This is a genomic window from Trinickia violacea, from assembly GCF_005280735.1.
In the GTDB taxonomy this organism is placed as follows: Bacteria; Pseudomonadota; Gammaproteobacteria; order Burkholderiales; family Burkholderiaceae; genus Trinickia_A; species Trinickia_A violacea.
In genome coordinates, this window is sequence record NZ_CP040077.1 from 3543118 (window position 1) to 3600504 (window position 57387).

Genomic DNA, 57387 nt, shown 5'->3' on the forward strand with positions numbered 1-57387 from the left:
ATGCTTCATGGCGGGCACGACGATCGCACGCGCGCCGATGCCTTGCGTCGCGAGCCCATACACGGCGAACGAGTATTGCGCATAGACGATCGACTGACTCTTCTCGACGAGCGCATGCGCGGCCAGTTCAAGAATGTCGTTGCTGCCGTTGCCGAGCGTGATCCAATCCGCCGGCACCCCGTAGTGCTCGCTCAATGCGGCCTTCAGCTCGAACGCGTTCGCATCCGGATAGCGGCCGAGATCGGCGGCGGCCTGCGCCATCGCTGCCTTCGCCGACTCCGGCATGCCAAGCGGATTTTCGTTCGATGCCAGCTTCACGATGTGCGCTTCATCGAGGCCAAACTCGCGGGCAACTTCCGAAATCGGCTTGCCGGCGACGTAAGGCGCGATCGCGCGCACATAGGAAGGGCCGTATTGCGTTGTCATGTATGTCTCCAGATCGGACTTGCTAGTAGTAAGCGATGGGGCGCGAACGAAGCGACCGAAAGCAGCCAGTAGCGGCGCTTCAGCGCGCGCGCGGATACGAGCCCAGAATCTTCAGGAACGCGGCCTTCTTTTCGAGCTCGACAAGCGCGGCGGCGACCGGTGCATCGTCGCGATGCCCTTCGACATCGATATAGAAGTAGTACTCCCACGTGCCGACGCGCGCCGGACGCGACTCGAAGCGCGTCATCGAGACGCCATGGCGCGCGAGCGGCTCGAGCAGCTTGAACACCGCGCCGGGTTCATTCTTCACTGACACGATCAGCGAAGTCTGATCGCGCCCGCTCACGCCTGCCGGATCCTTGCCGATCATCACGAAGCGCGTGCGGTTGTGCGGATCGTCCTGGATGAGCGCGTACGCAACCTGCAAGCCGTAGTGCGCCGCCGCGCGATCGCCGGCAATCGCGGCGACACTCGGGTCCGCCGCTGCCAGGCGCGCGGCTTCCGCGTTGCTCGACACCGCTTGGCGCTCCAGATGCGGCGCGTTGGTCGAGAGCCAGCGCTGACATTGCGCGAGCGCCTGCGCATGCGCGCAGACGCGCGTCACGCCGGTGAGCCCGCCGCTTTGCGTCAGCAGATTGTGATGAATCGGCAACGCGAGCTCGCCGCCGATCACGAGCTGCGTCTGCAACAGCAGATCGAGCGTGCGCGACACCGCGCCTTCGCTCGAATTCTCGACCGGCACGACGCCGAATTCGGCGGAGCCCGCCTCGACCGAGCGAAACACTTCGTCGATCGACGGGCACGCAAGACCTTCGATCGCATGACCGAAGTATTCGTACATCGCCTGCTCGCTATAGGTGCCGATCGGCCCCAGAAAAGCGGCCCGCACCTGCTGCTCGAGCGCCCGGCTCGCGGCCATGATCTCGCGCCAGATCGCGCTGATGTGATCGCCCGCGAGCGGCCCGGCGCTCATGTCCTGCAAGCGCGCGATGACCTGCTGCTCCCGCTCGGGCCGGAACACCGGTGCGTTGTAATGCTTCTTGACCTCGCCCACTTCGAGGGCGATCGCCGCGCGCTGATTGAGCAGCGCGATCAGCTGCGCATCGATCGCATCAATGCGATCGCGCAGCGGTTTGAGCTTGGTATTGAGTTCGTCGTCCATGCGTAATACGGCCGTATGAAAGTAAGCGCGCCGCCTATCAGATCGAAGCAGATCGAAGCGATCAGGCCTGGCGCTGTTCGAATTCCTTCATGTACTCGACCAGCGCCTTGACGCCTTCGAGCGGCACCGCGTTGTAAATCGACGCCCGCATTCCGCCGACGGACTTGTGGCCCTTCAGCTGCAACAGCCCGCGCGCCTTCGCGCCGGCGAGGAAATCTTCGTTGCGCGACTCGTCCGCGAGGAAGAACGGCACGTTCATCCGCGAACGCGACGCGCGTTCAACCTTGTTGACATAGAAGGCGCTCGAATCGATCGCGCTGTACAGCAGCTTCGACTTTTCGATGTTGCGCGCTTCGATCGCCTTCAACCCGCCCAGCTTTTTCAGCCACTTGAACACCAGGCCCGCAATGTAGATCGCGTAAGTGGGCGGCGTGTTGTACATCGAATTGTTCTCGGCGACGGTCTTCCACTCGAACGCCGACGGGCAGATCGGCAGCGCCCGGTCGAGCAGGTCCTCGCGCACGATCACGACGGTGACGCCGGCCATGCCGATATTCTTCTGCGCGCCCCCGTAAATGGCGCCGAACTTCGCGACGTCGAGCGGGCGCGACAGGATGTGCGACGAGACGTCCGCCACGAGCGGGATATCGCCGAGGTCGGGAATGTCGAAGGTTTCGACGCCGTGAATGGTCTCGTTCGTGCACAGGTGCACGTAGGCGGGATCGTCGGACAGCTGCCATTCGGCACGAGCCGGCGAGCGCGTGAAGCCGTCGGCGGTCTGGCCGCTTGCGGCCAGGTGCGGCGCGCAATACTTGTGCGCTTCCTTGAAGGTCTTCTGCGACCATGAGCCCGTCAGGACAAAATCAGCGGTCTCTTTCGTGCCGAGCAGGTTCATCGGCACGATCGCGTTCTCTCCGAGGCCACCGCCCTGCAGAAATAGAATGCGGTGGCTGGCCGGCACGTCGAGCAGGTCGCGCAGGTCGGCGAGCGCCTCTTCGTGGATCGAGATGAATTCCTTGCCGCGATGGCTCATTTCCATCACGCTCATGCCGCTGCCGCGCCAATCGAGCATCTCGTCGGCAGCTTGGCGCAGCACTTCTTCAGGCAGCGCCGCAGGTCCGGCGGAGAAGTTAAAGACGCGCATCGTGGGAACCCCGAAAGAAGGCGCAGCGGCGAAAAGAAAACCCCAAAAACCGCGCCTAAATAGAAAATGGCCGTCTGCGCTCTCGCGCAAACGGCCATTATCGCACTGTCACCGGCAAGCCGCCAAACCAAGGCGCCCTGCCGGCCCGGCCGATCCGCCGCGATTGGGCCCGCGAAAGAACCCTTGGAGCCCTCAGCGGATCTTACGACCGGCTCATTTTACTTGGCGGGCTTGACCGCCGCGACTTCCTTGTCGGCCTGGTCGCGCGTCGCTTTGATCGATTGCGGCATGTACTTTTGCATCAAGCCGTTCACGACATCGCGGCCCACCTGGTCTTGCACCTGGATGAACTTGCGGCCGGTCGGGCTCTTGTAGAACGCCGTCAGGTCCTTGATTTCCTGCGTGCTGTAGTACTTCGCGTACGCGTCGTATTGAGCCTGCATCGCGTCTTGGCGGAACGAATCCGTCGCGAACACTTGGCCCGCCGAGTCAACCAGCTTCGGCACCGCGTTCTTTTGCAGCGCCGGCACGGAAGCTTGCTTTTGCTTGTCCGTCAGCGTCTTGTTTTCCGACAGCGCGTCCGACAGGATCGCCGGGACCAGCTGCTTCGCTTGCATTTGCGCGCTATTGCCGATTGCGCCAACGAGCTTCTGCGCGTCGATGGCGTCGAGCAAGTCCTTGATCGCGGCTTGCTTGGCGGGATCGACCGGAGCTGCAGCGGTTGCCGTCGTGTCGGCCGGCGCTTGATTCTGGAGCGCTTGCGCCATCGCGAAGGTCGGCACGAAAGCAGCCAGCAGCATCCATTGCTTGAATCGTTGTTGCATCATTACTCCCTAAAAGAAATAGTCGAATTGCTTGACGCACGAAGCGTAGCGCAACACGGTGTTGCGAGGTCATTCGCTTCGCGCGGTTCTCCTTGCGGTTACTTTTTCGCGACGCCTGTCATGCACGACTCGCGTGCTGATCAACCTTCGCCGTTTTCGTCATCCGCCGCGGCACCTTCGGCATCACCTTCGCCATCCGCCTCAGCGATCTGCTGCAGGCCGGAAAGCTTGGTGCCGTCATCAAGGCTGATGAGTGTAACACCTTGCGTTGCACGGCCCATTTCGCGAATCTCCGACACGCGCGTCCGGATCAGCACGCCGGTGGTCGTGATCAGCATGATCTGGTCCTCGGGGTCGACGAGCGTGGCCGCCACAACCTTGCCGTTACGCTCCGACGTCTGGATCGCGATCATCCCCTTCGTACCGCGCCCATGGCGCGTGTACTCGGTGATCGGGGTCCGCTTGCCGTAGCCGTTTTCGGTTGCCGTGAGCACCGACTGCTGCTCGCTGCCCGCCACCAGAAGCGCGATCACCTGCTGCCCTTCGTCGAGCTGCATGCCGCGCACGCCGCGCGCTTCACGCCCCATCGGGCGCACGTCGTTCTCGTCGAAACGCACTGCCTTGCCCGAATCCGAGAACAGCATGACGTCGTGCGCGCCATCGGTGATCGCGGCGCCGATCAGGTAATCGCCCTCATCGAGACCGACCGCAATAATACCCTTGCGCAATGGCCTGCTGAAAGCCTCGAGCGGCGTCTTCTTGACGGTGCCCAACGCCGTCGCCATAAAGACGAACTTGTCCGCCGAGAACTCCTTCACCGGCAGCACGACGTTGATCTTCTCGCCTTCCTGCAGCGGGAACATGTTGACGATCGGACGGCCGCGCGCGTTGCGCGAGCCTTGCGGCACTTCGTAGACCTTCACCCAATAGACGCGGCCGCGGTTCGAGAAGCACAGGATGTGGTCGTGCGTGTTCGCGATGAAGAGCGTGTCGATCCAGTCGTCTTCCTTCATCTGCGTGGCCTGCTTGCCGCGGCCACCACGCTTCTGCGCGCGATATTCGGACAGCGGCTGCGATTTCACATAGCCCGCGTGCGACATCGTGACAACCATGTCCTGCGGCGTGATCAGGTCCTCGGTGTTCAGCTCGGTCGCGTTCATCTCGATCTTCGAGCGGCGCGCGTCGCCGAACTCGGCCTTCACTGCCGTGAGCTCGTCGGTGATGATCGTCGTGATGCGCTCCGGACGCGCGAGGATGTCGAGCAAATCGGCGATCTGCGCCATCACTTCGCGGTATTCGCCGATGATCTTGTCCTGCTCGAGACCCGTCAGGCGCTGCAGGCGCATCTGCAAAATTTCCTGCGCCTGCGTATCGGACAGCTTGTAGAGACCGTCGCCCTGCATCCCGAACGCGGGGTTCAAACCTTCCGGACGGTATGCCTCACGGCCACCCGCCGCAGCGTTCTCGGTCTCCGCGCGCGACAGCATTTCACGGACGAGCGAGGAATCCCACGGCCGCGCCATCAATTCCTGCTTGGCGATCGGCGGCGTCGGCGCAGCCTTGATGATCGCGATGAATTCGTCGATGTTCGCGAGCGCGACGGCGAGACCCTCGAGCACGTGGCCGCGTTCGCGCGCCTTGCGCAGTTCATATACAGTGCGCCGCGTCAGCACTTCCCGTCGATGCGACAGGAACGCGCCAAGCATTTCCTTGAGATTCAGGAGCTTAGGCTGGCCGTCGACGAGCGCGACCATGTTCATGCCGAACGTGTCCTGCAGCTGGGTCGCCTTGTACAGATTGTTGAGGACGACCTCGGGCACCTCGCCGCGCTTGAGCTCGATCACGACGCGCATGCCGCTCTTGTCGGACTCGTCGCGAATGTCCGAAATGCCCTCGAGCTTCTTCTCGTTGACGAGCTCGGCGATCCGCTCGAGCAGCGAGCGCTTGTTAACTTGATACGGCAGCTCGTCGACGATGATCGCCATGCGCTGGCCGCGATCGATTTCCTCGAAGTGCGTCGCCGCGCGCATCACGACACGGCCTCGGCCGGTGCGATAGCCGTCGCGCACGCCCGCGACGCCGTAAATGATGCCGGCGGTCGGGAAATCGGGAGCGGGAATGATTTCGATCAGCTCATCGATGCTCGCCTCGGGGTTCTTCAGCAGATGGTGGCAGGCTTCGACGACTTCGTTCAGGTTGTGCGGCGGGATGTTGGTCGCCATGCCGACCGCGATCCCCGACGAACCATTGATCAGCAGATTGGGGATGCGCGCGGGCAGGATCAGCGGCTCGTTCTCGCTGCCGTCGTAGTTCGGACCGAAATCGACGGTTTCCTTATCGATATCCGCAAGGAGTTCATGGCCGATCTTCGCCATGCGGATTTCGGTGTAACGCATCGCGGCGGCGTTGTCGCCATCGATCGACCCGAAATTGCCCTGCCCGTCCACCAGCATGTAGCGCAGCGAAAAGTTCTGCGCCATCCGGACGATCGTGTCGTAGACCGCGGTATCGCCGTGCGGATGGTATTTACCGATCACGTCGCCGACGATACGCGCCGACTTCTTATAGGCACGGTTCCAGTCGTTGTTGAGTTCGTGCATCGCGTACAGAACGCGCCGGTGCACTGGCTTCAAGCCGTCGCGGACATCGGGAAGCGCACGCCCCACGATCACGCTCATCGCGTAATCGAGATACGAACGGCGCATTTCCTCCTCGAGGGAGATTGGCAGAGTCTCTTTGGCGAATTGATCCATTATCCGTATCTTTTCCAAGCGAAAATACGCGCCAAAGTCAATAACTTTGAGCTATTTTCGCATTGGCGCCGCAAACGCAGCGCATCACGCGATTCTACCATGCGGCGCAACCGCGCCCGCCGCAGGTACGTACTCCCCATTGCACGACGACCGCGAAGCCGCTGTGAAGCGCTTTCGCCACGTTATCGGCGAGACGATTTTTCTTCGCAGCAGGCACGCGTCATGCGGTCTCCCGGGCGCCGCAGAAGCCCGCCAGGCTTACTGTTGCGCATGCACCACAATTGTGTTGGGGGATCGGAACGCTCGGGAATTTTTTTTCGTGGGTCGGGAACTGTATGGCAAAATGCCAACGCACTTGGTTAGACATTGCTCGAAGTGTCTTCAGGGCCCGGCGTTTTTGTGCCGCACCAATGTTATACTTCGAGCAATGTATGACTTGTCTTCGTCAACAGGCTCGCAGTAAACCTGCGGTAATCTCAATTTCGAGAGGAGAAATATGAATAAACTTTCAAAGCTCGCGTTCATTGCAGCTACCGCAGTTATGGCTGCATCCGCTTCGGCACAGTCGGTGCCGGCGTCGCGACAACAAACGAACGACAACTGGGTGAACGGCACCGGCGAATACGTGTGGATGAACGGCACGAACGAGCTTTGCTGGCGCGATGCGTTCTGGACCCCCGCAACGGCTAACGCAAAGTGCGATGGCGCACTGGTCGCGCAAGCTCCGACGCCGCCGGCTCCGGCTGCTCCGGCCGCTCCGGTCATCACCAGCCAGAAGATCACGTATCAAGCTGACACGCTGTTCGACTTCGACAAGGCTGTCCTGAAGCCGGCCGGCAAGGAAAAGCTGGACGATCTGGCTACGAAGATCCAAGGCGTGAACCTGGAAGTCGTCGTTGCAACGGGCTACACGGACCGCATCGGTTCGGACAAGTACAACGACCGTCTGTCGCTGCGCCGCGCTCAAGCTGTGAAGGCATACCTGGTCAGCAAGGGCATCGAAGCCAACCGTATCTACACCGAAGGCAAGGGCAAGCGCAACCCGGTTACGACGGGCTGCAACCAGAAGAACCGCAAGCAACTCATCGCCTGCCTCGCGCCGGATCGCCGCGTGGAAGTCGAAGTTGTCGGTACTTCGAAGCAGTAAGCTGCACGATACCGCAGTATCAAAGCCCCGCTTCGGCGGGGCTTTTTTTATGTCGATCCGGAGTTAGCGCTTCAGCGCTGACTCCAGGCCCACAGTGAGCCGATCCGGACTTGGGGCGCGAGCTGCGCTGGCTCGTTCCACTCGTTTTGCCCCCGTTCGCCGGCACCTATATACTCGGGCCTAACCCGCAGTCCCCATCCAACGCTCTTCGCAAAACCGCTTCCGCCATGACCAACGCCGATCCCCATGAGCTGCAGAAATTCAGCGATCTCGCCCATCGGTGGTGGGACCCGAACGCCGAATTCAAGCCGCTGCACGAGCTGAACCCTGTTCGACTCGCCTGGATCGACGCACATGCTCATCTGGCCGGCAAGCGCGTGCTGGACATTGGTTGCGGCGGCGGCATCCTGTCTGAATCGATGGCGGGATTGGGCGCACAGGTCAAGGGCATCGATCTGTCGACTCAGGCGCTCGGCGTGGCCGATCTGCATAGTCTCGAAAGCGGTGTGAGCGTCGAGTACGAAGAGATCGCAGCGGAAGCGCTTGCGGCACGCGAGCCGGGTACCTATGACGCCGTCACCTGCATGGAAATGCTCGAGCACGTGCCGGACCCGAGCGCCATCGTCGCGGCATGTGCCACGCTGGTGAAGCCGGGCGGCTGGGTCTTCTTCTCGACGCTCAACCGCAACGTCAAGTCGTATTTGTTTGCTGTGATCGGCGCCGAGTACATCGCGCAGATGTTGCCGAAAGGCACGCACGACTATGCGCGCTTTATCCGCCCATCGGAGCTGGCGGGGTTCGTGCGGGCGGCCGGTTTGCACAGCCACGATATCAAGGGCATCACTTACAACCCGCTCTCCAAGCATTTCGGATTGTCCGACGACACGAGCGTGAACTATCTGTTCGCGTGCCGGCGCGGTGCCTGATTCGCGCGCCGACCCCAACTCTTTCCGTTCCCGATTGACCTCATGAGCGACCCCACTCCCCTGCCGCAGCGCGAAAGCGACGACGCGTCGATCGGCTTGTGCCAAGCCGTCCTGTTCGACCTCGACGGCACGCTCGCGGACACCGCACCCGACCTCGCCGCCGCCGTCAACAAGATGCGGCACGACCGCGGTCTCGAGATGCTGCCGCTCGACGAGTTGCGCCCTCTCGCGTCCGCCGGCGCGCGCGGCCTGATCGGTGGCGCGTTTGGAATCGGGCCCGAGCACCAAGGGTTCGCGTCGATGCGCGAAGAGTTTCTTGCCAATTACGAAGCCGATTTGTGCATCGAAACGACGCTCTTTCCTGGCATCGGCGAAATACTCAACGAGCTGGACGAGCGCGGCGTGCGCTGGGGCATCGTCACGAACAAGGCTGCGCGCTTGACCGATCCTCTTGTCGAGTTGCTTGGCCTCGACATGCGGGCGGGCTGCGTCGTTAGCGGGGACACGACGCCGCATTCGAAGCCGCATCCGGCGCCGCTCCTGCACGCGGCAAAAGAACTCGATATACAGCCGGAGCGAGTCGTGTATGTCGGCGACGATCTGCGTGACGTGCAAGCTGGGTTTGCGGCGGGTATGGTCACCGTCGCCGCTGCCTACGGCTACTGCGGAACGGACCTGCCGCCGACTCAATGGCACGCGCAGCATGTCGTGCAATCCACGGGCGAGCTGCAGCGGCTGCTGCGCGAGATCAGCTGACCCATCCCTCGCCGAGGCAGTTGAAGATTCCCTGCCGCCTCGCTCTTTACCCCGCGAGGCGCACCAAGCGTCGAGGTTCTGTGGGATAATCCTCAGTTCCACAGGGGCCGACCTGGTTTCGACGTGGATAACGAAGCAGCTCAGGGCATACCGAGGACCCGTCACCTCGTTAATCAATGGGAAAAACGTAACTGCAAACGACGATACGTTCGCACTGGCAGCCTAAGGCCGCCGTCCTCTGCCTGGCTCACTGACGGGTCAGCGTCGCAAGACCGGTAGCAATACCGCCAGAGGTCATTTACGTCAGTTAAGCCTTGGCGGCGTCACGACGCCCGGGTCGAAAACCTAGTGAATCGCCGAAACGAAGCGTGTTCGTCCGCGTCGGTGCGGTTAAATCAAATGACAGAACTAAGTATGTAGAACTGGTTGCGGACTATTTGCGGACGCGGGTTCGATTCCCGCCGGCTCCACCAAGACACTCATCCTGACAAGTTTCAGGAATTCATGAAAACCCCGCCGAGCGCAGCTCTCGCGGGGTTTTTTCTTTACGGCTCCGCCCACCCCGGTTGCGCCACCGATTTCCCAAAGAAGCCAGCTCTTTCATCCTTCCTCGATGGATGCGCGCGTGTCGGCGCCACGTAGACTCTCCGCAGTCGTTGCTCACCGAAACGCAGTAGACACAAGGACCCTTCACGATCGAACCACGCGGACGTATCCATGCCTAACGCCGAACGCGCGATTTTCGAGACAGCTGCGCCGCAGTGCCTGCCCATGAGTTATCCGTGTATCGATTACGCGCATATCGGTATGCCTGCAGGCCGGCAAAACCTGCCCCGTATCGCCCCCGATTGAACGGCCATCGACGCAACGACTACATTGAAATCGCACTGCCCTCGCCCCAAAGGCAAAACCATGAACACACTTGCCCTCCTCGCCGCCGTGCCCGCAGTCCTCGCGATTGCCGCTTGCAGTTCGCCCAACGTCCAGGAAGTTCGCTCGTCGGAACCGGTCGTCTTCGTGCAATCGCAACGCGCGCCGGGCGATATATCGAGTTGCCTGCAAAGCAGAATCGATGGCCTTCGAATGAGTACCGGCAATGGCTCGACGGAATTGATGGTCGGCCACGGCTCGGAGAATTACGCGTGGCTCATTACGTTGATGCCGTCCGGCTACGGCTCGGTGGTGAAGGTGCAGAAATCGCCCGGCGACGACGGTTCGGTGCCGGAGCCTGAAATGCGCTTCGATATCGCGCGGTGCACGACGTAAGCAGCGCTTCGCGCGCTCGCGGCAAGGACGGCGACGACAGCCCTTGACGCCGCACGCGAGCGATCAGTCGCTACTGTGGGCCAGGGCCCGTTTTCCGCGCGTAACAGACCCCTGCGAAACCCCAGCAAGACCCCAGCGACGCGGCTTGTTTAGTTGTCGTCTTGCGGGCACTGCAGATTGCACCCGTCCGGGTTCCCGAGATCGCCCTGCTTACGCATCTTCGTTGTAGGCCCGTGCTGGTACTTCTTCGACGGCGCCGATGCCGCAAACTCCAACTGCGGGTGCTGTTGAAGCTGAAACTGGTCCTGCAGGATGCCACCCGGCACCCCTGGGGAGTTCTGCGCGAAAGCAAGCGACGTGACGGCAAACAATGCGCCTGCCGCAGCCGCGGCAGCGCAAGCGTTGATAAGCAATTTCATAGCGATTCGATGCCGCGTGACGCGGACTGAAGAACAAAACGGAACATCGGAAGGATAGAGCGTAACGCAGAACGGCATAGCCACGCAGCGAAGTATTACGGGCGTAACGCAAAACCCTACCGATCGAACCCTTTGCCCGCTCTAGCGCGAAGCGCTCTCGGGCACGGCCGCGCCGCGCAATCCGCTCGTCACATCGACGATCGTCCCGCAATGCGCCGGGTCGTAACCCGCGAGATGGGCCACCGTCGCTCGGAACGCGTCGCTTTGCAGCGTCTGCAGGACCGGTGCGAGCGGAGCCGTTGCGAGCGGCGCGCGCTCGCACGCGAAGTAATAGTCCTCGTCGACGATCGGGATGAAGTCGAGCCCGAAATGGTGAGCGGCCGGTTCGACGCCGAAGCCGAGGTCGGCCATGCCGCTCGCGACGAATGCCGCTATCGCCGAATGCGTCAGCTCCGCCGACGCGTAGCCGTTGATGCGCTCGGGATCGATGCCGATGCCGCGCAGCGCCAGGTCGAGCAGCATCCGTGTACCCGAGCCCGGCTGGCGGTTGACGAAGCGCACGTCGTCGCGAGCCAGGTCGTTCAAGCCGCGAATCCCCTTCGGATTGCCTTTTGGCAGGAAGAGCCCCTGCTTGCGTTGCGTCAGATGAATCAGCACGTGCCGCTGCGGATCGAGCCAGCGACGGTAGACCGCCGCGCATTTCTCACGGAACGCACCACGCGGCAGGTGAAACCCGGCGAGGTCGCATTCGCCGCGCGCAAGCGCCGTCACGGCCTCGGCACTGTCGCGGTACTTGATATCGACCGAGGCGGCGTCGCGAGCCACCAGCGCCGTCACAAGCGCCGCAACCGCGTAGCCATGCGACGCCTGAATCCGTACCGCACCGCCGTGCTGCCCGAGCCGGCGGTTCAACTCGCTCGCCACCTCGCTCGCGAGCGCCTGCATATTGCCGTCGAGCCGCTCGGCACATAGGCGTTGCGCTCGCACGACGGCCTGCCCCAAATCCGATAGCGCGGACCCCTTGCCGCGCGCCTTCGCAATCAGCGCGCCTCCCAGGCGCTCCTCGATCGCGCGCAGCATGCCCCACGCGTGGCGATACGAGAGGCCTTTTTGCGCGGCCGCCTGGGCGATGCTGCCCGTTTCGTCGACGAGCGCAAGCAGCGGCACGACATCGGTCAGGCTCGTTTCGCGGCCCGCGCTATCGACCACCACCAGTTGCGCCTTGCAGTCGATCTGGATCATTTATGCAGTGCTTCTTCCTATTGCGAAAGGCTTACTGTCCGCCTATCGTTGTGGGATAAACCATACACCAAAGCATATATGCGCTTCATATGATCAACAAGTGCATATTTGATCTTGGAGGAGCCCCACTTTGGACAACCCCGCCGCCCCGGCCGCATCCGCGCCGGAAGAACTCGTCCGCCGCCATGCGAAGTCCGGCGCGTCCCTGATCGCCGTGCTGCACGCGATTCAGGACGAAGCCGGTTTTATCCCGCCGGAAACGGTCGCGCCGCTTGCGCGCGCGATGAACCTGTCGCGTGCCGAAGTGCATGGCGTCATCACCTACTACCATCATTTCCGCACCCGCCCCGCCGCGCGCGTGACCGTGCAGCTCTGCCGCGCCGAATCGTGCCGCAGCATGGGGACGGAGGCGCTCGCGCAGCACATCGAAGCGCGCACGGGCTGCCGTTTCGATGCCGAGCACGGGCCGGACCTCGGGCTCGAATCGGTATATTGTCTCGGGCAATGCGCGCTGTCGCCGGCGATGATGATCAATGACACGCTCTATGCGAAAGTCACGCCGCAGAAGTTCGATGCGCTGATCGACGCCGCGTGCGCGAAGCAGAAGGAGCCGGCATGACTCGCGTCTACGTCCCCCGCGATTCTTCAGCGCTCGCGCTCGGCGCGGATGCGCTCGCTGACGCGATCGTCCGCGAGGCAGCAAGCCGCGGCCTCGCCGTCGAATTGGTGCGCAACGGCACGCGCGGCCTGCTGTGGCTCGAGCCGCTCGTCGAAGTCGAGACGCCGGCGGGCCGCATCGGCTACGCGAATGTCGATGAAGCCGACGTCGCGTCGCTTTTTGACGCCGGGTGGCTCGCCGGCGGCGAGCAGGCGCGGCGCGTAGGCCTCGTCGACGAGATGCCTTATCTCAAGCGCCAGCAACGCCTCACGTTCGCGCGCATCGGCATCACCGATCCTCTTTCCATCGAGGACTACCTCGCGCACGAAGGGCTCGCCGGCCTGAAAGCCGCGCTCGCGATGGACAGCGCCGCCGCCTGCGAAGCGCTCGTCGACTCGGGCCTGCGTGGACGCGGCGGAGCGGCGTTCCCCGCGGGCATCAAGTGGCGCACGGTGCGCAATGCGCAAGCGGCGCAGAAATACGTCGTCTGCAACGCGGACGAAGGCGACTCCGGCACGTTTTCCGACCGCCTCGTCATGGAAAGCGATCCTTACTGCCTGATCGAAGGGATGATCATCGCGGGGATCTCGACCGGCGCGACGCAGGGCTACATCTACGTACGCAGCGAATATCCGCATTCGATCGCCGCGCTCAACGCCGCGATCGAGAAAGCACGCGCGGAAGGCTGGCTCGGTGCGAGCGTGCTCGGCTCGGCGCATCAGTTCGAACTCACGGTGGCGAAGGGCGCGGGCTCGTACGTCTGCGGCGAAGAAACCGCGATGCTCGAATCGATCGAAGGCAAGCGCGGCATCGTGCGCGCGAAGCCTCCGCTGCCGGCGCTCTCCGGCCTCTTCGGCCAGCCGACCGTCATCAACAACGTGATCACGCTCGCAACCGTGCCGATCATCTTCGCGCGCGGCGCGAAGTTCTATCGCGACTTCGGCATGGGCAAATCACGCGGCACGCTGCCGTTTCAACTGGCCGGCAACGTGAAGCACGGCGGGCTCGTCGAGCTGGCGTTCGGCGTCACGCTGCGTGAGCTGCTGTTCGACTTCGGCGGCGGCACCGCGAGCGGCCGACCGGCGCGCGCCGTGCAAGTCGGCGGGCCGCTCGGCACCTATCTGCCCGAAAGCCAATGGGATATCCCGCTCGACTACGAAGCCTACGCCGCGGTCGGCGCGGTGGTCGGGCACGGCGGGCTCGTCGTGCACGACGACACCTCGAATCTCGCCGAACTCGCGCAATACGCGATGCACTTCTGCGCGCTCGAATCCTGCGGCAAATGCACGCCGTGCCGGATCGGCTCGACGCGCGGTGTCGAAGTGATCGAACGCATCCGCGATGGCGACACTTCGGAGAAGCAAGTGCAGTTGCTGCGCGACCTGTGCGACACGATGGTATCCGGCTCGCTCTGCGCGATGGGCGGCATGACGCCCTTCCCCGTGCTTTCCGCCCTTGAACATTTTCCCGAAGACTTCGGTCTTCGCCCGGCCCAGCCCAACAAGGCTGCGGCTTGATGGAGCCCGCTATGTCCGACGTCTCCCCAATTCAAGCAACTGCCGGCGCCGCGAAGGAAGTCCCTTCGGGGGGCGGCTGCGGCTCAGGCAACTGTGCATGCAAGTCCGAAGCTTTGGTGCGGACCACCCGTGCCCGGTCGCCTTATGACGAAACCGACTACGGCACGCCGTTCGTCCACGCCGATACCGATGTCACGCTCGACATCGACGGATGCCTCGTCACCGTGCCCGCGGGCACGTCGGTGATGCGCGCGGCGATCGAAGCCGGCGTCAACGTACCGAAGCTCTGCGCGACCGATTCGCTCGAAGCGTTTGGTTCGTGCCGGCTGTGTCTCGTGGAAATCGAAGGCCGCAAGGGCTATCCGGCGTCGTGCACGACGCCGGTCGAAGCCGGCATGAAGGTGCGCACGCAAAGCGATCGCCTACAGGCGCTGCGCCGCAACGTGATGGAGCTCTACATCTCCGATCACCCGCTCGATTGCCTCACGTGCCCCACGAACGGCAACTGCGAGCTGCAGGACATGGCGGGTGTCGTCGGCTTGCGCGAAGTGCGCTACGGCTATGACGGCGCGAACCACCTGCACGACCAGAAGGACGAGTCGAACCCCTACTTCACCTACGATCCGTCGAAGTGCATCGTCTGCAACCGCTGCGTGCGCGCGTGCGAAGAAACGCAAGGCACGTTCGCGCTGACGATCGCCTCGCGCGGCTTCGAATCGCGCGTGGCGGCCAGCGAGAGCCAGCCGTTCATGGAATCCGAATGCGTGTCATGCGGGGCGTGCGTGGCCGCCTGCCCGACCGCGACGCTGCACGAAAAGACCATCGCCGTGCTCGGCCAGCCCGAGCACTCGGTCGTGACGACTTGCGCGTATTGCGGCGTCGGATGCTCGCTGAAAGCGGAGATGAAGGGCAGCCAAGTCGTGCGGATGATGCCGAACAAGAACGGCGAAGCGAACGAAGGCCATGCGTGCGTGAAGGGCCGCTTCGCGTGGGGCTACGCGACCCACAAGGACCGCATCACGAAGCCGATGATCCGCGCCAAGATCACCGACCCGTGGCGCGAAGTCAGCTGGGACGAAGCGCTCACCTACGCGGCGTCGGAATTCCGCCGCATTCAGGCGAAGCACGGGCGCGATTCGATCGGCGGCATCACGTCGTCGCGCTGCACGAACGAGGAAACCTACCTCGTGCAAAAGCTCGTGCGCGCCGCGTTCGGCAACAACAATGTCGACACCTGCGCGCGCGTCTGTCACTCGCCGACCGGCTATGGCCTGAAGACGACGCTCGGCGAATCGGCGGGCACGCAGACGTTCGCATCGGTCGAGCACGCCGACGTCATCATGGTGATCGGCGCGAATCCGACCGACGGCCACCCGGTGTTCGCGTCGCGCCTGAAACGGCGTCTGCGGCAAGGCGCGAAGCTGATCGTCGTCGATCCGCGGCGCATCGATCTCGTCGATACGCCGCATGTGAAGGCGCAGTACCACTTGCCGTTGCGTCCGGGCACGAACGTCGCCATCGTCAACGCGCTCGCGCACGTGATCGTGACCGAGGGGCTCCTCAACGAGGCGTTCATTGCCGAACGCTGCGAGACCCGCGCGTTCGAGCAATGGCGCGCGTTCGTCGCCCTGCCTGAGAACGCGCCGGAAGCGACCGCCGATGTGACGGGCGTGCCGGCCGAGCGGGTGCGCGCCGCCGCGCGCCTCTATGCGACGGGCGGCAATGCCGCGATCTACTACGGTCTGGGCGTCACCGAGCACGTGCAAGGCTCGACGACGGTGATCGGCATCGCCAATCTCGCGATGGCGACCGGCAACGTCGGCCGCGAAGGCGTCGGCGTCAATCCGCTGCGCGGCCAGAACAACGTGCAAGGCTCGTGCGACATGGGCTCGTTCCCGCACGAGCTGCCCGGCTATCGCCATATCGGCGATGCCACGGTGCGCGCGGAATTCGAAGACGCATGGCACGTGACGCTGCAACCCGAGCCGGGCCTGCGTATCCCGAACATGTTCGACGCCGCGCTCGACGGCAGCTTCAAGGGTCTGTATTGCCAGGGCGAAGACATCGTCCAGTCCGATCCGAATACCCAGCATGTGTCGGCGGCGCTGTCGTCGATGGAATGCATCGTCGTGCAGGACATCTTCCTGAACGAAACGGCGAAATACGCGCACGTCTTCCTGCCCGGTTCGTCGTTCCTCGAAAAAGACGGCACGTTCACGAACGCCGAGCGCCGTATCTCGCGCGTGCGCCGCGTGATGCCGCCCCTTAGCGGCTACGCCGATTGGGAAGTCACGCAACTGCTCTCGAAGAAGCTCGGCTACGAGATGGACTACGCGCATCCGTCGGAAATCATGGACGAAATCGCGCGCCTCACGCCGACCTTCCACGGCGTGTCGTTCGACTTGATCGACAAGCTCGGCAGCATTCAGTGGCCGTGCAACGAGCATGCGCCCGAAGGCACGCCGATCATGCACGTCGACGAGTTCGTGCGCGGCAAGGGCAAGTTCGTGATCACGCAGTTCATCGCGTCGCCGGAAAAAGTGACGCGCAAGTATCCGCTGCTGCTCACGACGGGCCGCATCCTGTCGCAGTACAACGTCGGCGCGCAGACGCGCCGCACCGATAACGTCCGCTGGCACGACGAAGATCGCCTCGAGATTCATCCCGATGACGCCGCCGAACGCGGCATCAAGACGGGCGACTGGGCCGGCATCGAGTCGCGTGCGGGGCAGACGGTGCTGCGCGCGCTCGTCACCGAGCGGATGCAGCCGGGCGTCGTCTACACGACGTTCCACTTCCCCGAATCGGGCGCGAACGTCATTACGACCGACAACTCCGATTGGGCGACCAACTGCCCCGAGTACAAGGTGACGGCCGTGCAGGTCACGCCGGTCGAGCAGCCTTCGCAATGGCAGAAGCAATATTCGCGCTTCAACGCCGAGCAGCTCGACTTGCTGCGCCAGCGCGAACCCGCGAACGCGACGAGCGGGAAATGACGAAGCCGAAGCCGGGGCCTGGCGCTTGCCCGCGCAGCCCCGGCACCGAACGCATCAGCGAGCAACGATGAACCAAGAACATTTGATCGTCATGGCCAATCAGATCGGCGAATTCTTCGCGTCGATGCCCGATCACGATGAGGCGCTGGCCAGCGTCGCCAATCACATTCGCCGCTACTGGGAACCCCGGATGCGGCGCGCGATCCTGGCGGCGCTCGATGAGCCGGACGCGGCGGCGTCGATGGAGCCGATCGTCAGGGAAGCGCTCACCCGATCGCGCGAGGCGCTGACGCCGGCAGCCGCGGTTTGACACGCCATTTGATCGATTGAAGCCACACCCAAACGGACGCAAGAAAGGAGAGCGTCGGGCACGCGGCCTCAGGCGTGCTCCCGCGTGCGCCCAAACCACGTCTCGCAGTGGCGCAAGAGCGCGTTGCCGTCCGATGCCGGCCGGCCGCGCGCGCAGATATAGCCGTCCGGCCGCACGAGATAGAAAGCCGGCCGCGTACGTCCGTAGGATTCGCTAAGCGACGGCGCGCCGTCGCGAGGCGTTTCGCACACGTGCCAGATCCGCACCGCGCCCGGCAGAGCGCGTTCGATATCCTGAGCCAGGCGAGATAGCTCGGCGGCGGGCGCGGGCGCGGCGCTTGCCGGTGAGTCGGCGTCCTTCCCCGCTTCAACCAGCAGGAACAGCGAAAAGAACGCCGGGTCGTGCAAGTCGAAGATGCGGCCAATTCCCGGCGCACGCCCGAGCGGCCCGTCGACCACATGCACGACCGCATCAGGCGCCCGCTCACCCGCCCGCGGCCCGCCGTCGAGCACGCGTTCGAGCGAGAGCGCGCTGCGCCGGTATTGCACCGACAGCTCGCTGACCGTGAGCCGCGCCGCATCGCGCAGCGGCCCGAGCGTGGCGAGCACCGGCATCACGCGGTCGCGCAGCAATTTGAGCGGCCCATGCTCGGCCTCGGCCATTTGCATCATGAAGCTGGTCTGACGCAGCACGTCGCGCTCGATCGGATGGCGCTCGGCCTGATAGGTATCGAGCAGTTGATCGGGCGCGCCGCCCGACAACAGGCGCGCGAGCTTCCAGCCGAGATTGAACGCCTCCTGAATCCCCGTGTTCATCCCTTGCGCGCCGGCGGGACTATGGACGTGCGCCGAATCGCCCGCGAGGAAAACCCGTTGCGCGCGCAACCGTTCGGCGATGCGGCTGTTGACGTTGAAAAACGACGACCACGCGAGTGCATCGAGATCGAGCCGGCCGTGCACGCGCCGCGCGGCGATCTGACGGCATTCGTCGAGCGACGGCGCGGCGGGCGGCGGCTTGATCTCCTGTTGCGCCGCGGCCGAGTCTGCGTTCGCCGCCGCACTCGACGCCGCGGCGGCCAGCGACGGCGGATTGTCCGCGATCAGACGATGACGCCCGCCGCCTAGCGGAAAAAGTCCGACCAGCCCCTCACCCGACGCGAAGATATAAAACTCGTCGTCGGACCAATCGGATACGGCCTGCAAATCGGCGAGCAAGAACGTCTGCTCGAAGGTCTTCCCCGCAAACCCGATGCTGAGCAGGTGCCGCACCGTGCTGTGAGCACCGTCGGCGCCGATCAGATACGCCGCGTGCGCGATCTCGCTGCGGCCATCGGCATGCGACAGCACGGCTTCCACGCGCGACGCCCCCGGCGTCAGCCCCGTCAGCTCGACACCGCGCTCGACCGTCACGCCGAGCGTCGCGAGATGCTCGGTCAACAGCCGCTCGGTCACGCTCTGATCGAGAAACAGCAGGTAGGGGTAGCGCGTCTGCAGCGGATCGAAATCGAGGCGCGCGAGGCGATGCCCATTCGAATAGAGGTTGGCGGCCCGTGCGCGATGGCCGAGTTCGAGGAACGGCTCGACGATCCGATGCTGCTCCAGCAATTCCAGAGTGCGCGCCTGGATGCCGATCGCGCGTGAATACGGCGATGGCTGCGCCGCCTTGTCGATCAACCGCACTGGTATATGCGCCCGCGAGAGGCTCGTCGCGGCGGCAAGCCCGGTCGGCCCCGCGCCGACGATCAGCACGGGATGTGCGTTCCCCCCAACGTCGGCGCTCATGTTGTCTCCCGTGTCGACCCGAGTTGGCGCTTCAGCGCTCTACTCGGGTCCCATGCCGCCCCGAGGGAGGCAACCGCCCCCCCGGGGGGCAGCACACGTAAGTGAGCGTGGGGGCAGTTCATCATCTCCTCCAGCGGGCAACATCCAGCCAGTGTACGCCGCCCTCCCGGCTTGAGGCACATCCGGCCCGATTTCAGCGCCCGCCCGCCTTCAGTGCCCCCGATGATCGAGCGAGCAACGGTGCTCGCTCGTACCGAGGTCGACCTGCAGCGTCGCGTGATGCATCGCGTACTGCTCGCGCAGCGTCCGCACCATATCGTCGAGCACCGAATCGCCCGGGTGGCCCGCCGGCATCACGAGGTGCGCGGAGAGCGCGCTCTCGGTCGTCGACAGCGCCCAGACGTGCAGATCGTGCACATCCGCGACGCCCGGCTGCGCCGCGAGGTAGCGCTGGATGCGCTGCGTGTCGACGCCGGGCGGCACCGCCGCGAGCGCCATGTGCACCGCGTCGCGCAGCAGCCCCCAAGTGCCGTAAACCACCACCGCGACGACCAAAAGGCTCATCACCGGGTCGATCCACGTGAGGCCGGTCGCGAGAATCACGAGACCGCTGACGGCCACCGCCGCCGAGATCGCCGCGTCGGCGGCCATGTGCAGGAACGCGCCGCGGATGTTCAGATCGTCCTTGTTGCCGCGCATGAAGAGCCACGCCGAAAAGCCGTTGACGACGATGCCGATGGTCGCCACGACGAACACGTCGAAGCCCGCGACCGGCGCCGGATTCAACAGCCGGGAAATCGCCTCGGTGACGATCGCACCGCTCGCGAACAGCAGCAGCGCGGCATTGGCGAGCGAGGCGAGGATCGACGAGCTGCCGTAGCCGAATGTGAAGCGAGCCGACGGGCGGCGCTTGGCGAGCCACGTCGCGCCCCACGCGAGCAGGAGTCCGAGCACGTCCGAGAGGTTGTGGCCGGCATCGGCGAGCAGCGCGGTCGAATGGGCGAGCACGCCGAAGATCACTTGCACGACGACGATCGCGATGTTCAACGCGACCGCGATCGCGAATGCGCGTCCGTGGCCCGGAGCAGGCGCGTGGTGATGGTGATGGTGGTGATGCCCGCCGCCTGCGTCATGGTCGTGGCCGTGGTCGTGGCCGGCGTGCGAATGCGGCTGATGATCGTGACTATCGCCGCCGTGCTCGTGGTCATGCGCGGGCTCGTGCACATGTCCATGGGAAGAAGGTGTCGTCATGGTCGAATCGTCGAAGGTTTGAGCGCGTCAGCCACGGTACTGCAAGATCACGACGTCGTTACGACATGAAAAGAACGACCGTTTCCCCGTTATAGACCACACGGCCCATCGTCCGAAAGCGGAGACGCCTCGTCGAGTGTGGGAAAATGCGGCGTTTGCTTGTCCCTGCCTGTCATGGAACCCTTTTTTGACCGTGCCTACGCGGCCCACAGCGCAGGCCGGCTCGCCGATGCCGAGCGCGACTACCGCGCGGCGCTCGATGCCGATCCGGTCCACGTCGACGCACTGCACCTGCTGGGCGTGCTACGCCACCAGCAAGGCAAGCACGCCGAGGCAGCCGAATTGGTGCGCCGCGCGGTCGACTTGCGCCCGAACGACGCCGCCCTGCAACTGAATCTCGGCAACGCGCTGAAGGCGCTCGGCCAGCTCGACGGCGCGATCGAGCGCTTTCGCAACGCGCTCACGCTCGTGCCGGAGTTCGCGCTCGCCCACTACAACCTCGGCAACGCGTACTCCGCCGCCGGCCGTCATGAAGACGCGCTGTTCGCGTTCGAAAAATCGCTGCACTTCAAGCCCGGCGACGCGTCGACCTACAACAACCTCGGCAACGCGTTGCATGCGCTCGGCCGCCACGACGAGGCGATCGACGCGTTTTCGCGCGCGCTCGAACTGCGTCCCCGGCATGCCGGCGCGCACAACAACCTCGGGATGTCGCTCGCCGCGCTCGATCGGGCCGACGACGCGCTCGTGCACTTTCGCGCGGCCACGGCCGCCGAGCCGCGTTTTGTCGCCGCGCACTTCAATCTCGGCAACACGCTCGATGCGATCGGCCGCCATGAAGAGGCGGTCGCGGCGTTCGAGGCCGCGCTCGCGCTGCACGCGCCGTTTCCGCCGGCCCTGTTCGGGCTCGGCAACGCGCTCGCCGCGCTCGGGCGCCACGCCGAGGCGGCGCAGCGCTTCGAGCTTGCGGTCGGTCTCGATCCGAAGTCCTGTCTCGCGTGGCTCAATCTCGGCACCGCACAACATGCGCTGGGCGCGCATACGGCGGCCCTGCGCGCCTTCGACCAAGCGCTGCGGCTGAGCCCGGACCTCGCATCCGCGCACATGAACCGTGCGCTCGCGCTGCTCACGCTCGGTGATTTCACGCGCGGCCTGCCCGAATACGAATGGCGGCTGAGAGCGCTCGCCTATCCGTCGAGCGCCGCCGCTCTGCCGCGCTGGAACGGCGAGCCGCTCGACGACGAGACGCTGCTGGTCGAAGCGGAACAGGGCTTCGGCGACACGCTGCAGTTCATCCGCTTCATGCCGCTCGTGCGCGAGCGCGCGCCGCGCGTGGTGCTCGAAGTCCAACCTGAATTGTTGCCGCTCGTCGCGCCGCTCGCGGACGCATGGCGCGTGACGGTGATCGCGCGTGGCGCGCCGCGCCCGCCCGTGGACCTGCACTGCCCGCTGCTCAGCTTGCCGTTCGCGCTCGGCATCACCGCCGAAACGCTGCCCGCACGTGCCCGCTACCTCGACGTGCCGAGGGACTACCAGCGCCGCTGGCGCGGCTCGCTCGGCGGCCACGCGAAGCGCAAGATCGGCCTCGCCTGGTCGGGCCGCATTCAGGCGCGTGAGAATCGCGCGATCCCGCTCGGCGCGCTCGCCCCGCTGTTCGCCCTCGAAGGCATCGACTGGATCGTGCTGCAGCCCGACTTGAGCGCCGACGAGCGCCGCGCCCTCGATGCCCACCCGCGCGCCGTCTCGATCCATCGCTTCGACGAGCGCAACGGCGCCCGGCGCATCGGCGACTTCGCGGACACGGCCGCTATCGTCGACCGGCTCGACGCGGTGGTGTCGATCGACACATCGATCGCCCACCTCGCCGGCGCGCTCGGCAAGCCGCTGTGGCTGATGCTGCCGCTTGCCGCCGACTGGCGCTGGTTTGTCGGGAGCGACAGAAGCCCGTGGTATCCGACTGCGCGCCTCGTGCGCCAGAGCACGCCGGGAGCGTGGGAAGACGTGATCGAAGCGGTCGCGCGCGAAGTGCGCGACGCTTGAAGCCAGGCGCGAGCGAGACGCCTCGACGCCGCAAAAGCAAAAGAGCCCCGACCGGGGCCCCTTGCCATCCATCAATACGCGCGCTGCCGCTTACGCGAGCTTGTACTGATTGCGCGCTTCGTCCGTCCGATACAGCACGAGCGTCGCGATCAAACCGCACACCGCCGCCACGCCCATCCAGAGCCCCGGCGCGGCCTTGTTGCCCGTCGCATGGATCAGGTAGGTCGAGATCGCCGGCGTGAAACCGCCGATGGTCGTCGCGAGGCTGTACGCAAGCGAGAATCCGGCAGTCCGCACGTCAGCCGGCATCACTTCCGTCAACGCCACGACCATCGCACCGTTATAGCTGCCGTACAGGAACGACAGCCACAGCTCGACCGCCAGCAGCCGGCCGAACGACGGGTCCGCCACGAGCCACTGCATCGCCGGATACGACGTGAGAATCGTCAACACCGTGAACGTGATCAGCACCGGACGGCGCCCGATGCGATCCGACACCGCCCCCATCACCGGCAGCCACACGAGGTTCGACAAGCCGATGCACACGGTGACGACGAGCGTATCGATCGACGACAGCTTCAGCACTTCGCGGCCGAACGTGGGCGTATAGGCGGTGATCAGGTAGAACGACACGGTGGTCATGATCACCATGCCCATGCCGCCGAGCACGATGCCCCAGTTCGCGAGCATCGACTTGAAGACCTCGCCCATGCTCGGACGATGCTTCTTCGCGAGGAACTCGTCGGTTTCCTTGAGCGAGCGGCGGATCAGGAGCAAGAACGGCACGATCAGGCAGCCGATCAGGAACGGCACGCGCCAGCCCCAGGCGCTCATCTGGTCGGCCGGCAGGAGGCGGTTCAGCACCACGCCGATCAAGGCGGCGAACACCACCGCGACCTGCTGGCTGCCGGACTGCCACGAGCAGTAAAAGCCCTTGTTGCCCTTCGTCGCGATCTCCGACAGATAGACCGACACGCCGCCCAGCTCGACGCCCGCCGAGAAGCCTTGCAGAAGCCGGCCCAGCAGCACGAGCACCGGCGCGAGATAGCCGATCGTCGCGTAGCCGGGAATCGCCGCCACCGTCAGCGTGCCGATCGCCATCAAGAGCAGCGTGAGGATCAGGCCCTTGCGGCGGCCGTGCTTGTCGATATAGGCGCCGAGCACGAGCGCACCCAGGGGACGCATCATGAAACCCGCGCCGAACACCGACAGCGCCAGCATCAGCGAAACGAAGCTGTCGCCGCTCGGGAAATAGGTCTTGGCGATCGCGGATGCGTAATAGCCGTAGACCATGAAGTCATACATTTCCAGGAAGTTGCCGCTGACGACGCGAAACACTGTCCTGACTTTCGATTCGTTGGGGGATGCGTGGGACGCGGTAGACATGACATTCTCAAAGAGACCGCTCGCCTAACCACTCGGCAAACGGCAGTTGACACATTGCCGGCTCGACGCCGGCGATCTCGCATATCGGCGTGCGCGGCTTTGACGCGCCACATTCGGAGCGAAAAACCGGCGATGCCGGGAACCGGGCTGGGCCCCAGCGATCGCCGGGCGCAATCTTACTGCGAACGCGGCTTTCGTGTATTTACGATTCAGCCGATGTCGGCGCGCGGCGTCCACGCAGTAAACTGGCCGCACTACGGACTTTTACGCCTCGCTGTCGATGACTCTTCCCGCGCCTCTCACGCTGCGTCACGCGCGTCCCGCCGATGCCGGCCTCCTCGCGGCCATCCACGCGGCAAGCTGGCAAGCGACTTACCGGGGCATCCTGCCCAACGAATTCCTCGACGACGAGGTCGCCAACGAACGCGCCGCGTTCTGGCACGCGCGCATGAACGCGCCGGACGATGGCCGGCGGCTCGTGCAGATCGCCGATCTGGAGGGAGAGGCGGTGGGATTCGTCTGCGTCGAGCGGCCGATCGGGTCCGCCTGGGGCGCGCTGCTCGACAACCTGCACGCGCTGCCTCGGTACCAGGGGATCGGCGTCGGAAAGCTGCTGATCGGCGCGGCGCAGGATTGGGCACGGGCGTGCGGCGAAACGCAGATCCATCTGTACGTGCTGGAAGGCAACACAGCCGCGATTGCGTTCTACGAGCGGCAGGGCTGGCAGCCCGCGGGCAGGGAACCGGACCACATGGGCGGCATAGACGTCACCGCGCTGCGCTACGCGTACCGGCTGGTCTAGGCGTGTCAAACGCAAAACGGCTCGCCGTCATCACACGGCGAGCCGTTTTCTTTTGCGACACCAGCCTTATCGATCGGCAGACACCGCCGCTCGCGGCCTGAACGGCACGACCTTTAGAAGCGCGTCTCGCGCGCAACGCGCAGGAACGTGTCCAGCAGCGGCGTACAGTCGAGCAATTCCGGCCCGCCTGCACGATGGAACTCGGGGTGCCACTGCACGCCCACCACGAACGGCGCGCGCCGATAGCGCACGGCCTCGATGATCCCGTCCGACGACGACACCGCCTCGATATTCAAATCGCGGCCCAGCGTCTTCACCGCCTGGTGGTGAATCGAATTGACCACCGCTTCGCGCCGGCCAGGGAACATGCTGGCGAGCGTCGAGCCGTCGGGAAAACGAACCGAATGGCGATGCTGGTCGTAGTGCTCGTTGACGTGAACGCCGGCCATCGGCACATCGGACGCAATGTCTTGATAGAGCGTGCCGCCAAACGCGACGTTGATGAGCTGGCAGCCGCGGCAGACGCCCAGCACCGGCTTGCCCGACTCGATGAACTCGTGCAGCAGCTCCAGTTCGTACATGTCGCGCACGCGATCGCCGGGCCATTCGGGACGGCTCGCGCTCTCTGCGTACGACTGCGGCGAGACGTCGGCGCCGCCTTGCAGCAACAGGCCGTCCAGATGCTTCGCGTAGTCGCGCAAGCGAATGTTGCTCGGGTGGAGCATGCCTTGATGGCCGACCGTCGGAATCATGAAGACGAGCACGTCGCGCGACATGACCCAGTGCGCGATCGACTCCTCCAGGTACTGCAGCGTCTTGCCGCGCAGGCCCCTCGCGCCGGGCTCGGGATGAAAGATGCGCGCCGACACGCCGATGCGCAGCGTGCGTTGCGTAATGCGCTGGCCGGCCCGGTCGAAGATCCGCCGGGCGCGCGCGGCGACCGTGCGTCCCAGCACCGACCACGCCGAATCGCTTTGCCGCAGATAGGCAGGCGGCGCGGAAGGCACCGCGCCGGGAGGCGGCGGACGCGGCGTATCGAAATCGGGTTGGGCGCCAAAGCCGGGCGGCGGCGAACCCGTCGTACCTTTGGGCGTGGCGCCCGCCGGGGCAGCCTCGCGCGGTTCGGCAGGCGCGGGCTCCTCTGCCACGGCGGCTGCGGCCCGAGGTGGCGCGTCCTGTGCCGCAGCCTCGTGCACAGGTGGCTGCGGGGCGGAGCTCGATACCTGGGATTGACCGGTTGAAGCGGATGGAGAGCCGGGATTCCCGGCGTTGGGCGGCGTGTTTTCGCTCATGACTTTAGGGCAGGCGCGCCTGGCACGCGAACGGTGGAGACTATCCCATTATCCGCCAGTGACCGACGCGGCCGCAAACGCGCGCCCTTTCTCACCCGACAGCCCCGACGCGAAGCCTTGTTCTACAATGCCTGCGACATCCGCCGCCCCGGCTTTCGAGACAACCCGGCACACGCAAGCACACCGCGCCGCAAACGTCTCTCAACTGCCTCGAACCCACCGCCATGCCTGCCGCCGACTTTACCCCGCCCACCCCATTCGCCCCGCTCGCCCAACTCGCCGCCGATCTCGCCGCGGGCAAGACCTCGAGCCGCGCACTCGTCGAGGCCGCGCTGGACCGAATCGCCGACCCGTCGGGCCAAGGCTCGACCGTCTTCATCGAGGTCGCCGCCGACAGCGCCCGCGCCGCCGCCGACGCGCACGACCGCCTGCGCGCCGCCGGTACCGTGCTCTCGCCGCTCGCGGGCATCCCCGTGTCGATCAAGGATCTGTTCGACATCGAAGGGCAGGTCACGCGCGCCGGTTCGCGCGCGCTCGACGGCACCGCCCCGGCGAGCGCCGACGCGATCGCGGTCGCCCGGCTCAAGCGCGCGGGCGCGGTGATCGTCGGGCGCACGAACATGAGTGAGTTCGCGTTCTCCGGGCTCGGCCTCAATCCGCACTACGGCACGCCGCTCTCGCCGTACCACCGCGAGGTGCCAGGCGATGCGCGCGTGGCGGGCGGGTCCTCGTCGGGCGCGGCCGCATCGGTTGCCGACGGCATGGCCGCGGTCGCGCTCGGCACCGACACCGGCGGCTCGCTGCGCATCCCCGCCGCGATGTGCGGCCTGACGGGCTTCAAGCCGACGGCCAGCCGCATCCCGAAGCAAGGCGGCGTGCCGCTTTCCAGCACGCTCGATTCCTTCGGCCCGATCGGCGTGTCGGTCGCGTGCTGCGCGCTCGTCGACCGCCTGCTCGCCGGGCTCGAACCGCGTGTGCCCGCGCGCCGCCCGCTCGAAGGCGTGCGCCTCGGCGTGCTGACCCACTACGTGACGGACGATGTCGAGCCCGCGGTGGCCGCGGCCGTCGATACCGCGCTCAAGCATCTCGAAGCCGCCGGCGCGATCGTCGCCGACGTGCACTTCGCGCCGCTCGACCGTTGGCAGGACATCAACCGCATCGGCTTTTCGTCGATGGAAGCGTATGCGTGGCATCGGCCGCTGATCGAGAAGCACCGCGACCTCTACGATCCGCGCGTGCTCGTCCGGATTCTGAAAGGCGAAACCGCCACGGCCGCCGACTATCTCGACCTGCTCGCCGAACGCGCCGCGCTTTTCGAGGCCGCCCGGCACACGCTGTGGCAGCGCTTCGACGCGATCGTCGCGCCGACCATTCCGATCGCCCCGCCGCGCCTCGCCGACCTCGAACAAGACGACGAGACGTTCGCGCGCGTCAACGCGCTCGTCCTGCGCAATCCGAGCGTCTTCAACGTGCTCGACGCGTGCGCGCTGTCGGTGCCGTGCCATGTGCGCGGCGAAGCGCCGGTCGGGCTCATGCTCGCGGCCGCGCCGCATGCGGACGACGCCCTGCTCGGCATCGGCCTCGCGGTCGAGCGCGTGCTGAACCCATTGCGCTGAGCCCGGCTGCGCTCGTCCGGCAAACCCGCGCCCGCGCGCGGCGCGGGGCCGATTCGTCGAGGTCGTTTTGATCCAATAAACAAACGTGCGTATGAAAAGCGCACTAAAATCACCCGGTTCCAGCCATTTCGAAACCCATTCTTCTCTCATGAACGACAACACCGCGTTGCTGCGCCGCGAGCGCCGTCTCCTCGTCCTGCTGGGCTTCGTCTGCCTCGGCCTCCTGGCCGGTGCGCTCTACATGCAGTTCGTCAAGAACGAGGACCCCTGCACGCTGTGCATCATCCAGCGCTATTTCTTCGCGCTGATCGCGTTCTTTGCGTTCTTCGGCGCAACGTTGAAAGGCTGGCGCGGGGTCGCCGTGCTCGAGACGCTCATTGCCATTACCGCCGCGGCCGGCATCGCGGCCGCCGTGCGCCACGTGTATATCCAGCTGAACCCCGGCTTCAGCTGCGGTTTCGACCAGTTGCAGCCGGTCGTCGACAGTCTGCCGCCCGCGCAGTGGCTGCCCTCCGTGTTCAAGGTCGGCGGCCTATGCGAGACGGTGTATCCGCCGATCTTCGGCATCCTGCTGCCGGGCTGGGCCCTGATCGCGTTCGTGGCGATCTTCGTGCCGGTCGTCGCGAGCCTGTGGCGCAACCGGACTCGGCGCGCGCTGAGCGCCCTGTAATGCCCTCTGGGGCCGCGCCCGGCACGCCCGCCGGCTAGCGCCCGCCGTCTCGCTGCGGCCCCATCTGCGTGTAAACACCTAGTCACATCCGCCCGCGCGCCGCCGCGGGCCGGTCTCCCTTGCACGTTCGTGCGCGAGCCTTGCCCCGCGCGGCCCTCCGCGATCGGCTTCGTTTGGCCGCTACGGCGCACCTGCCGAGTCGCGATGCTGTCATGGGCGGCTGCTAATAGCCCCCATCACCGTCGCGGAATATTTTCCTGATAAGGACGGTGCTATCTTGCAATCATGGATGGCGATCTACGTGCGCGAGGCCGGCGGGCTCTCGGCCATGCGTAACGCGCGCCTGATCCGCAATGTCTCTGGATTGGCTATGACAACGCATCCCATCCGCTTCTATCGCCGCGGCGCCGTCCGCGAGGTCGCCGGCGTGCCCGCGACGCGCACCGTGCTGCAGCATCTGCGCGAAGACCTCCATTGCACCGGCACCAAGGAAGGCTGCGCCGAAGGCGATTGCGGCGCGTGCACGGTCGTCGTCGGCGAGCTCGATGCGAACGGCGCGCTGACGCTGAAAGCGGTCAATGCCTGCATTCAGTTCCTGGCGACGCTCGACGGCCGCGCGCTCTTCACCGTCGAAGACCTGCGCGCCGCCGACGGCGCGCTGCACCCGGTGCAGCAGGCGCTCGTCGATTGCCACGGCTCGCAATGCGGCTTCTGCACACCGGGCTTTGTGATGTCGATGTGGGCGCTCTACGAGAACCAGTCCCCATCGAGCGGCTTGCCGACGCGCGACGAAATCAACACCGCCCTCTCCGGCAACCTGTGCCGTTGCACCGGCTACCGGCCGATCGTCGATGCGGCGCAGAAGATGTTCGACTATCAGCAATACCCGCGCGCGGCGTTCGATCGCGAGACGGTCACGCGCGCGCTGCAATCGATCCAGCGCAGCGACACCTTCACTTACACGGCGCCCGATACGCGCGGCGCCGACTTCGGCACGCCGTCGTTCTGGGCGCCGGCCACGCTCGACGCGTTCGCGAAGCTGCGCGCGCAGCATCCGCGTGCGCGCGTCCTCGCGGGCAGTACAGACGTGGGCCTGTGGGTGACGAAGCAATTCCGCGATCTCGGCGACATCCTCTACATCGGCAACGTCGCCGAATTGAAGGCGATCGAGCGCGACGGCGCGACGCTCACCATCGGCGCGGCAGCCTCGCTCGAAGACGCCTATGCGGCGCTCGCCGCCGACTATCCCGAGGTCGCCGAGCTGTGGACGCGCTTCGCCTCGCTGCCGATCCGCCATGCCGGCACGCTCGGCGGCAACGTCGCGAACGGCTCGCCGATCGGCGATTCGATGCCTGCGTTAATCGCGCTGAACGCACACGTCGTGCTTCGTCATGGCGCGAACTCGCGCACACTGCCGCTCGATGCGTTCTACGTCGGCTATCAGAAGACCGCGCTCGAACCCGGCGAATTCGTCGCCGCGATCCGCGTGCCGCGCCCTTCGCCTGATTTGCGCTTTCGGACCTACAAAGTGTCGAAGCGCTACGACCAGGACATTTCGGCCGTGTGCGCCGCGTTTGCGCTTCACGTGACCGACGGCCACATCACCGAGGCGCGCATTGCGTTCGGCGGCATGGCCGCGACGCCCAAGCGTGCCGAGCACGCGGAGGCCGCGCTCGCCGGCTCGCCCTGGGACGAAGCCGCCGCGCGCCGCGCGATGGACGCGCTCGCGTCCGACTACCAGCCGCTCACCGATATGCGCGCGTCGAGCGCGTACCGGACGAAGGCCGCTCGCAACGTGCTGTGGCGCTTCTATCTGGAAACGCGCGATGAAGCACCGCTTGCGCTCGCCGACGTGAACGCGTTCGCGTTCGACGCAGGCGCTAAGGAGCCAGGATGAACGACCCCCACGCTCACATTCGTTCACTGCCCCCCAAGGGGGCGGATGCCCTCCTTGGGGCGGCCCAGCGGAGGGCATCATGAACAAGCAAACCGATGCTTTCATTGGCAATCTGCGCGGCAGCACGCCTGATGCGGTCGCGATCGGCACGTCGTTGCCGCATGAATCCGCCGCGTTGCATGTGAGCGGCGAAGCCGTCTATACCGACGACATTCCCGAGCTCGTCGGCACGCTGCATGTGGCGCTCGGCTTATCGCGCCACGCGCATGCGCGCATCGCGTCGCTCGATCTGACCGCCGTGTGCAACGCGCCGGGCGTGGTCGCCGTGCTGACCGCCACCGACATCCCCGGCGAAAACAACTGCGGCCCCGTGCTGCACGACGACCCGATCCTTGCCGATGGCACCGTGCTCTATCTTGGCCAGCCGGTCTTCGCGGTGGTGGCGGAAACGCACGAACTCGCGCGGCGCGCGGCGTCGCTCGCGAAGAGCGATGAAGTCGTGCGCTACGAGCCGCTCGAACCGGTGCTGTCGGTGGCCGATGCGAAGGCAAAGAAGCAATACGTGCTGCCGCCCTTGCACCTGACGCGCGGCACGCCGGCCGCCAAGATCGCATCGGCGCCGCACCGCGTGGCGCGCACATTCGAAGTCGGCGGACAAGAGCAGTTCTATCTCGAAGGGCAAGTCGCTTACGCAATGCCCAAGGAGATGGACGGCATGCTCGTCTACAGCTCGACGCAGCATCCGAGCGAAATGCAGCAGGTGGTCGCGCATATGCTCGGCTGGCCGACGCACAACGTCATCTGCGAATGCCGGCGGATGGGCGGCGGCTTCGGCGGCAAGGAATCGCAATCGGCGCTTTTCGCGTGCGTCGCGGCGCTCGCGGCACAACGCTTGCATCGTCCGGTCAAGCTGCGCGCCGACCGCGACGACGACTTCATGATCACCGGCAAGCGTCACGACGCGCTCTATCAATACGAAGCGGGCTTCGATGACACCGGACGCATTCTCGGCGCGCGCGTCGAGATCGCGCTGCGCGCGGGCTATTCGGCGGACTTGTCGGGCGCCGTCGCGACGCGCGCCGTGTGCCACTTCGACAACGCGTATTACTTGCCGGACGTCGACATCCTCGCGCTCGCATGCAAGACCAACACGCAATCGAACACCGCGTTCCGCGGCTTCGGCGGCCCGCAGGGCGCGCTCGTGATGGAAGTGCTGATGGACGACATCGCGCGCGAGCTCGAGCTCGATCCGCTCGATGTGCGACTCGCGAATTACTACGGCATCGGCGAGCGCGACGTGACGCCATACGGCCAGCGCGTCGAGGACAACATCCTCCTGCCGCTCACCGAAGACCTGCTCGTGTCGAGCGACTACCGCGCGCGCCGCGCCGCGCTTGCCGCGTTCAATGCGAAGAGCCCGGTCCTCAAGCGCGGCATCGCGATCACGCCGGTCAAGTTCGGCATCTCGTTCAACGTGCCGTTCTTGAACCAGGCGGGCGCGCTCGTGCACGTCTACAAGGACGGCTCGGTGCTCGTCAATCACGGCGGCACGGAGATGGGCCAAGGGCTCAACACGAAGGTCGCGCAGGTCGTCGCGAACGAGTTCGGGCTCGCGCTTTCGCGCGTGCGCGTGTCGGCGACGGATACGTCGAAAGTGGCCAATACGTCGGCCACCGCGGCATCGACCGGCAGCGATCTGAACGGCAAGGCCGCCGAAGCGGCCGCGCGCACGATCCGCGAACGGCTCGCGGCGCTGGCCGCGCAACAACTCGGCGGCAACGCGGAAGACGTGCGCTTCGAGCGCGGCAGCGTGATCAGCAACGGCGGCGCGATGCCGTTCGAGCAGCTCGTCAACGCGGCCTATCTCGCGCGGATCCAGTTGTGGTCCGACGGCTTCTACGCGACGCCGAAAGTGCACTGGGACGCCAAGACGCTGACGGGCCATCCGTTCTACTACTTCGCGTACGGCGCGGCCGTGTCGGAGGTGATCGTCGATACGCTCACCGGCGAATGGAAGCTCGTGCGCGCCGACCTGCTGCACGATGCCGGCCAGTCGATCAACCCGGCGATCGATATCGGCCAGGTCGAAGGCGGCTTCATTCAAGGCATGGGCTGGCTCACGACCGAGGAACTCTGGTGGAACCGCGACGGTCGATTGATGACGCACGCGCCGTCGACGTACAAGATTCCCGCCGTCAGCGACACGCCCGCCGCGTTCAACGTGCGTCTCTTTCGCAACGAGAACGCGGAGCCTACGGTGTTCCGCTCGAAGGCCGTCGGCGAGCCGCCGCTGTTGCTGCCGTTCTCGGTGTTTCTGGCGATCCGCGATGCGGTCGCGGCCGCCGTGCCCGAAGTGACGAGCGCACCGCCTTTGCGCGCGCCGGCCACGCCCGAGGCGATCCTCGACGCGCTAGATGCGATGCAAGCGCAGCGCGCGTCCGCTTCGCCGTCATCGGCCGCGGCGCCGGCTACGGCCTGAGGTCGCGAAGCCTCGCGACGCGAAGTACCCCTATCAACCGCCCTCGCACGCTTGAATGTGCGGGGCACTGCCTGGAGCGACCGGATGCAACCTTGGCTGCCCGATCTGCAACACCTGCTCGCGCACGGCGACGCCGTCGTGCTCGTGACGGTGGCGCGCGTCGAAGGTTCGGCGCCGCGCGAAGCCGGCACGAAGATGATCGTCACGCGTGATTCGGCGCGTCATACGATCGGCGGCGGACACCTCGAATGGCGCGCCATCGAAGTCGCGCGCCAAGTGCTCAAGGACGGCATGCGCACGCAGCGCTCGCGCCGGCTCGAACGTTTCGCGCTCGGCCCGAGCCTCGGCCAATGCTGCGGCGGCGCAGTCGTCGTCGCGTTCGAACGTCTCGACGTGGGCGACCTCGGCTGGGTGTCGACGCTCGCCAAGCGCGTGCTCGCGGGCCAATCGACCGTGCGCAGCGTATCATTCGGCCCCGCGCCCGACGACGTGATGCTGTCGGACCCCGAGCCCGGCGTCGACGGCCCCGATTGCCTGCTGTGGGACGGCACCGGCTTCGACGAAAGCAATGCGTTGCTGACCGAAACGATCGCGCCGCGCGACTTCGCCGTCGTGCTGTTCGGCGCGGGGCACGTGGGCGCCGCGCTCGTGCGCGTGCTCGCGACGCTGCCGTGCCACGTGCAGTGGGTCGACGAGCGCGACGCGCAGTTCCCGCCACCCGAAGCGCTCGACGGCATCCTGAACGTGACGATCGACGCCAACGACGCGCCTGACGAAGCCATCGACCGTGCCGCCCCGCACACGTATTTCCTCGTCATGACGCACAACCACGCGCGCGATCTCGAGCTTGCCGAGCGCATCCTGCGACGCCACGATTTCGCGTTCTTCGGCATGATCGGCTCGCACACGAAGCGCAAGCAGTTCGAGCACCGGCTCGCCGCACGCGGCATCGATCCGGCGCAGATTGCGCGCATGCACTGCCCGATCGGTGTCGTCGGGATCGTCGACAAGTCGCCGGAGATCATTGCGGTGTCAGCGGCGGCGCAACTGCTGCAGGCCGTCGAAGCGAACGCACACCATGCGGCGAGCGCCGTTTAGGCGCGGCCGAAACCAACAGGACCGTTCGATATACACAGGTACACAGGTACACAGAGACACAAACGCATAGCAAAAAGACTCAGCCCAGCAACACCAGCCAATCCATCACCAACGAACGGACGCAGACCGCGCCTTAGCCCCAAGCATTGCGCGCGCGACCCGTCCACCACGCTTTGCAAAAAGCCCCTTAGAAGACCGACCGACCATGACCGCAACCCTAGCTGACAAAGCCGCTGGCGCACCGAAGGCCGAATTGCATATCCATATCGAAGGCTCCTTGGAGCCCGAGCTGATCTTCAAGCTCGCCCAACGCAACAACGTGAAGCTCGCGTACGACTCGATCGACGCGCTGCGGACCGCCTATGCGTTCACCGATCTGCAATCGTTCCTCGACATCTACTACGCGGGCGCGAGCGTGCTCTTGACCGAAGAGGATTTCTACGACATGACCGCGGCCTACGTCGAGCGCGCGCTCGCCGACAACGTCGTGCACGCCGAGATCTTCTTCGATCCGCAGACGCACACCGAACGCGGCGTCGCGATCGAAACGGTGGTGGCCGGCATCGAGCGCGCGCTCGCCGACGCCGAGAAGCGCGGCATGACGAGCAAGCTGATCCTGTGCTTCCTGCGGCATCTGTCCGAAGACGATGCGCTCGCAACCTTCGACGCCGCGCTGCCGCTCTTCGATCGATACAAGCACCGTTTGATCGGCGTCGGCCTCGACTCGTCCGAGCGCGGCCACCCGCCGTCGAAATTCGAGCGCGTGTTCGCGAAGGCGCGCGCCAAGGGGCTGAAGCTCGTCGCGCATGCGGGCGAGGAAGGCCCGCCCTCGTACATCTATGAAGCGCTCGATCTCTTGAAAGTCGACCGCGTCGACCACGGCGTGCGCAGCATCGAAGATCCGGCGCTCGTCACGCGCCTGGCCGACACGCGCGTCGCGCTCACGGTCTGTCCGCTGTCGAACCTCAAGCTGTGCGTGTTCGACGACCTGACCAAGCACACGCTGAAGAGCCTGCTCGATCGCGGCGTCGCCGTGACCGTCAACTCCGACGACCCCGCCTACTTCGGCGGCTACATCAACCAGAACTTCGTTGAGACGATCGACGCGCTGAAACTCTCCGACGCAGACGTCTACACGATCGTGAAGAACAGCTTCGACGCATCGTTCATCACCCCCGCCGAGCGCAACGCGTTCATCGCGAAGCTCGACGCTTACTGGCATAGCGGGCACCTGAGCGGGCAACCGCATGCCGTCCCCTGACGTTTCACTCCTACTTTCGCAAGAGACGTATTAGTCATGAGCCAAACTGCAAAACGTGATTCCGACACGAAACGCACTGCCTATCGTGCGCAACTGCTGACCTTCAAGGGTGACCCGGCGCGCGAGCAAGACGCGGCCGTGTTCGACGAAGACGGCGTGCTGATCGTCGAGGACGGTCGCGTGGTGGCCGCAGGCGCCTATTCGGCGCTGAGCGGCCAGATCACGCCGGACACCCAAGTGCAGGATCGGCGCGACAAAGTGATCGTGCCGGGCTTCATCGACACGCACATCCATTATCCGCAGACGGACATGATTGCGTCTCCGGCGCCGGGCCTCCTGCCGTGGCTCGAAACCTACACGTTCCCGACCGAGCGCCGCTTCTCGGACCCGGAGTACGCGGCCGACACCGCGAACTTCTTCTGCGACGAGCTGCTCGCCTCGGGCACGACCACGGCGCTCGTCTACTGCACGGTCCACAAGGGCTCGGCCGATGCGCTCTTCACCGCAAGCGAAGCGCGCAACATGCGGATGATCGCGGGCAAGGTGCTGATGGACCGCAACTGCCCCGAGTTCCTGCGCGACACCGCGCAATCGGGCTACGACGACAGCGCCGAGCTGATCGAGCGCTGGCACAACCGCGGACGCCAGCTCTACGCGCTCACGCCGCGCTTCGCGCCGACCTCGACCGAAGCGCAGCTCGAGGCCTGCGGCGTGCTCGCGCGCGAGCACCCGGACGTCTTCATTCAGAGCCACGTTGCCGAGAACGTCGACGAGGTGAAGTGGGTGGCCGAGCTGTTCCCGGGGCACCGCAGCTACCTCGATATTTACGATCACTACGGCCTGCTGCGTTCGCGCGCGGTGTACGGACACTGCATCCACCTCGATGCCGAAGACCGCAAGCGCATGGCGCAGACGAACACGGTGGCGTCGCACTGCCCGACGTCGAACTTCTTCCTCGGCAGCGGCTTGTTCGACTTCGAGAAGGCCGACGAAGCAGGCGTGCCGATCGCGCTCGCCACGGATGTCGGCGGCGGCACGTCGTTCTCGATGCTGCAGACGATGAACGAGGCACACAAGGTGGCGCGCCTCTCGGGTTTCCACCTGACCGCGACGCGCATGTTCTGGCTCGCGACGGCGGGCGCGGCGAAGGCGCTGAATCTCGACGACAAGATCGGCACGCTCGCCCCGCAATCGGAAGCGGACTTCATCGTGCTCGATCCATCCGCGACGCCGCTGCTCAAGCGCCGCACGTCGCGCGTGCAGTCGCTCGAAGAGCTGCTGTTCGCGTTCGCGCTGCTCGGCGACGACCGTGCGATTTTCGAAACCTACGCGGCCGGTCAGCGCGTGCATCAGCGCGATGAAAAGCGCGAGCGGTTCGCGGCGCAAGCATCGAGCACCGCGCTTACATCGCCTTGCAAGCCTCGTGCAGCGAGTTGAGCCGGCGAACCGGATCGGCGACATACGGGTTCGTCTCGTCCCACGCGTAGCCTGCGAGCACGGCGCTGATCATCCGGCGAATCGTCGGCGTCTGATGGGGATAGAAGATGATGTCCTGCAGCTCGCCCGTGTACCAGCGATCGACGAAAGCGCGGAACGTATCGATCCCGCGGCGCAGCGGCCGGTCGTAGTCGGCAAGCCAGTCGACCGCCTCGCCGCGCAGCTGGCGCTTGAGCGTCTCCACCGCCAGATGCGCGGAACGCAGCGCGATCGTCACCCCCGACGAGAACACCGGATCGAGAAACTCGCCCGCGTTGCCGAGCAGCGCGTAGCCTGGGCCGTAAAGGCGCTCCACGTTCGCCGAGTAGCCTCCGATGTGCCGCACCGGCATGAGGAACGGTGCATCGCCGATCAGCTCGCAGAGCGTCGGTTCGACCCGGATCAGCTCGCGCAGCTTCGCCTCGCGCTCGGTCTCCGTAACGTCGAAAAACGACGCTTCCGCCACGCACCCCACCGACGAGCGCCCGTCCGCCAACGGAATCATCCAGTACCAGACATCGCGCCGCTCAGGGTGCACCGCGATGCAGATCTTGTTGCGATCGGTGCTGCCGGCCGGCAGGCCGTCGCGCACATGCGTGAAAATCGCGGCGCGCGTCGGCATCCGCGTCGGCGTTTCGAGTTCGAGCAAGCGCGGCAGCACGCGGCCGAATCCGCTCGCATCGAGTACGAAGCGCGCACGCACGGTATACGTGTTGCCCGCCTCGTCCGCCACTTCGAGCTGAGGCGCCTCGCCCGTCTGGATCGCGTTCACCGCGTGGCCGAAGCGCACGTCCGCGCCCTGCTCGGCGGCGCGGCGGATCAGGATGTCGTCGAACTTCGCGCGCTCGACCTGGTACGTCGTCCCCCACCCTTTCGAGTGCTTGTCACGAAAGTCGTACGACGCCGTCTTGCCGCCGTGCACGAAGTGCGCGCCGTTCTTGTACTGGAAGCCGGCCTCGACGACGGCTTGCAGCATGTCCGCTTCTTCCAGATAGGCCATGCTCTGCGGCAGCAGGCTCTCGCCGATCGAAAAGCGCGGGAAGTGCTGCCGCTCGAGCACCAGCACCGAATGGCCGGCCTTTCTCAAGAGCGCCGCCGCCACCGCGCCGGACGGCCCTGCGCCGATGATCGCGACGTCGACGGCCGCGTGTTGCGAATTAGCGTTGGTCATAACGTTTTTGGGTTTCAAAAGTATTCACGAGTGTTACGTTCCCACGGTCTCGAATGCGATGCTTCATCGGCCGTATTTGTTGACATCGATTCGCTACATTCCGAACAAGCTGCCATTACAATTTCGCCATCACAAGAATATCCTCGGCGGGGTTAACCGGTGTCGTCCAATCCACTTTCATCAGTCAAAGCAGGCGCTTCCGCGCACGTGCCCTTCGTACCCGAGACGGCCTTCGGCATCTGGTTCCTGCGCACCCATACTTGGGAGCACCATGTGCTGCGCGTCGCGATCAACGATCTCAAGCGCCTGATCGGCACGCCATTGCCCGAGGCACCCGTCATCGTCGACGTCGGCTGCGGACAGGGTATCTCGTTTCGTCTGCTCGCCGACGCGTTCCAGCCGCGCCGTATCGTCGGCATCGACTATCACAAGCCGTCGCTTGCGCTGGCGGCGCAAGCCGGCAGCCGCATCGCCACCGAGACCGAGCTGCTGCACGGCGACTGCGCAGCGCTTCAGTTGCCGGATGCGAGCGCCGACATCGTCTTCTGCCATCAAACCTTCCACCATCTCGTCGAGCAGGAACGCGCGCTCGCCGAGTTTCGCCGCGTGCTGAAGCCGGGCGGCGTGCTGCTGTTCGCGGAATCGACCGAGGCGTACATCAAATCGTGGGTGATCCGGCTGCTGTTCCGTCATCCGATGCATGTGCAAAAGAGCGCCGACGGATATCTCGAAATGATCCGGCAAGGCGGCTTCACATTCGGCGCGAACAACGTATCGCTTCCCTACCTCTGGTGGAGCCGCGCAAAAGACTTCGGCCTCTTCGAGCGCCTCGGCCTTCATCGTCCTCAGCCCGGCAAGCGGCGCGAGACGCTCGTGAACGTGGCGGCGCGCAAGGGAAGCAAGGTCAACCCCGCCGTGCACAGGTAGACCGGGCGCGCGGCTTACCTGTTCGCGGCGGGGAATCGCCATCCTTATTCGGCAGTTTCCGAGGCAGCCCCATCGCCGTTGGCCGATGCCTGCCCGCCCAGCCTGAGCCGCCTCATTTCCTTCTTCGCGACGCGCGGCTCGATCAACTCCGGCACCGCTCTTGCGCGTATGACGCCGGCTGTCAATTCAGTCCTCACGTATTTCGTCTCCCCAGCATCGATGGTCAGCGAGAGCGTTTTATCGACCTCGGTATGGACGACAACTTCATGAGTTCCGGCAGGAACGTCCAAATAGAAGAACCCTTTGGGTCGAGCACGGCCAATCTTTTCCCCGTCGAGCAAAATGACGGGCTGGTCCAGAATGCCGGCGTCCGAGAACAGGCCTGGCTTTCGATAGAAGTAGATTCGCCCTTGGCCCGCAGCAATTTCTGGAGCCGTCTTGACGACTTGCTTGTACGGCTCACCTCGCGCGCACCCCGCCAGGACAGCGACAACGAGGAGGTAAATGGCGATCTTGAGATATTTCATATTCAATCCTTTCGCGACTTTCTCGATTTGCTTTATTTGGTATCGATCACAACGAGATCGCCGGTCACCTTCAATGCTGCCGCGCCGCTGCTCGTGGCGCACGTGTAATCGGTATCGGACGCGGTCTCCGTCTCATGGAACCGCGTGCGAATGTTGATGACGCCGTTGGCGTGGTGAACGCGCGCGTAGCTGCGCAGGTCCCTCAGCGCCTGCGTAAGCGCGACGTTGCACGAGGTCTGGTCATCGTCGCCGTATTTGCGCGGCACATGGGCGCTCTCGCTGTCGCTGCCGAGCTGGCTCGCCACAGCCGGAGGCGTCTGCGAGCCGAAATAGAGCGCGACGTCATCGCCGCCCGGCTGCGTATCGAGCACGGGCTTGAGCGGAAAGCTGTGCAGCACGGACCCTGCCATCGCGGCTTGCGCGGCCAACGCGAGCGCACATGCGGCAATCGTGGAATTGAGTTTCATCGAGGCACTCCTGTTTGTTGTTGTCATTGACTAAGAAACGACTGCTTCATGCACCTTCACACGCGCCGAACATCAAGCTCGCGCAACTGCCGCCGAACCCGAACGAAATCGACATCGCGCTCTTGAGTGCGGCGTCACGCGAAGCCCGCACGAGCGGCACCCCGGCCGCGAGCGGATCGAGCGATTCGATGCCTGCACTGCCCGCGATGAAACCGTCGCGCATCATCAAGAGCGTGTAGATCGCCTCGTGCACGCCGGAGGTCGCGAGCGGGTGACCCGTCAGCGCCTTGATCGACGACAGGGGCGGCACCGCCGCACCGAACACCTCCTGCAGCGCGCGCAGTTCTTCGATGTCGCCGAGCGGAGTCGACGGGGCATGCGTGTTCACGTAGCCGGGCGTCGTGCCTGCTTCGTCGAGCGCGCCGCGAATCGACCGCGCGATGCCCGCCGCGCCCGGCGCAACCATCGCGGCGCCATCGGTGCACTGGCCGAAGCCCGTCAGCTCGGCGTAAATGCGTGCGCCGCGCGTACGCGCGTGCGTCAGCGATTCGAGCACCAGCACGCCCGCGCCCGAGGCGATCACGAAGCCGTCGCGCGCCGTGTCGTAGGGGCGCGACGCGCGCTGCGGCGTGTCGTTGAAGCCGCGCGAAAGCGCGCCCATCGCGTCGAAGTTCAGCGTGTAGTTGTCGTAGAGCTCTTCGCTGCCGCCGGTGAGCACGATCTGCTGACGGCCCGTCTGAATCAGCTGCATGGCCTGTCCGATCGCGAGCGCAGACGTCGTGCAGGCCGATGACGGCGAATACGCGATGCCTTCGAGACCGAACAGTTGCGCGACGTTCGCCGACGCCGTGCTGCTCATCACCTTGGGCACGGTGTAGGGCGGCGCTTTTTCGACGCCGCGCTCGCGCACGACGGCAAGCGCCGCGTCGTAGGCGGACAGCGCGCCGCTCCCCGAGCCGATCACGGCGCCCGCATCGGGAGAACGCAAGGCATCGGCCGCGAGGCCCGAGTCCTCGACCGCCTTTCGCGCCGCGTGAGCCGCAAAGCGCGCGGTATCGCCCATGAAGCGCTCGAACTTGCGCGCGAACGGCGGCTCATCGGCGACCGACGCCACACCTGCAACCTGGCTCCCGAAGCCAAGCTCGCGCCATGCTTCGATGCTCGTGATGCCGGATCGGCCCTCGCGCAGCGCGCTTGACACCGTATCGAGCGTATTGCCGAGGCACGACACGATCCCCATGCCCGTGACGACGACGCGTTCGAGTTCGCGTGATGCGCTGCGTCTCATTGCACCCGCTTGAAGATCAACGACGTATTGATCCCGCCGAACGCGAAGTTGTTGCTCATCACGTAGCCGGCGTCGATCGCGCGGCCTTCGCCCGCGATGTAATCGAGCGGCGCACAGGCTGGGTCGACGTTCGTCAGGTTCAGCGTCGGCGCGTACCAGTTGCGCTTCATCATCTCGATGGTCCACCACGCCTCGATCGCGCCGCACGCGCCAAGCGTGTGGCCGATATAGCTCTTGAGCGAACTGATCGGCATCCGCGAGCCGAACACCTGCGCCGTCGCCACGCTTTCCGCAATGTCGCCGCGATCGGTCGACGTGCCGTGCGCGTTCACATAGGCGATTGCCGTGGGCGGAAGCAGCGCATCGTCGAGCGCGAACTGCATCGCGCGCGCCATCGTTTCGGCCGTGGGCTGCGTCATGTGGGCGCCGTCCGAGTTGCAGCCGAAACCGACAATTTCCGCATGAATCGCCGCACCGCGTGCGCGCGCGTGTTCGTACTCTTCGAGCACCAGCGTCGCCGCCCCCTCGCCGACTACGAGGCCGTCGCGCGCCGCATCGAACGGACGCGGCGTCAGCTCCGGCTCGTCGTTGCGCGTGCTCGTCGCGTAGAGCGTGTCGAATACCGCGACCGCGGGGCCCGACAGCTCCTCGGCGCCGCCCGCGAGCATCAGCGTCTGCTTGCCGGTCGCGATGGCCTCGTACGCATACCCGATCGCCTGGCTACCCGAAGCGCACGCGCACGAAGTCGGCACGATGCGCCCTTTCAGGTCCCAGAACAGGCTCACGTTGACGGCCGTCGTATGCGGCATCATCTGCACGTAGCTGTTCGACGTGACGTCCTGCATCGAACCGGTCTCGAGCATCGTGCCGAACGCGCGGATCGGCTGCACCGAGCCCGACGACGAACCGTATGCGACGCCCATGCGCCCGTCGGCAATCGACGCGTCGCCGAGCAGTCCCGCATCGGCCAACGCCATCTCGCTCGCGCGCACCGAATACATCGAGACGAGCCCCATCGACCGTGTCTTCTTGCGCGGATACTCGCGCGGCAGGGTGAACTCGGGCAGCGGACACGCGAGCCGCGTGTGCAGCGACGAGAAGTAATCCCACTCCGGCATGCGGCGCACGGCGTTGCGGCCGCCTTTGAGCGCCGTCTCGATCTCGTCCCACTGATTGCCGATCGGCGTCACGCCGCCCATTCCCGTAATGACGACGCGCTTCATCAGATGATCCCGCCGTTCACGCCGAGCACTTGCCGCGTGATGTAGGACGCGGCGTCCGACATCAGGAAGCTGACAGCCGCTGCGACTTCGACCGGCTTGCCGACGCGCGCCATCGGCACGGTCTGCAAGGCATGATCGAGATGCTCCATTTGCGCGAGCATCTCGGTCTCGATCAAGCCGGGAGCGACGCAGTTGACCGTGATGCGGCGCGAGGCCAGCTCGACGGCGAGCGCCTTCGTCGCGCCGATCAAGCCGGCCTTCGCGGCGCTGTAGTTGACCTGCCCGCGATTGCCCATCACCCCCGAAACGGACGCGATCGTCACGATCCGGCCACCCGCTTTCGCGCGCACCATCGGCATCGTGAGCGGATGCACGACGTTGTAGAAACCGTCGAGTCCGGTTTCGAGCACGGCATCCCAATCGTCGTCGGTCAGGGCCGGAAATGCCGCGTCGCGTGTCAGGCCCGCGCACAGCACGATTCCGTAGTAGGCGCCGTGCGCGGCGACGTCGGCCTGCAGTTGCTCGCGGCACGCGGCGCGGTCGCGCACGTCGAATTGCAGCACGCGAGCGCTGCCGCCTTGCGCGGCGATGCCGTCGGCGACCGCGTCGGCCTCGGCCCGGCCGCTCCTGCAATGCACCGACACGGCGAAGCCGTCGGCGGCGAGTTGGTACGCAATCGCGCGGCCGATGCCGCGGCTTGCGCCGGTAACGAGAACGCGGCGGCTCATTGAGTGAAGCCTCCCGCCGGGCCGCCCCAAGGGAGGCTTCGCCCCCTCGGGGGGCAGTGAACGTAAGTGAACGTGGGGGTCATTGACTCTTCCCTTCGATGAATGCTTGAAAATCGGTCGGCTGAAAAACCTTGATGACGGCTTGTGCGAGACGCTGGCCCTCCGCGCTGTCGATCGTGCATTGGTATGCGCCGTGTCCTTCCGCGCTGCGCAGCAGTTCCGCCGCATGTACGTCGAGTTGCGTGTCGCGCGCAAACGCCGGCGTGAGCGCTTCGTACTTGCTCGAGCCCAGCAGCACACCCGGACGCGCCTTGCCGCCCGCGCGCATCGCCACGAGACCGACGTGCGCGGCAATCGCCTGCGCCATCAGCTCGACGCCGATCCAAGCCGGCATCGCGCCGTTCGCGTCCGCATACCACGCGCCGGCGTCGACGCGCGCACGCACCGTGACACTCGTGTCGCCGCACGCGAGAACCTCGTCTGTCAGCAGCATCGTGCCGCGATGCGGCAGCACCTCTTCAATCGGCGGAAAGACCGTGTCCGCCCAGTTTTGCGCGTGTTCCATCGTCGTGCTCATGACACCTTCAACGCCCCAGAACGAGGCTGACATTGCTGCCGCCGAATGCGAACGAGTTGCTCATCACGTATTGGCCCGGCGCCAGGCGTCGTTCGGCTTCGATCAGATCGAGCGCCGGCAAGGCGGGGTCGGCGTCGCCGTCCCATAGGTGACGCGGCAGCGTGACATCGCCGCGCGCGAGCGTGAGCCAGGCGAACGCAAGCTCGGTGGCGCCGGCCGCGCCGAGCGTGTGCCCCGTGAGCGGCTTCGTGCCGCTCGCGGGAACGCCGCGCGGAAATACGCGCGCCATCAGATGCGCTTCCATCTCGTCGTTCTTGCGCGTGGCGGTGGCGTGCAGATTCACGTAGCCGATCTCGGACGCGCCGATGCCGCTGTCGGCCAGCGCCGCTCGCAGCGCGATTTCGCCGCCTACGCCTGCCGGATCGGGCGCCGAGATGTGATGCGCGTCGCTCGATTCGCCGGCGCCCGCGAGCCGTACGGGTCCCGCTTCGCGGCTCATCAAAAAGAGCGCGGCCCCCTCCCCGACATTGATGCCGGCGCGATTGCGGCTCATCGGGTTGGTTCGCGCCACGCTCGTCGATTCGAGCGAGGCAAAGCCCTGTACGGTCAGTTCGCAAAGCGAATCGACACCGCCGACGATCACGGCATCGCACAGCTTCAATTGCAAGAGACGCCGCGCGGAGACGAACGCCTTCGCGCTCGACGTACAGGCGGTGGAAATCGTGAACGCCGGCCCTTTGACACCGAGCACCGCCGCGGCAAACGGCGCGGCAGTGCCGATCTCCATCTGCACGTAGTCGAACGGCGCACGCAACGGCTCGCTTCCCGAAGCGTTGGCGCTCGGGTCCACGCTCGCCTGCCGCGCAAGCGCGGCTTCCGCTGCCCCGACGCCCGACGTGCTCGTACCGAGCACGACGCCCACGCGCTGTGCGCCATAGCGCTCGCACGCTTGGTCGGCCGTGCTGCGGATCTGCGCGAGTGCGGCCAGCAACAAGCGATTGTTGCGGCAGTCGTAGCGGGCGAGATGCGCGGGCGGTGCGATATCGAGCAACCCCACTGCGCGGCCGATGAAGGGACCGTCCTCCGCGGCCAAGCCCATCCCCGCCGCAACGCCGGAGGCGAGACCACGCACCACGGCGTCGACATCGGCGCCGAGCGCGTTCACGATGCCCAACGCGTGCAGATAGACGTGAGACGAATTCATGCGCCCTTCCTCGCTTGCGACTCGATTTGCGCTTCGGCCCGGGGCTGCCGCGGCATGCCGATCGGCGCGAGCAAAACCGATACGGCGATGCCGAGTGCGAGCGTCGCGCCGAAGCTCTTCAGCACCGGCATCGAGCTCATGCCGAGCAGGCCGAACGACAGGAGCGTGGTGCACGCGGACAGCACCACGCCCGTCCACACTGCGCCAAGATCGGCGCGCTCGCGAGCGCAGCCTTCGCGGAGGAACACGGCATAGTTCGCGCCCACGCCGAGCACGAGCATCAGCGCGAGCCAATTGAAGAGATTGAGCGGCATGCCCGCATAGCCGAATGCGGCGAGCGTCACGCCCACGGCGAGCAGAACCGGCAGCGTCACCGCGATGCCGCCGCGCACGCCGTAGCGGCCCGCCAGCAGCAACGCCACGAGCGCGAGCGCACCGGCGAGCCACCAACCGCTGTCGACGCGATACGCACCGAAGAGACGCGACACACTTGCCGCCTTGTCGACGAACGCCACGCCGGGCAACGTAGGCGCCAACGCGGCGAGCGCGGGCAATTGCGCATCGGTCGCGCCGAGCGGCATCACGATCGCGGCATAGCCGGGTTTATCTGCGTGCGTCGCGGCGAGCCACAAATGGCGATACGGCCGCGACCACGGCGTCGCGAGCCAGCGCTCGACGGTCAGCGGCGAGGCGTCCGCCTGCGCGTAGGCATCGAGATAGCGCTTCGCGACATCGTCGCGAAAGCCGGCCTGCGCAAGCGTCGCCTGTAAGGCAGGGCGATCGGCGAACACGCGGCTCGCCAGCAACGCGCGGTCGGCGGCCTGTTGCTTCGCCGACGGCACGAACTGCGTCACCGATTGCCAGCCGGAGAGGCGCACGCCGCCGGCCGGCCGATCGAGCGCGGCGCCCAGCGCTTCCGCACGCTCCAGCACCTGCTCGGATGTGGCGCCCTGCACGACAAAGAACTGCGCGCCGCTGTCGACGCCGATCGCCGCGCGCACCTCGTTTTCCTGCGCGGCGAGGCCGGGATCGCGCTGGACCAGCAAATGAATGTCGTCGTCGCTCGACAGGCGCAGCCAGCCCGGCGCCGCCACGGCAACGACGAGCGCCGCCACGATCCACGCGCGCCGGCCGCCGAGCGCCGCGTGCCAGCCGCGCACGAGGCGCTCGGCCCCGGCAAACAAATGCCGCGGCGCACGCTTCGGGCCATCGACGAGCCACGCGGGCAACAGCCACATCACCGACGCGAACGCCGTGCCGATTCCCGCAATCGCGAAGCACGCGATCTGCTTGAGCGCGGGAAACGGCACCCACGCGAGAATCGCGTAGCCGAGCAGACTCGTTGCGAGCGCAACCGTCAGCGCCGGCCGCACTTCACGAGCGCCGCGCCGCGCATCCCAGTCGCGCCCCGAGCTCAGATAGAGCACGAAATACTGAATCGAATAGTCGACCGCCTCGCCGATCAGGCTCGCGCCGAACACGAGCGTGAGCAGATGCAGCTTGCCGAACAGCAGCATCGTGACGGCGAGCGCGCACACGACGCCGATCGCGGTCGACACGAAGCCGAGGACGATGAGGCGCGGCGAACGGAAAATCCACAGCATCAGGAGGGCAATGCCGCACACCGACACGATGCCGATCCAATGCACCTCGCGTTCCGACGCGCTGCGCGCGGCATCCGCATAAAAAACCGCGCCCGCTTTCGCGACACGCACGTCGGGCAGCGCGCGCTCGAGCTCGCCGACGCCGAGCGCCGTAGCGGCGCGCACCGCCGTCTGCGTCTTCGTTTCGTACGCGGAGCCCGGCAGCGTGGCCGTGACGAGCACGCTCGTCGACTCGCCGCGATGGACCACGAGCAGGTTGTCTTCGATCTCCAGATTCGTCGTCGCGAGCGGCAGCCCGGCCAGCCAATGTTGGAGCCAGCCGAACGGATCGTCGGCGAGCGGCACGGCGAGCCCCGTTTGCACGGGATTGAAAAGGCGCTGCGCGAGCAGTGCGGACTCAGACGCGGAGCCGTCGGCGAGCGCGGCGCGGTCGCTTGCGGCGAGCAGGTTGAACCGGTATGGCAGATAGAAACGCGTGATCTGCGCCGTGTCGAACGGCGGCAGCTCGGCCAGCACGCTGCCGAACGCCCCGCTTGCCGCCAGCGACGCGCCGAGAAGCCGCGCGCCCGCTTTCGCGTGCGCGGCGTCGCGGCTCGTGACGAGAAACACCGTGCGCTCCCCCATGGCGGAAGCGAGTGCATCGACGGCCTGCTCGGCGACCGGGTCCGCTTCGGTCGGCGGCAACAGCGCGAGCAGGTTCGTTTGCAGCGGCGACGGTCCTGCGAAGCGCCACGCGCAATACAGCGCGGCGACGAGCGCGAGGGCAAGCCACGCGAGGCGGATGCCCCACGTGCCGCTTGCCGGGTTGCGCTTCACGACGTCCATCAGTTCGCTCCGAACAGCGCGCGCTCGGCGCTCGAAGGTTCCGCCACCGCCGCGCTATTGGCGAAGTCGATTCGCGTGGCGTCGCCGTTCGCCGAGGTGATCGTCAGCGTTTGCAGGAAATCGCCGCCGGCCATCCGCAAGCCCTTGAGCCTCTGCGCGAGCTGCGGCTGGTTCGGCGTCAGCTGCATCTGCCATTGCTTCGGGGTGCCGCTTGCCGTCACGTCGAACTGCGAATAGAGGGCGGACAAGTCGCCGCCCAGCATCGAGCGCATCATCCGCGACACCTGGGCGACGCCCCCCGCGCTGCGCGCCGCGCGTGCGATGCGCTTACCGCTGGCGTCGATTTCGGTCACGCCGCTGTCGCTGATCACATACGTCGTGCGGATCGGCGAGTCGATTTGCCAGATCACGCCGCGCTCGCGCATGAAGAGCAGCGTGCCCGTGCTGACGAGCGGCGCTTTCAGCGCGGCAAGCGTCTGTGTCTGCTTGAACTGCGCGCGAATGCCGGGCGCTTGCGCAAGATGCGCGGCGATCTGCGACACGAGGCGCGCATCGTCGGACGGCGCTGCCGCTTGAGCGGAGGGAAGCAGCGCGGCATTGGCGACGCAAAGCGCGGCGCTCAGCACGGCGCCCGCCGCGGCGAGCCGTTTGAGCTTCGTCAGGACCATGCGCGCTCCAGCTTGTCGAAGACCACGGGCGGCGACACGAACTGCAGCTCCTGCGTTTTGACGCAAACGGCGACCTGGATCGTGTAGCCCTTCGTCAAGCGCTCGCCGGACGCGCAGTCGACGATCTGATAGCCGATCTTCAAACGGTTTTCATATTCGAGCAGTTCCGTGCGAACTTCCAGGGTCTGTCCATAGATCGCCGGGCGCACGTACTTCAGGTGCGCTTCGACGATCGGCCACAGATAGCCTGACGCCTGCATCTCGGGATAGTCGTAGTCGAACGCGCGCAGCAAAGCGGCGCGCCCGATCTCGAAGTACTTGAGGTAATGCCCATGCCAGCAGACGTTCATCGCATCGACGTCGTGAAACGGCACTTCGACGCGCGCGCTCGCCTGCAAGGTTCGGGTCGACGACGTCATCTCAGCCCCCGCTGCCTACGTCGCCGGCCAAGCCGCAATCGGCGATCAGCGCCGTCAACGCCCGCAGATCCGCTTCGAGCGGCCGGTCCTCGCCGACGAACGCCGACACCGCCGTCACCCGCTCGGCGAAGCCGGAAAGCGGCGCGGGCACCGTCGCGGTCTGGGTCGCCGCCAGGCGCAAGCGCATGCCTTGCACCGCCGCGAGCGTATGCGCCGCGGCGACCTGCTCGGTCAGTTCGAGCACGCGCAGGCAGTCGCGTGCGGCGATCGTGCCCATGCTCACCTTGTCCTGGTTGTGCGCTTCGGTCGAGCGCGAGAATACGCTCGCCGGCATCGTCAGCTTCAGCGCCTCGGCCGTCCATGCCGACGACGAGATCTGCACGGCCTTGAAGCCGTGGTTGATCGGCGCACGCTCGGCCGTTGCGCCCGACAGGTTGCGCGGCAGGCCGTTATTGAACTTGTCGTCGACGATGAGCGCGAGCTGCCGGTCCATCAGGTCCGCGAGATTCGCGACCGCGGTCTTCAGCGCATCCATCGCGAACGCGATATGGCCGCCGTAGAAGTTGCCGCCGTGCAGCACGCGCTCGCCGTCCGGATCGATGAGCGGATTGTCGTTCGCGCTGTTCAGCTCGTTCTCGATATCGCGGCGCACCCACGTCAGCGCATCGCGCGCGACGCCGATCACATGCGGCGCGCAGCGGATCGAGTAGCGGTCCTGCAAGCGCTGGCCGGAGGTGTCGTCGCGGCCGGCCAGGTCCGCGCGAATCCACGCGGCGGCTTCGGCCTGCCCCGCGTGCGGCTTCGCATCGAAGATCAGCGCATCGAAATGTGCGGCGCGGCCGTCGAGCGCGACGGTGCACAGTGCCGTCAGACGCGCGGCGAGGCGCGTCAGATGATCGGCGCGGGCGAAGGCAAGACAGGCGAGACCCGTCATCACCGCCGTGCCGTTCATCAGCGCGAGCCCTTCTTTCGGGGCGAGCGTGAGCGGCACGTGGCCGAGCTCGGCCCACACGTCCTGCGCGTCGCGCAAGCGTCCTTCGAACAGGACTTCGCGCTCGCCCACGAGCGCCGCCGCCACATACGACAGCGGCGTCAAGTCTCCGCTCGCGCCGACCGAGCCTTCGGCCGGAATGCGCGGCAGGATGCGCCGGTTGATCAGATCGGCGAGACGCTCGAGCAGCACGCCACGCACGCCCGAGTAGCCGTGCGCGAGCGAGTTCAGGCGCGCCGCGATGACGGCGAGGGTCTCCGCGGGCTCGAGATAGCGGCCCATCCCGCAGCCGTGATAGCGCGTGAGTTGCAGCGGCAGCGCCTCGACGAGCTCGGGCGGCACGCCGACCACGCACGCGTCGCCATAGCCGGTGTTGACGCCATACACGGTGGCACCGTCCGCAAGCCGCTTGCGCAGGAATTCGGCCCCGCGTTCGATGCGCGCGCGCCAAGCCGCGTCGTCCGACAGCGCGACCGATGCGCGCTGCCGGGCGATCTCGACGACGTCTTCAATCGTCAAGCGCCGATTGCCGATCACGACGGGCTCGACGGCGAGCGCCGCCTGTGCCCCCTCGCGGACATTCAGATCATGTTCGGCCATGCACGCCCCCGCCGGGCCGCGCCCAGAAATCGAAAAAATTGAACCATTGGAATGGCGCCTTGCGGCAGAAATATTCGAGCCGGTCCGCGTAGCGCTGCGCGTGCGCCGCGAGATGCTGCGCGCGGTCGCGGCGCGGCAAGTCGATGCGCTCGGCAAAGTGCTCGAAATAGACGGTGTAGCGGCCCTGCTCTTTCAAGCAGAAGAAAAGATAGACGGGACAACCCAACGCGTGCGCAAGCACATACGGCCCTTGCGCGAACGCAGCAGGCGCGCCGAGAAAGTGCGCGAGGGTCGTGCGGCCCGATTCATGCGCCGGCACGCGGTCGCCGACGATCACCAGCAATTCGCCCGCGTCGATGCGCTGCTGCATCAGCACCGCCGTCTCCGGGCCGAAGTCGCTGACTTCGAGCAGCCGCACCGAAAAGTCTTCGTTCGCGGCTGCGAGCACGCTGTTGAAGCGCTTGGCGTGCTCGGTATAGACGATCGCCGTGACCTTCGAATGCGCGCCGCGCACGGCGAGCGCGCGCATCATCTCCAGATTGCCGAGATGCGCGCCGATCACGAGCGCGCCGCGCCCGCTCGCGGTGAGCGCATCGAGCGGCTCGGGATCGTCGAAGGCGATGTCGTTCTGCGTCACGCGCCCGGACCACGCGGCGAGCTTGTCGAGCCCCGAGCGCGCGAACGCGAACATGTGCCGGTAGGCCGAGAACCAGCCGGGGCGCGGCGTGCCACCCCGCGGCGACACCTGCGCGAGACGCATGAAATAACGATGCGACTCGGCACGCGCGGCGCGGCCCGTCAACAGGAAGTAGGCCACGATGGGATGCAGCCACAGCGCGGTCATGCGCGTACCGAAGACTTTGCAAGAGAGCGCGAGCAGCGTCATGCCGAGGCGGCTGCCGCGCTCGGCAATGCGCCACCAGGGTTTGACCGCTGGGCTCGCACTCGTGCTCAGATTCGTGCTCAGATTCGTGCTCAGATTCGTGCTCGGATTCGTGCTCGGATTCGTGCTCGGATTCGCGTTCGCCGCTGCCGGATGCGGCAGCGGCGGCGCTGCCCGCAACGGCCGCAGCTTGTGCGCGAGCAGCACCGGCAAACGCAGCAGCATCCCCGCGACAAGCCGCGTATGGCTCTTGCTGATCCGCACGTTGTCGCGCACGACATCGAAGTGCGATAAGCCGCCGGCCGCATAGGTCACGCGCGTCGGTATCGATACAAACCGCGCGCGCCGCCACGACAGACGCACCAGAATTTCGATGTCGAAATCCATGCGCGTCGGCAGCCGGACCGAATCGATCAACGCGCAGGCCGTCGCGAGCGGATAGATCCGGAAGCCGCACATCGAATCGCGAATCTCGAACGACAGCGTTTCGATCCAGACCCACACATGCGTCAGGTAACGTCCGTATAGGCGCGCCTTCGGCACGCTCGCGTCGTAGACGGGACGGCCGAGGACGACCGCCTCCGGATCCGCGCTCGCGGCCGCGACGAAACGCGGAACGTCGGCCGCGTCGTGCTGGCCGTCGGCATCGATCTGCAATGCGTGCGAGAAGCCGGCCGCATGCGCGGCGCGCAGCCCGGCCATGACCGCCGCGCCCTTGCCGCCGTTGACGGGCAGGCGCAACAGCGTCAGTTGAGCCCGGAAGTGCTGAGCGAGACCGGCCAGCACGGCTTGCGTCGCCGCGTCGCTGCCGTCGTCGACGACGAAGATCGGCAACCCGTGCACCGCGAGGCCGGCAACGGTCGCGCCGATCGCGTCCTTGTGGTTGTAGATCGGGATGACGACACACGCGTTGATGCTCATGGGCGTCCTCCGCAAACGAAGATGCCCGACGCGCATTCGCGCTCGCCAAGCCGGTACGCGAAGCGCACGCGCCCTCGCGCGGCGTCGGGTGCGAGCGTCAGTTGCAGCACGGCGCCGGGCGGAACCGGGGCCATGAACTTGAGGCGATCGATCGAGGCAATCTCGCGCACCCCCTCGACTTGTTCGGCCGCGAGCTTCATCGCCCAGTCGATCTGCACGACACCGGGCAGAATCGCGAGGCCGGGGAAGTGACCGGCGAAATGAACCAGCGTCGGCGGCACACGCAGATCGTAGTGAAGCGCACCGCCGTGTCTCACCTGAGCGAGCACTTCGACGCCCTCTTCACGCGCCTCGAACACGGCGGCGACGGCCGCCGCGGGCAGCTTGCCGCGCGCATCGAATGGCATCGCGGCGTGAAACCGCCAGCGGCGCGGCAGCACGACCGCATCGGCATAAGCGGCCAGATGCCGGCGCAAGATCTTCGCGAGCGCCACGCGCCCTTGCGCGCAAAACGCCTCGCTGCCGGCCTCGTTCAGCACGACGAGCGCGCCTAGCCGATCGCGCGATGCGCCTCGCAACGGCGTCAGCGCCGCTTGCGCCACGAACGGATGCCGCGCGAGCTGCGCTTCGATCTCGGGCAACGACACGCGCTTGCCGTCGAGCTTGACGACGCGATCGAGCCGCCCTTGCAGCCGAAAGCGGCCGTCTTCGCCGACGAGAATCGCGTCGTCGGTGCGATGCCAATCGTCGTGTCCGAGATGCGGCGAGCGCACGGCCAGCGCGCCGTCGCCTTCGCGCCGAATATCGATGCCGTGCACGGGCTGCCACGCGTCCGAATCGTCCTGCTGACGCCACGCAATGCCGCCCGTCTCCGTGCTGCCATAGATCTCGATGGGCGCTCCGCCGTACTGGCGCGAATAGGCCAGCGCCGCCTCTGCGGCAAGCGGACCGCCCGACGAAAAGAACACGCACGGCGCCGGCGCGAGCGCGTCGAACCCCGCCAGGTCCGGCCAGCGCGCAAGCTGGGCGGGACTGGAGACGACCGCCCCCGCGCCGCAAAGCGCGAGACGCGCCGCCAGCTGATGCGGCTCGGCGCAGGTCGCGCGATCGAACGCGCGCCCTGCCGCGAGCGGCCACATCACGCGAAACAGCAGCCCGTAGATATGGTGATGCGGCACGCTCGCGAGCATCGTTGCTGCGCCGACCAGCGCGCCCCACTGCTTTTCGAGCGTGTGAACCTCGGCATTGAATTGCGCGAGCGTCTTCCTGATGGGCTTGGGCGCACCACTGCTGCCCGACGTGTAGAGCGTGAGCGGCGCGAGCGGATCGATCGGCAGCGCATCGCGTGCGGAATCGGCTGCGTTGCCGCCTGCCGCGGGCAGAGCGCTCAAGTCCGCATCGGTGACGATGGTGTCGTATGCATCGGCCAGCGCGGCGAGATAGCCAGGATTCGAACTCGCCGGAATCACGGGTTCCTTGTCGCAAGCGAAGAGCGCAAAGAGCGCGCACGCGAAGTCGAACGGATCGTCGATGCACAAGGCCACGCGCTGTGCAGGCCGCTCGCGCAGCGTCGCCACGCACGCGCGTACGCGCGCGTCGAACGCGGCGAAATCGAGGACTGCACCGCCGTCGGCGCACACGGGTGTGCGGCCATCGCGAGGCACGGCCAACAAATCGTGCAACGCGATCATGGGGCCTCCCGCCGGGCCGCCCCAAGGGAGGCAGCGACCGTCACCGGTCTTTTCGGCAAGACGAACACATGCCGCCAGACGATTTCGACAGCAATCAGCGCGCCGATCATCAGATAGGCCACGACGCCGTTATATAGCGCCCACGCCGCACGCGCCCCGCACAAAGCCAGATAGGCCGAAACGGCACCGTTCGCCGCGAAGAACGCGCACCAGACCAGCGTCACGCGCCGCGTATGCTGCACCTGCCGTGCGCTGAGCTCGGGATGACGCAGCCGCGCGAATTTCTCGATCATGGTCGGGCCGCCGTTGAGCGTCGCGGCAAAAGCCGCGAGAAGACCCGCGTTCACCAGCGTCGGATAGAGACGCAGCAGCAGCTCGCTGCCGGTCAGTGCGATCGCCGCGCAAGCGCAGGAGAGCACCGCCGCGACGCCCCAATCGAGCGCCGTCAGCCGGCGCAGCATCGACGCGACGCTGCCCGCGCCGATCCAGCGCTGCAGCCAGAGCAAAGCGAGGAGCGCGACGCCAAGATACCGCGTCATGTCGTAGCGCCACGCCGCGAAGAACATGAGCGGATACGCGAGTTTCAATGCGACTTGCGCGGTCACTCGAGCGCCACGGCGCAGCGCGCTTGGCCCGCCCGGTGCGGCTCGTGTCGATGCCGGCATGCGCGTCAAGCCGCGAGCAGCGACTCGACCGCGCCGATCACATCGCCGACGGTACGCACCTGCTTGAATTCTTCCGGCTTGATGCGGCGTCCGGTCATCTCTTGCAGCTTGATCGCCAGATCGACCGCATCGATGCTGTCGAGATCGAGGTCTTCGAACAGATGTGCTTCCGGCGTCACGCGCTCCGGCTCGATCGCGAAGTTTTCTTTGAAGATGGCGCGAATGCGCTCGAGAATCTCTGCGTCCGTCACGTCCTATTCCCCTTGCGTTTCGATATTGCTGTCTGCTTCGGCGGCTTCGCGCTGGCTCCGCACGAATGCGGCGAGCGTGGCGATCGAGCGGAAGTGCTCGCGCGTGTGCTCGTCGTTGGCGGCAATGGTCAACTGATAGCGGTTGCGCAGCATGATGCCGATTTCGAGCGCGTCGATTGAATCGAGGCCGACGCCGTCGGTGCTGAAGAGCGGGGCGTCGTCGTCGATGTCGGCCGGGCTCAGGTCTTCCAAATCGAGCGCCTCTATCAGCAGCGTTTTAATTTCCAGTGTTAGCGAATCCATGTTCGAACAAGTGCTCGGTGATGTGGGCTTCTACTGCGTGGGTAACGGTGCGGGCCGCGAGCGCGGGCGGCGCATCCGCGGCCGCAAGACGCTCGAGTGCGAGCGGCTCGAGCACGGCGATGCGCATGCGAAAACGTCGCGGCGGCACGTCGTACCAGCGCATCGCTTTCGTGAACGCGGGCGGATCGCAATCCACCAGGACTGGCAGAATCGGGATCCCGGCTTTCAGCGCCATATGAGCGAAGCCGCGTGAGAACGGGTGCAGGCGATCGCGCGCAGGGCTGCGCGTGCCCTCGGGGAACACGATCATCGTGTAGCCGGCCGCAAGCTGGCGCGAGCCGGCTTCGACGAGCTCGGCGGGGTCGGCGTTGCTCACGTATTCAGCCGCACGCACGATGCCCCAGAAGCAGGGGTTGCCCCAGTGCACGTTCTTGACGACGCAGCACGCGCGCGGCGTCAACGCGAGGAGCACCATCACGTCGAGATAGGTGGGGTGATTGGCGACGACGAGCGCAGGACCGCTCGTGCGCAGCGCTTCGGCCCCCTTCACGTCGAGCTCCATCACGCCGATCACTTGCAGCACGGCGACGAGCGCGCGGAAGAACTTGTGGATCAAGAGCGTGACGGCGAGCTGGCGCGTCGCCCGATGCGGCCACAAGCAAGCAATCGGAAAAACGAGAATCGAAAAGAAGACGCCGCACACGCCGAACACGACGAAGGCGAGCGCGGTCGCGATGAGCCGCCAGTGGTAATCGAGCCGCGCGCCGAATCCGCGGGCCGCTCCATCGACCGAATCGCCGCGCAGGGTGTTCGGGATATCGTGATTCATGCCGCCGCTCCCTGCCACGCCCAGTGCCATATGCGGCCCGCGCTTTGGCTTTGCCACGCGCCGCGCGCGTGTTGCGTCATGCAATGCAGGACGGCTGCGCTTTGCGTGGCGAAACACGGCGTCGACGACGCCGGCTCGCCCTCCTCGATCGTGCATGCGAAGCGTGCCGGCGCGGCAGCGTCGATCAGGATCGCGAGCGCCCCGCCTTCGATTTCATCGTCCACCGGACCGTAGACGGCAGCCGCGGGCTCGTCTGCATAAACGACGAGCACAGGCGTCGACGAATCGCTTTCGTATTGCGCATGGGCTTCGAGCAGCGCATAGCCGAGCGTTTCCGCTCCCGACGAGATCGCAGTCGCCGCGGAGCGGTCGCCGCGTCCGATGCCGAAGACGCCGGTCACCGCATTGAGCACGGAAAGGCTGAAAGCCGTAGGCGACACGGACCGGTTTGCCGCGATATCACCCAAGATGTCGCCCGTGCGACGCAATTCGCCGTGCCGCGACGCGAACACGACGCGCACGCTGCGGTACTCGCCGACGCAGTCGTGCGCGACCTTGAGCGCCATTTTCGAAAGCGAACTCAGGCGGCGACGCACGAGCGGGTCGATAAAACTGATATCGGGTGTCGCGGCGGCGGCAGGCCATGATGACCAGCGAGCAACCGGAATCGTCCAGTGCAAATCGGGCATAACGGTGTTCGCGTTCGAATGTGGGTGGCCCATTGGACGGCCAGTCGCCGTGCGAGACAAAGCGAACGGTCATTTACACCGAACGCGCGGCGCGCAAGTCAACCCGGATTGGTCCAGTCTTGTTTTAGGTTTCGTTGTTAACGGCAGAATGCCGTTGTTGATTGAGGGTTGACCGCTCTTTGACTTCAATAGCTTTGGGCATCCCCCGACGCCCGCCGGCATCATACTTAAATTTATGTCTTAAAAACAGTGTGTTAATGCGTTCGTATCTTTTGCGCGACGCGCCGATTCTGGCGAAATCTTCTATCTAAAGACCCGCTAAAGCGCATTTTCGTTTGCAGTAGCGTGCATTTTCTTTTGCAGATCAAGGCGATTTTGTCAAATTCGCAATTCTTAACTATCTTTCAATTAAACTACAACGCGCCGCAAATACCGGTGACTCATACGCCGGCGCCACACGGCACGCCAAGCTGGCCGCCGCAAAAAACCCTGTGCTATACTCCGCCCCTCATTGGGGAGTAGCCGCCCCGCCGCACGATACGCGCCGGCGTCATTCAAGCTGCGTGCCACACGTGATCCGGCGGGGGCGCCTGTCAACAAACTTGGCCTGACCGGCCATGGCAGACGCAGCCTCTGGGCCTGGCGAGACCGATGATCCATGCACACCGCTTTAGGGCCCGGTGCTGACGTGGATCGTCGCGCTCGCACTCATCTCGGCCCGGGGATAATTTCAACAAGTGGACCAAGCCTTTCTGATCTCGACCGGAGCGGTCGCGCTCGCCGAAATCGGCGACAAGACTCAATTGCTCTCGCTCGTCCTCGCTGCGCGCTATCGCAAGCCCATCCCGATCATTCTCGGCGTGCTCGCCGCCACGCTCATCAACCACGCGGGCGCCGGCGCGCTCGGCACGTGGCTCGGCTCGATCCTCACGCCGACCGTCATGCGCTGGGCGCTCGCCGCCTCGTTCCTCGGCATGGGGCTCTGGATTCTCGTGCCGGACAAACTCGATGAGGGCGAGGCGAACACCAACCGCTCCCATCTCGGCGTGTTCGGCACCACCGTCATCACGTTCTTTCTCGCGGAGATGGGCGACAAGACGCAGATCGCCACCGTCGCCCTCGCCGCGCGCTTTCACGACTTCTTCGGAGTTGTCGCGGGCACGACGCTCGGGATGATGATCGCCAACGTGCCGGCCATCGTGCTCGGCGACCGCTTCGCGCACCGGCTGCCGACCAAGGTCGTCCACGGCATCGCAGCGGTGATGTTCGTCGTGCTGGGAGCGCTCGCGCTCTTTGGCGTCGGCGTCTGATGAAAGAAGGGCCGCGGCGCGAGGCGCCGCG

Annotated in this window: 49 protein-coding genes, 1 other RNA gene and 1 riboswitch (1 of these 51 only partly in view); of the genes, 20 read left to right on the plus strand and 30 right to left on the minus strand. The window is 65.8% G+C overall.

Annotated elements, in window-relative coordinates:
• The 5 genes from hisC to gyrA form a co-directional block, all read right to left on the minus strand.
• Positions 1-426 carry the 5' end (the start) of a histidinol-phosphate transaminase gene (gene hisC / locus FAZ95_RS16225; protein WP_137333380.1) on the minus strand. The gene continues 687 nt to the left of window position 1, outside the view, so 426 of the gene's 1113 nt are visible here — the first part of the coding sequence; its start codon is at positions 424-426; its stop codon lies off the left edge, out of view.
• 79 nt (positions 427-505) lie between these two features.
• Positions 506-1588, minus strand: coding sequence for a prephenate dehydratase (gene pheA / locus FAZ95_RS16230; protein WP_137333381.1), 1083 nt, complete (start codon positions 1586-1588; stop codon positions 506-508).
• A gap of 61 nt (positions 1589-1649) precedes the next feature.
• On the minus strand, positions 1650-2732 hold the full coding sequence (gene serC, locus FAZ95_RS16235; RefSeq protein ID WP_137333382.1) for a 3-phosphoserine/phosphohydroxythreonine transaminase: 1083 nt from the start codon (positions 2730-2732) through the stop codon (positions 1650-1652).
• Positions 2733-2950: 218 nt separating this feature from the next.
• On the minus strand, positions 2951-3556 hold the full coding sequence (locus FAZ95_RS16240; RefSeq protein ID WP_137333383.1) for a DUF2059 domain-containing protein: 606 nt from the start codon (positions 3554-3556) through the stop codon (positions 2951-2953).
• A 140-nt stretch (positions 3557-3696) separates the two neighbouring features.
• On the minus strand, positions 3697-6309 hold the full coding sequence (gyrA, locus tag FAZ95_RS16245) for a DNA gyrase subunit A (RefSeq protein ID WP_137333384.1): 2613 nt from the start codon (positions 6307-6309) through the stop codon (positions 3697-3699).
• A 496-nt stretch (positions 6310-6805) separates the two neighbouring features.
• Between gyrA and ompA the strand changes: the two genes are divergently transcribed.
• The 5 genes from ompA (at position 6806) to FAZ95_RS16270 (ending at position 10404) form a co-directional block, all read left to right on the plus strand.
• Positions 6806-7456 (plus strand): outer membrane protein OmpA, encoded by a 651-nt coding sequence (gene ompA, locus FAZ95_RS16250; RefSeq protein ID WP_137333385.1) that lies wholly within the window; start codon positions 6806-6808, stop codon positions 7454-7456.
• Positions 7457-7683: 227 nt separating this feature from the next.
• Positions 7684-8382, plus strand: coding sequence for a bifunctional 2-polyprenyl-6-hydroxyphenol methylase/3-demethylubiquinol 3-O-methyltransferase UbiG (gene ubiG / locus FAZ95_RS16255; protein ID WP_137333386.1), 699 nt, complete (start codon positions 7684-7686; stop codon positions 8380-8382).
• A 42-nt stretch (positions 8383-8424) separates the two neighbouring features.
• Positions 8425-9138, plus strand: a complete 714-nt coding sequence (gph, locus tag FAZ95_RS16260; RefSeq protein WP_137333387.1) for a phosphoglycolate phosphatase — start codon at positions 8425-8427, stop codon at positions 9136-9138.
• A gap of 103 nt (positions 9139-9241) precedes the next feature.
• Positions 9242-9611: a transfer-messenger RNA gene (ssrA, locus tag FAZ95_RS16265) on the plus strand.
• Positions 9612-10050: 439 nt separating this feature from the next.
• Positions 10051-10404 (plus strand): hypothetical protein, encoded by a 354-nt coding sequence (locus FAZ95_RS16270; protein WP_137333388.1) that lies wholly within the window; start codon positions 10051-10053, stop codon positions 10402-10404.
• Between the two features lie 149 nt (positions 10405-10553).
• On the opposite strand, the gene FAZ95_RS16275 is transcribed toward FAZ95_RS16270, so the two are convergent.
• Positions 10554-10823 (minus strand): hypothetical protein, encoded by a 270-nt coding sequence (locus tag FAZ95_RS16275; RefSeq protein ID WP_137333389.1) that lies wholly within the window; start codon positions 10821-10823, stop codon positions 10554-10556.
• A gap of 141 nt (positions 10824-10964) precedes the next feature.
• Positions 10965-12065: a substrate-binding domain-containing protein gene (locus tag FAZ95_RS16280; protein ID WP_137333390.1), complete on the minus strand. Its 1101-nt coding sequence runs from the start codon at positions 12063-12065 to the stop codon at positions 10965-10967.
• A gap of 130 nt (positions 12066-12195) precedes the next feature.
• Here FAZ95_RS16280 and FAZ95_RS16285 point away from each other — a divergent pair, with 130 nt between their 5' ends.
• The 4 genes from FAZ95_RS16285 to FAZ95_RS16300 all read left to right on the plus strand — a co-directional run bounded on the left by FAZ95_RS16285 (position 12196) and on the right by FAZ95_RS16300 (position 17546).
• Positions 12196-12684 carry an NAD(P)H-dependent oxidoreductase subunit E gene (locus FAZ95_RS16285; protein ID WP_137333391.1) on the plus strand — a complete coding sequence of 163 codons (489 nt, stop codon included), beginning with the start codon at positions 12196-12198 and terminating at the stop codon, positions 12682-12684.
• Positions 12681-14240 carry a formate dehydrogenase beta subunit gene (locus FAZ95_RS16290; protein WP_137333392.1) on the plus strand — a complete coding sequence of 520 codons (1560 nt, stop codon included), beginning with the start codon at positions 12681-12683 and terminating at the stop codon, positions 14238-14240. The genes FAZ95_RS16285 and FAZ95_RS16290 overlap by 4 nt, the downstream gene beginning before the upstream one ends.
• Before the next feature lie 11 nt (positions 14241-14251).
• Positions 14252-17236, plus strand: coding sequence for a formate dehydrogenase subunit alpha (gene fdhF, locus FAZ95_RS16295; protein WP_137333393.1), 2985 nt, complete (start codon positions 14252-14254; stop codon positions 17234-17236).
• 67 nt (positions 17237-17303) lie between these two features.
• Entirely contained in the window at positions 17304-17546 is a 243-nt protein-coding gene (locus FAZ95_RS16300; protein ID WP_137333394.1) for a formate dehydrogenase subunit delta, read from the plus strand.
• Between the two features lie 68 nt (positions 17547-17614).
• On the opposite strand, the gene FAZ95_RS16305 is transcribed toward FAZ95_RS16300, so the two are convergent.
• Together FAZ95_RS16305 and FAZ95_RS16310 are read right to left on the minus strand one after the other, a co-directional pair.
• Positions 17615-19327, minus strand: coding sequence for an FAD-dependent monooxygenase (locus tag FAZ95_RS16305; RefSeq protein ID WP_137333395.1), 1713 nt, complete (start codon positions 19325-19327; stop codon positions 17615-17617).
• A gap of 210 nt (positions 19328-19537) precedes the next feature.
• Positions 19538-20578 carry a cation diffusion facilitator family transporter gene (locus tag FAZ95_RS16310; RefSeq protein ID WP_137333396.1) on the minus strand — a complete coding sequence of 347 codons (1041 nt, stop codon included), beginning with the start codon at positions 20576-20578 and terminating at the stop codon, positions 19538-19540.
• A 174-nt stretch (positions 20579-20752) separates the two neighbouring features.
• Here FAZ95_RS16310 and FAZ95_RS16315 point away from each other — a divergent pair, with 174 nt between their 5' ends.
• Positions 20753-22618 (plus strand): tetratricopeptide repeat protein, encoded by a 1866-nt coding sequence (locus FAZ95_RS16315; RefSeq protein WP_137333397.1) that lies wholly within the window; start codon positions 20753-20755, stop codon positions 22616-22618.
• Positions 22619-22708: 90 nt separating this feature from the next.
• Here FAZ95_RS16315 and FAZ95_RS16320 read toward each other — a convergent pair whose 3' ends face one another.
• Positions 22709-24004, minus strand: a complete 1296-nt coding sequence (locus tag FAZ95_RS16320; RefSeq protein ID WP_137333398.1) for an MFS transporter — start codon at positions 24002-24004, stop codon at positions 22709-22711.
• Positions 24005-24284: 280 nt separating this feature from the next.
• Between FAZ95_RS16320 and FAZ95_RS16325 the strand changes: the two genes are divergently transcribed.
• Positions 24285-24806, plus strand: a complete 522-nt coding sequence (locus tag FAZ95_RS16325; protein ID WP_137333399.1) for a GNAT family N-acetyltransferase — start codon at positions 24285-24287, stop codon at positions 24804-24806.
• Between the two features lie 113 nt (positions 24807-24919).
• On the opposite strand, the gene FAZ95_RS16330 is transcribed toward FAZ95_RS16325, so the two are convergent.
• Positions 24920-26098, minus strand: a complete 1179-nt coding sequence (locus FAZ95_RS16330) for a gamma-glutamyl-gamma-aminobutyrate hydrolase family protein (protein WP_137333400.1) — start codon at positions 26096-26098, stop codon at positions 24920-24922.
• Positions 26099-26322: 224 nt separating this feature from the next.
• Here FAZ95_RS16330 and FAZ95_RS16335 point away from each other — a divergent pair, with 224 nt between their 5' ends.
• The 7 genes from FAZ95_RS16335 to guaD all read left to right on the plus strand — a co-directional run bounded on the left by FAZ95_RS16335 (position 26323) and on the right by guaD (position 36556).
• Positions 26323-27714, plus strand: a complete 1392-nt coding sequence (locus FAZ95_RS16335; protein WP_137333401.1) for an amidase — start codon at positions 26323-26325, stop codon at positions 27712-27714.
• Between the two features lie 148 nt (positions 27715-27862).
• The gene (locus FAZ95_RS16340) at positions 27863-28384 is read left to right on the plus strand and encodes a disulfide bond formation protein B (RefSeq protein ID WP_137333402.1); all 522 of its coding nucleotides are present in this window, start codon (positions 27863-27865) and stop codon (positions 28382-28384) included.
• Positions 28385-28754: 370 nt separating this feature from the next.
• The gene (gene xdhA / locus FAZ95_RS16345) at positions 28755-30281 is read left to right on the plus strand and encodes a xanthine dehydrogenase small subunit (RefSeq protein WP_217497409.1); all 1527 of its coding nucleotides are present in this window, start codon (positions 28755-28757) and stop codon (positions 30279-30281) included.
• Between the two features lie 79 nt (positions 30282-30360).
• On the plus strand, positions 30361-32760 hold the full coding sequence (gene xdhB, locus FAZ95_RS16350; RefSeq protein WP_137333403.1) for a xanthine dehydrogenase molybdopterin binding subunit: 2400 nt from the start codon (positions 30361-30363) through the stop codon (positions 32758-32760).
• An 84-nt stretch (positions 32761-32844) separates the two neighbouring features.
• Positions 32845-33858, plus strand: a complete 1014-nt coding sequence (gene xdhC, locus FAZ95_RS16355) for a xanthine dehydrogenase accessory protein XdhC (RefSeq protein ID WP_137333404.1) — start codon at positions 32845-32847, stop codon at positions 33856-33858.
• A 205-nt stretch (positions 33859-34063) separates the two neighbouring features.
• On the plus strand, positions 34064-35119 hold the full coding sequence (locus FAZ95_RS16360) for an adenosine deaminase (protein ID WP_137333405.1): 1056 nt from the start codon (positions 34064-34066) through the stop codon (positions 35117-35119).
• A gap of 36 nt (positions 35120-35155) precedes the next feature.
• Positions 35156-36556: a guanine deaminase gene (guaD, locus tag FAZ95_RS16365; protein ID WP_137333406.1), complete on the plus strand. Its 1401-nt coding sequence runs from the start codon at positions 35156-35158 to the stop codon at positions 36554-36556.
• On the opposite strand, the gene FAZ95_RS16370 is transcribed toward guaD, so the two are convergent.
• Complete coding sequence (locus FAZ95_RS16370) at positions 36522-37766, minus strand: NAD(P)/FAD-dependent oxidoreductase (protein WP_137333407.1); 1245 nt, start codon at positions 37764-37766, stop codon at positions 36522-36524. The two genes, guaD and FAZ95_RS16370, sit on opposite strands and share 35 nt — an antisense overlap.
• A gap of 207 nt (positions 37767-37973) precedes the next feature.
• On the opposite strand from FAZ95_RS16370, the gene FAZ95_RS16375 reads away from it, so the two are divergent.
• The gene (locus FAZ95_RS16375) at positions 37974-38693 is read left to right on the plus strand and encodes a class I SAM-dependent methyltransferase (RefSeq protein WP_137333408.1); all 720 of its coding nucleotides are present in this window, start codon (positions 37974-37976) and stop codon (positions 38691-38693) included.
• A 44-nt stretch (positions 38694-38737) separates the two neighbouring features.
• Here the strand turns inward: FAZ95_RS16375 and FAZ95_RS16380 are convergent, their stop codons facing one another.
• The 18 genes from FAZ95_RS16380 to FAZ95_RS16465 all read right to left on the minus strand — a co-directional run bounded on the left by FAZ95_RS16380 (position 38738) and on the right by FAZ95_RS16465 (position 56046).
• Positions 38738-39220, minus strand: a complete 483-nt coding sequence (locus tag FAZ95_RS16380; protein ID WP_137333409.1) for a DUF2846 domain-containing protein — start codon at positions 39218-39220, stop codon at positions 38738-38740.
• Between the two features lie 32 nt (positions 39221-39252).
• On the minus strand, positions 39253-39687 hold the full coding sequence (locus FAZ95_RS16385) for a hypothetical protein (protein WP_137333410.1): 435 nt from the start codon (positions 39685-39687) through the stop codon (positions 39253-39255).
• A gap of 46 nt (positions 39688-39733) precedes the next feature.
• Positions 39734-40975, minus strand: a complete 1242-nt coding sequence (locus FAZ95_RS16390) for a beta-ketoacyl synthase N-terminal-like domain-containing protein (RefSeq protein ID WP_137333411.1) — start codon at positions 40973-40975, stop codon at positions 39734-39736.
• Entirely contained in the window at positions 40972-42198 is a 1227-nt protein-coding gene (locus FAZ95_RS16395) for a beta-ketoacyl-ACP synthase (RefSeq protein ID WP_137333412.1), read from the minus strand. The genes FAZ95_RS16390 and FAZ95_RS16395 overlap by 4 nt, the downstream gene beginning before the upstream one ends.
• Positions 42198-42926: a 3-ketoacyl-ACP reductase FabG2 gene (locus FAZ95_RS16400; RefSeq protein ID WP_137333413.1), complete on the minus strand. Its 729-nt coding sequence runs from the start codon at positions 42924-42926 to the stop codon at positions 42198-42200. The genes FAZ95_RS16395 and FAZ95_RS16400 overlap by 1 nt, the downstream gene beginning before the upstream one ends.
• Positions 42927-43005: 79 nt before the next feature.
• Positions 43006-43503, minus strand: a complete 498-nt coding sequence (locus tag FAZ95_RS16405; RefSeq protein ID WP_137333414.1) for a hotdog family protein — start codon at positions 43501-43503, stop codon at positions 43006-43008.
• Positions 43504-43510: 7 nt separating this feature from the next.
• On the minus strand, positions 43511-44707 hold the full coding sequence (locus FAZ95_RS16410) for a beta-ketoacyl-[acyl-carrier-protein] synthase family protein (RefSeq protein ID WP_137333415.1): 1197 nt from the start codon (positions 44705-44707) through the stop codon (positions 43511-43513).
• On the minus strand, positions 44704-47136 hold the full coding sequence (locus FAZ95_RS16415) for an MMPL family transporter (protein ID WP_137333416.1): 2433 nt from the start codon (positions 47134-47136) through the stop codon (positions 44704-44706). The genes FAZ95_RS16410 and FAZ95_RS16415 overlap by 4 nt, the downstream gene beginning before the upstream one ends.
• Positions 47136-47804 carry a LolA family protein gene (locus FAZ95_RS16420; RefSeq protein ID WP_137333417.1) on the minus strand — a complete coding sequence of 223 codons (669 nt, stop codon included), beginning with the start codon at positions 47802-47804 and terminating at the stop codon, positions 47136-47138. The genes FAZ95_RS16415 and FAZ95_RS16420 overlap by 1 nt, the downstream gene beginning before the upstream one ends.
• Positions 47795-48223 carry an acyl-CoA thioesterase gene (locus tag FAZ95_RS16425; RefSeq protein WP_137333418.1) on the minus strand — a complete coding sequence of 143 codons (429 nt, stop codon included), beginning with the start codon at positions 48221-48223 and terminating at the stop codon, positions 47795-47797. The genes FAZ95_RS16420 and FAZ95_RS16425 overlap by 10 nt, the downstream gene beginning before the upstream one ends.
• A 1-nt stretch (position 48224) precedes the next feature.
• Positions 48225-49814 (minus strand): HAL/PAL/TAL family ammonia-lyase, encoded by a 1590-nt coding sequence (locus FAZ95_RS16430; RefSeq protein ID WP_137333419.1) that lies wholly within the window; start codon positions 49812-49814, stop codon positions 48225-48227.
• Positions 49801-51618 (minus strand): glycosyltransferase family 2 protein, encoded by a 1818-nt coding sequence (locus tag FAZ95_RS16435; protein ID WP_137333420.1) that lies wholly within the window; start codon positions 51616-51618, stop codon positions 49801-49803. Before FAZ95_RS16435 ends, FAZ95_RS16430 begins: the two co-directional genes overlap by 14 nt.
• On the minus strand, positions 51615-53309 hold the full coding sequence (locus FAZ95_RS16440; protein WP_137333421.1) for an ApeI family dehydratase: 1695 nt from the start codon (positions 53307-53309) through the stop codon (positions 51615-51617). Before FAZ95_RS16440 ends, FAZ95_RS16435 begins: the two co-directional genes overlap by 4 nt.
• Entirely contained in the window at positions 53306-53974 is a 669-nt protein-coding gene (locus tag FAZ95_RS16445) for a COG4648 family protein (RefSeq protein ID WP_137333422.1), read from the minus strand. Before FAZ95_RS16445 ends, FAZ95_RS16440 begins: the two co-directional genes overlap by 4 nt.
• Before the next feature lie 5 nt (positions 53975-53979).
• The gene (locus FAZ95_RS16450) at positions 53980-54225 is read right to left on the minus strand and encodes an acyl carrier protein (protein WP_137333423.1); all 246 of its coding nucleotides are present in this window, start codon (positions 54223-54225) and stop codon (positions 53980-53982) included.
• Positions 54226-54228: 3 nt separating this feature from the next.
• Positions 54229-54528: a phosphopantetheine-binding protein gene (locus tag FAZ95_RS16455; RefSeq protein WP_137333424.1), complete on the minus strand. Its 300-nt coding sequence runs from the start codon at positions 54526-54528 to the stop codon at positions 54229-54231.
• On the minus strand, positions 54503-55357 hold the full coding sequence (locus tag FAZ95_RS16460) for a lysophospholipid acyltransferase family protein (RefSeq protein WP_137333425.1): 855 nt from the start codon (positions 55355-55357) through the stop codon (positions 54503-54505). The genes FAZ95_RS16455 and FAZ95_RS16460 overlap by 26 nt, the downstream gene beginning before the upstream one ends.
• Positions 55354-56046, minus strand: a complete 693-nt coding sequence (locus FAZ95_RS16465; RefSeq protein WP_137333426.1) for a beta-ketoacyl synthase chain length factor — start codon at positions 56044-56046, stop codon at positions 55354-55356. Before FAZ95_RS16465 ends, FAZ95_RS16460 begins: the two co-directional genes overlap by 4 nt.
• Positions 56047-56547: 501 nt before the next feature.
• Positions 56548-56740: riboswitch (yybP-ykoY riboswitch) on the plus strand.
• A gap of 43 nt (positions 56741-56783) precedes the next feature.
• Here FAZ95_RS16465 and FAZ95_RS16470 point away from each other — a divergent pair.
• Positions 56784-57356 carry a TMEM165/GDT1 family protein gene (locus FAZ95_RS16470; protein ID WP_137333427.1) on the plus strand — a complete coding sequence of 191 codons (573 nt, stop codon included), beginning with the start codon at positions 56784-56786 and terminating at the stop codon, positions 57354-57356.
• Positions 57357-57387 lie beyond the last annotated feature (31 nt).

Excerpts from the sequence above, each read along its gene's own strand:
- serC (WP_137333382.1), bottom strand. The coding sequence starts at position 2,732 with ATGCGCGTCTTTAACTTCTCCGCCGGACCTGCGGCGCTGCCTGAAGAA.
- FAZ95_RS16360 (WP_137333405.1), top strand. The coding sequence starts at position 34,064 with ATGACCGCAACCCTAGCTGACAAAGCCGCTGGCGCACCGAAGGCCGAA.
- pheA (WP_137333381.1), bottom strand. The coding sequence starts at position 1,588 with ATGGACGACGAACTCAATACCAAGCTCAAACCGCTGCGCGATCGCATT.
- xdhC (WP_137333404.1), top strand. The coding sequence starts at position 32,845 with ATGCAACCTTGGCTGCCCGATCTGCAACACCTGCTCGCGCACGGCGAC.
- FAZ95_RS16270 (WP_137333388.1), top strand. The coding sequence starts at position 10,051 with ATGAACACACTTGCCCTCCTCGCCGCCGTGCCCGCAGTCCTCGCGATT.
- FAZ95_RS16325 (WP_137333399.1), top strand. The coding sequence starts at position 24,285 with ATGACTCTTCCCGCGCCTCTCACGCTGCGTCACGCGCGTCCCGCCGAT.
- FAZ95_RS16310 (WP_137333396.1), bottom strand. The coding sequence starts at position 20,578 with ATGACGACACCTTCTTCCCATGGACATGTGCACGAGCCCGCGCATGAC.
- FAZ95_RS16315 (WP_137333397.1), top strand. The coding sequence starts at position 20,753 with ATGGAACCCTTTTTTGACCGTGCCTACGCGGCCCACAGCGCAGGCCGG.
- FAZ95_RS16385 (WP_137333410.1), bottom strand. The coding sequence starts at position 39,687 with ATGAAACTCAATTCCACGATTGCCGCATGTGCGCTCGCGTTGGCCGCG.
- FAZ95_RS16340 (WP_137333402.1), top strand. The coding sequence starts at position 27,863 with ATGAACGACAACACCGCGTTGCTGCGCCGCGAGCGCCGTCTCCTCGTC.
- FAZ95_RS16425 (WP_137333418.1), bottom strand. The coding sequence starts at position 48,223 with ATGACGTCGTCGACCCGAACCTTGCAGGCGAGCGCGCGCGTCGAAGTG.
- FAZ95_RS16305 (WP_137333395.1), bottom strand. The coding sequence starts at position 19,327 with ATGAGCGCCGACGTTGGGGGGAACGCACATCCCGTGCTGATCGTCGGC.
- FAZ95_RS16335 (WP_137333401.1), top strand. The coding sequence starts at position 26,323 with ATGCCTGCCGCCGACTTTACCCCGCCCACCCCATTCGCCCCGCTCGCC.
- FAZ95_RS16380 (WP_137333409.1), bottom strand. The coding sequence starts at position 39,220 with ATGAAATATCTCAAGATCGCCATTTACCTCCTCGTTGTCGCTGTCCTG.
- ubiG (WP_137333386.1), top strand. The coding sequence starts at position 7,684 with ATGACCAACGCCGATCCCCATGAGCTGCAGAAATTCAGCGATCTCGCC.
- FAZ95_RS16405 (WP_137333414.1), bottom strand. The coding sequence starts at position 43,503 with ATGAGCACGACGATGGAACACGCGCAAAACTGGGCGGACACGGTCTTT.
- FAZ95_RS16390 (WP_137333411.1), bottom strand. The coding sequence starts at position 40,975 with ATGAGACGCAGCGCATCACGCGAACTCGAACGCGTCGTCGTCACGGGC.
- FAZ95_RS16420 (WP_137333417.1), bottom strand. The coding sequence starts at position 47,804 with ATGGTCCTGACGAAGCTCAAACGGCTCGCCGCGGCGGGCGCCGTGCTG.
- xdhB (WP_137333403.1), top strand. The coding sequence starts at position 30,361 with ATGAACAAGCAAACCGATGCTTTCATTGGCAATCTGCGCGGCAGCACG.
- FAZ95_RS16290 (WP_137333392.1), top strand. The coding sequence starts at position 12,681 with ATGACTCGCGTCTACGTCCCCCGCGATTCTTCAGCGCTCGCGCTCGGC.
- FAZ95_RS16410 (WP_137333415.1), bottom strand. The coding sequence starts at position 44,707 with ATGAATTCGTCTCACGTCTATCTGCACGCGTTGGGCATCGTGAACGCG.
- guaD (WP_137333406.1), top strand. The coding sequence starts at position 35,156 with ATGAGCCAAACTGCAAAACGTGATTCCGACACGAAACGCACTGCCTAT.
- FAZ95_RS16440 (WP_137333421.1), bottom strand. The coding sequence starts at position 53,309 with ATGATCGCGTTGCACGATTTGTTGGCCGTGCCTCGCGATGGCCGCACA.
- FAZ95_RS16330 (WP_137333400.1), bottom strand. The coding sequence starts at position 26,098 with ATGAGCGAAAACACGCCGCCCAACGCCGGGAATCCCGGCTCTCCATCC.
- FAZ95_RS16445 (WP_137333422.1), bottom strand. The coding sequence starts at position 53,974 with ATGCCGGCATCGACACGAGCCGCACCGGGCGGGCCAAGCGCGCTGCGC.
- FAZ95_RS16400 (WP_137333413.1), bottom strand. The coding sequence starts at position 42,926 with ATGAGCCGCCGCGTTCTCGTTACCGGCGCAAGCCGCGGCATCGGCCGC.
- FAZ95_RS16455 (WP_137333424.1), bottom strand. The coding sequence starts at position 54,528 with ATGGATTCGCTAACACTGGAAATTAAAACGCTGCTGATAGAGGCGCTC.
- FAZ95_RS16430 (WP_137333419.1), bottom strand. The coding sequence starts at position 49,814 with ATGGCCGAACATGATCTGAATGTCCGCGAGGGGGCACAGGCGGCGCTC.
- FAZ95_RS16280 (WP_137333390.1), bottom strand. The coding sequence starts at position 12,065 with ATGATCCAGATCGACTGCAAGGCGCAACTGGTGGTGGTCGATAGCGCG.
- gph (WP_137333387.1), top strand. The coding sequence starts at position 8,425 with ATGAGCGACCCCACTCCCCTGCCGCAGCGCGAAAGCGACGACGCGTCG.
- FAZ95_RS16370 (WP_137333407.1), bottom strand. The coding sequence starts at position 37,766 with ATGACCAACGCTAATTCGCAACACGCGGCCGTCGACGTCGCGATCATC.
- FAZ95_RS16460 (WP_137333425.1), bottom strand. The coding sequence starts at position 55,357 with ATGAATCACGATATCCCGAACACCCTGCGCGGCGATTCGGTCGATGGA.
- FAZ95_RS16395 (WP_137333412.1), bottom strand. The coding sequence starts at position 42,198 with ATGAAGCGCGTCGTCATTACGGGAATGGGCGGCGTGACGCCGATCGGC.
- fdhF (WP_137333393.1), top strand. The coding sequence starts at position 14,252 with ATGTCCGACGTCTCCCCAATTCAAGCAACTGCCGGCGCCGCGAAGGAA.
- xdhA (WP_217497409.1), top strand. The coding sequence starts at position 28,755 with ATGACAACGCATCCCATCCGCTTCTATCGCCGCGGCGCCGTCCGCGAG.
- FAZ95_RS16275 (WP_137333389.1), bottom strand. The coding sequence starts at position 10,823 with ATGAAATTGCTTATCAACGCTTGCGCTGCCGCGGCTGCGGCAGGCGCA.
- FAZ95_RS16240 (WP_137333383.1), bottom strand. The coding sequence starts at position 3,556 with ATGCAACAACGATTCAAGCAATGGATGCTGCTGGCTGCTTTCGTGCCG.
- FAZ95_RS16465 (WP_137333426.1), bottom strand. The coding sequence starts at position 56,046 with ATGCCCGATTTGCACTGGACGATTCCGGTTGCTCGCTGGTCATCATGG.
- FAZ95_RS16300 (WP_137333394.1), top strand. The coding sequence starts at position 17,304 with ATGAACCAAGAACATTTGATCGTCATGGCCAATCAGATCGGCGAATTC.
- ompA (WP_137333385.1), top strand. The coding sequence starts at position 6,806 with ATGAATAAACTTTCAAAGCTCGCGTTCATTGCAGCTACCGCAGTTATG.
- FAZ95_RS16415 (WP_137333416.1), bottom strand. The coding sequence starts at position 47,136 with ATGGACGTCGTGAAGCGCAACCCGGCAAGCGGCACGTGGGGCATCCGC.
- FAZ95_RS16435 (WP_137333420.1), bottom strand. The coding sequence starts at position 51,618 with ATGAGCATCAACGCGTGTGTCGTCATCCCGATCTACAACCACAAGGAC.
- gyrA (WP_137333384.1), bottom strand. The coding sequence starts at position 6,309 with ATGGATCAATTCGCCAAAGAGACTCTGCCAATCTCCCTCGAGGAGGAA.
- FAZ95_RS16320 (WP_137333398.1), bottom strand. The coding sequence starts at position 24,004 with ATGTCTACCGCGTCCCACGCATCCCCCAACGAATCGAAAGTCAGGACA.